The sequence below is a fragment of the Roseiconus nitratireducens genome (genome assembly GCF_008629675.1).
GTDB classification, from domain to species: domain Bacteria; phylum Planctomycetota; class Planctomycetia; order Pirellulales; family Pirellulaceae; genus Stieleria; species Stieleria nitratireducens.
Window position 1 is genome coordinate 346,029 of record NZ_VWOX01000004.1, and the last position, 57,671, is coordinate 403,699.

A 57,671-nucleotide genomic window follows, 5' to 3' on the forward strand; every position below is an offset into this window, starting at 1 on the left:
CGCCCGGAGCGGTGACCGCAACCGGCGGCCAGCTGGCCGCCGACGTGTCCAGATCACGCCGGCCACTGCGAAGCGATCGCAGCTCTTGAATCGGGCGTTGAACTAAGGTGTACACGTCCTGACCGCCCTCCCCTGGCACCTGATGCAGCGTCAGGGTCCGGGGCACCGACATGCAACTCCGCCAAGGCGAAGTAGGCACCAGGCAGGTCTCCCAGTTATTGAACCAACCAATCCAGAGACGACGGCCGTCCGACGGTGGAATGTTGGACCAGCTGACCGGTGCATAGAAGTCACGCCCGAAATCGACCCACCGCGCCGACTGAATGGGCGTGAATTTCTGGCCGTCGAAGTCACCGACAAAGTATTCGCCGCCGCTGCCGCCGGCGATCGATCCGCTGCCCATGTCGGCTTCCAACACCCACAGTTGCCGGCCCGGTTCATTTTCGACCTCCAGCGGAAACAGATCCGGACATTCCCAGTTCAGCTTGCCTTCGACGCCCGCGGGCCCGAACCGGCTGAGCTCCTCCCAATGCTTGAGGTCAGGCGATTGGTAGAACACGATCACCCGTTCGGTCGCCAACGCCACCACCATCACCCAACGTTCGGTCGGCTGATGCCAAAACACTTTCGGATCACGAAAATCGGACTGGCCGATGTCCAGCACCGGGTTGCCGGCGTAGCGCGTCCAGCTGCGACCGTTGTCGTTGCTGTAAGCCAGATTCTGAACCTGTTTGCCGTGACCATGGCCCGTGTAGATGGCCACCATCGGCGGCGCGTCGTCTGGACCCAATCCCGACGTGTTGTGGTGGTCGACCACACAACAACCGCTGAACGCCATCACGCCGTCGACTTCCGGGATGGCAACCGGCAGGTGTTCCCAATGCACCATGTCGCGGCTGACGGCGTGTCCCCAACTCATGTGACCCCAAGTAATCCCGGCGGGGTTGTACTGGTAGAACAGGTGGTATTCCCCGTTGTGGTACACCAGGCCGTTGGGATCATTCATCCAGTGAATTTCGGGACTGAAATGCACCTGCGGGCGAAAGGGTTCATCGTAATAGTCATCGCCAGTTCGGTAACGCTGCAGTTTGTATTGCAGATCAAACCGCTCCGGAGGCTGATCGACCAGCGTGATCTGATCAACATTCACATGCCCCCACCCGCCGCGGGCCCGATCGTAGATTCGCAGCGTCGCTTCACGCTCGGCGAACTCTCGCACTTCCCACGACTGCCACTGCAACGACTCCGAATCCGCTCCGCTCGCCCGGCGAACCGGTTGTCCGTCGACAATCAATTCGATTCCGACGGCCGACGCGTCCGCCCCGCCACCGATCAGGAACGCCAGATAAGGCTTGGTCAGCGTGAAGGGTCGGCTGGTAGCCGTGCCAACCGAGGCGTCGCCACCGTGGAACGTATTGACCAAGCGTTGCCCGCGAAATCCGGAGACGTCCATCTGTCCGGGCAGCGTTCCCGCGGCAGGTCCCTTGCCGAAAGCGTCGCCGGTCAACGCCCAGCCGTCATAGGACGCAGATTCGAAATCCTCGATCACAACATCGTCCGCGATCGATTCCGATGGCCGTCCGAATGTCGCCCAAGCCGCTAACGAAAAGAGCACACAGAATTGAAGGCGTTTCATCAGGGTGATCCGGCGGTTCTAGAAGTGACATGACGACGCTCAGGTCCGAACACGGTAACAAACTTTAACGGGCTCGGTTGACTCCCCCAGCTCCGATCGCTCGTCGACGTGCGGCGGTTCCGGCACGGTGGCACGACAATTGCCCTGGAAACGATTGCCCTGAATTAGAGGACCTGTATCCAAACGAGTCGTATTTGGATGATTCGTCCTCTGCGCCCGCTGCCCCTCTTCATGGATCTAATGAGCAACACCACCCCGCCGAAATGGAAACAGGACCTGCAGAAATGGTTGATGCTCAATGCGTCTCGAATGGATGACCTTGCCGATGCGGGCATCCGCCGTCTTCGCCGACGGTTCGGACGGCAGGGGGTTCCCCAGTTGCAGACCTACATGGGATATGCGTCTCGAGATGCGATCCATCTCCACGGCCGCGTGTTGACCAATCCGGCGATTGAACCCAACTTTGATGACGACCGCTGGTGGCACAACCTGGTGGGAACGATGCGTCGGTTCGCGAGCGATGAAGTACCGGGAATCACCGTCGAGGCCTCGGTGGAGGGCGTCACCGCCACATCCATTAGCGATTCGGAAGGCTACTTCCGGATCACTTTGCCGCTGCATGCATCGATGCGGGTTTCCGGCTTTTGGTCGCAGGCGAGATTGCACATGATCGACGCCCCGGGGGTGAATCGGGAACAGGATCAGGCATTCTGCAACTTCCTGAACACGCCGGAGAACGCCAGCTACGCAATCATCAGCGACGTTGACGACACCATCCTGCACACCGGCGCGACGGACATCGCGACGATGGCCAAGTTGACGTTTTTTGGGAACGCCCGGACGCGGGCGCCGTTGGACGGCGTCGCGGAATTGTACGAGCGGATGCAGCAGGATGGCGGCACCGACGGGGTGCTGAAGAATCCGATCTTCTACATTTCAAGTTCGCCCTGGAACCTGTATGACCTGTTGGAAGATTTCTTGGATCTCAACGCGATCCCTCGTGGACCGCTACTGCTGCGGGACCTGGGGATTGACGAACACAAATTCATCAAGTCCACGCACGATCACAAGATCGACAAGCTCAACCAGTTGCTGGATCACTTGGACGGACTGTCGTTCATTCTGCTTGGAGATTCCGGCCAAGAAGACGCCCGGTTGTACGCGACGGCGGCGCGTCACGCCCCCGACCGGATCAAAGCCATCTTCATTCGGGACATCGACCCGTCGGTGCAAAGCCACCACGATACCAAAGTCGACCAATACGTCCGTCAGGCGGCGGAAGTCGACGTCCCGATGTACCTTGTCAAAGACAGCGTTGACGTGGCCGATCGATTGATTCGGGAGGAATTACTCACCGAAGCGGCTTATGACAGGATCGTCCGCGCGACCGACCGTGATCGGCACCGACAGCGAACACCGGTGCAACCTTGAACGGGATGCTGACGGATCGCATTGCGGACGGACACAGTGCTGACGGATCGCCGTACTGACGGATCGCAGTGCTGTCAGATCTCCTTTCGCCTCGACACCGGAGGCGGTACGAGTGTGTCGTCAGCTCTCACTCAACAACTCGTCGGCCTCCACCAGCGTCTTGGCCACTTCGCCGATCTTGGTCCGCTTGTCGGTCGCCATCCGTCGGAGCTGCTTGTAGGCGCCTTCCTCGTCAAGATCGCGTTGCTTCATCAGCAATCCCTTCGCCCGTTCGACCCACTTGCGCAGCTGCAACGCCTCCCGCAATTCTTCGTTCTCTTCACGAAGTTCTTGAAACTGCGAGAACCGTTGCATCACCAGGAAAATCGCGGGCCGCAAGTCGTGCGTCTGCACCGGCTCGGCCAGGTAAGCCATCACATGATCCTGGAGGGCCCTTTCGACCTTATCTTGGTCGGTTTCCTTCGAGACGATGATCGACGGGATCGGTTCCTGCTTCCCGCATTCGACAAGCGATTCGATCCCATCCATGTCCGACAGCCGCACGCCGGAAATCAGCAATTCCGGCGGCTGTTCCTTCACCGCAGCGATCATCTCCCGCCCGGAATGGGTGACCAGTTGCAATTGATGCCCAAGCACTTTGAGCATTTCCGTTACCACGGCGCGGGACGCGTCGTCCCCATGAGCAAAAATGATTTTGTAGGAAGTATTCATCGAATCGTCGTTCCCTCCGGCCACTTGACGCCGCATCGAGCAATTCCTGATCGCCTAGACGGCGGTCGACAGACAGACCGAATTATTTGAAGTTTTTCAGTCTTTTGCTACCTGGGTTTGTGCGGATGTCGCGGACCTACCTACCACCCGGCGGGGCAGCCGGAGTTCATTCGACGGACAGAAGGCTTTGGGAACTGAGTTCGTCGCCTCGCTTCGTTTGAAAAAGGTTTCGCGACGCGCGCTAGAACGTCGCTTCCCGCCGTCTGGCGACGGCAGCTACGGGGCAAAAATTTCGCAGATGGGACTGGTTGGGCCGCAATGACTCTGCCGTTGACCGCTGGCCTTCCCCTCCTGTCCGGCACGGTCTTTGCATCTCGTGCTGCTGAGCTGAGAACTTGGTGGACGTCGTTCTTACATCGCTTGTCCATCCAATGCCCATTCGTCGCCGGCCGAACGCCCCCTGCGTCGGCGTCCATTGCCGCACCTCCAGGGTGCGAGCGTCAATCCTGTCCCGTACACGTCAAGCGTGGAACAAAAGCCAGAAATACCGATGCCAGCAGAGGATGACCAAAGACAGAGCCTGCCGACCGGAGCGGCCTTGACGGACCGGTTCGATAAACAGGCCAGCGAATTGATCAGCATCGGCAATGACCGACTAGACCATATCTTGGGCGGCGGAGTCACGCCGAATTGTTTCTTGCTGGTGGAAGGCGATCCGGGGGCCGGCAAGACCACGTTGGCTTTGCAGTTCGCACTCGAGGGCGTCCGGCGAGAAGAGCCGGTCCTGTACATCGCGCTGTCCGAAGGCGAAACCGAATTGCGTGCGGTCGCGGCTTCCCACGGTCTGGATCTTAGTGGAATCGACCTGATCGATCTTTCACCAGGCAGCGAAGTCTTGACGGATGAATCCGCGACCATCTTCCATCCCACGGACATTGAACTCGGTGAGCTGACCGACGCAATCACACAGTCCTTCGAACGCTTCAAACCCAAACGCGTCGTCATCGATTCGCTCGGCGAGTTGCGTCACTTGTCGCAGAGCGATTTGCGGTACCGTCGTCAACTGATGGCGCTGAAAAGCTACTTCCGGTCCAAGGAGTGCACCGTCCTGTTGATTGACGATCGGTTGGAAAGTGCGGATCTGCAGTTACAGGGTGTGGCCCGAGGCACGATCGAGCTGCAACGATCGACGCCCGCCTACGGCCGAATCCGTCGTCGACTTCAAGTCTCCAAGATGCGCGGTCAACAGGTCCGTACGGGTTTCCACGACTTCACCATCGAACACGGCGGTTTAAAAGTGTTCCCCCGATTGGTCGCGGCCGAACATGCCGATGAATTCGAGCACGGTTGTGTGACCAGCAGGGTGCCTCCCTTGGATTCGCTACTCGGTGGCGGTGTCCAGAAAGGCACCAGCACGCTGGTCATCGGCGCGGCCGGCACCGGAAAGAGTTCCATCTGCGCCCAGTATGCATATGCCGCCTGTCAACCTTCGCCTGACGCCCCTGCCCCGGCCCGCTCGGCCATCTACGTTTTTGACGAAACAGCGGCGAACTTCCTTCATCGCTGCGAAGGTCTCGGGATCCCCTTGCGGGAAGCTCGCGAAGCCGGCCAATTGATCATGCGTCAGGTGGACTCGGCCGAGCTTTCTCCAGGCGAATTCGCTTGGCACGTTCGGACCAGTGTGGAGGACTACGGTGTCCGGTTTGTCGTCATCGACAGCCTGAACGGGCTGATGCATTCGATGCCCGACGAAGACTACCTGCGTGGTCAGCTGCACGAACTACTCAGTTACCTCTCCCAAAAAGGAGTGTGCACCCTCATCACGCTCAGTCAGCATGGATTGATTGGCGACGACGTTGAATCTCCCGTTGAGACGAGTTACTTGGCTGATGCCAATATCTTGCTTCGGTACTTCGAACACCGCGGACGCGTTCGCAAAGCGATCAGCGTCATGAAGAAACGGACCGGCGGTCATGAAACGGCAGTCCGTGAGATCGTGTTTTCCGATGACGGGATCACGATCGGCCAGCCGCTGGAAGATTTTCATGCGGTCCTCAGCGGATCCCCCACTTACACCGGCGAAGATGAGCAACTCATCGACGACGCCTGCCACTGAGGTGACAAGATGGGAGATCTTTCGACCGAGCTGAGCGATTGGACCGACGACGTCGGCGCCGACGGACGCGTGTTGATGATCCCGCTGTCTCCCAGAGACCGACGCCTGACCGAGCAACTGTTCAGCAGCGAAGGGATCAGCGTCCAGTTCTGTTGCGACATGACGGAGTTGTGCAACGAAGTGGCGCGAGGCTCCGGCGTCCTCGTTCTCCACCACGAGCAGTTTCGTCGGTACCGGTTTCCGGGACTGCTGGATTTTCTGACTTCACAGCCTCGTTGGTCTGACCTGCCCGTGGTGTTTGTGACGGACGATCACGAATCCTTGCCACATCCGCTGGAAGACGTCGGCAATGTCACCGTGTTGCACAAGCCGCTGCACAGCCTGACCTTCCTGAGTGTGGTGCGTGCCTGCCTGACCTCTCGCCGAAAACAGTACCAGCTGCGAGATATGCTGCGTGCCAACTTGCGTGCGAGAGCGGAGCTGGAGGAAAACGACCGAAGGAAAGACGAATTCCTCGCCACCCTGGCCCATGAACTACGCAATCCGCTGGCACCAATCCAGAATTCGTTGGATTTGCTGAGCGTCGAACAGGTGAGCCTCCGAGAAGAGCATCAACTGCGTGAGATCATGACCCGTCAGGTCAAGCAGTTGAGCCGGATTGTGGACGACCTGCTGGACGTGTCGAGGATCACGCGTGGCAAAATCAAATTGGTCCGCAGCACCATCGATCTTCGCGACAGCATCCTGGCGGGGATCGAAGCATCGGCGCCCTTCATCCGCCAATCCGACCAGACGCTGAACGTCGACTTGGGCGAATTGCCGATGCCGGTTTACGGCGACAGCGCACGGTTATCGCAAGTGATCGCCAACTTGCTCAACAACGCCGCGAAGTACACTCCCGCTGGCGGCACCATTTGGGTGGAAACCTTTGCCCACGGGGGCCTGTTTGAAGTCGCCATCCGCGACGACGGGATCGGAATCGACTCGGACCAGATCGACAGCGTCTTCGATCTTTTCACGCAACACGATATCGAACGCGAACGGGGACAAGCCGGACTTGGGATCGGCCTGACGCTAGTCAAACGGCTGCTCGAACTGCACGGCGGCAGTGTGCGTGTCGAGAGCGATGGACTGGGAACCGGCTCCACTTTCGTGATCCGCATGCCGCGTGACGTCGAAGTCGGTGAGCCGGGAGCCACCTGCCTGACGTCCGCTGCTGCCATCGAGGCCGAGCGTTGTTTCCGCGTGCTGGTGGTGGAAGACACGCGGGCCATCCGCTACGTGCTGTCGCGATTGCTGCAAACCCTGGGACATACCGTCGAGGTCGCCGAGAACGGTGCGGAGGGCTTGGCCATCGCGAGGCAAAGTCGGCCCGAACTGATCATCTCCGACATTTCGATGCCGAAAATGAACGGCTACCAACTCGCCTGTCAGATCCGAAACGACCCCGCGTTTGATCGCACCATGCTGGTCGCGATGACCGGCTATGGACGCGAAGAGGATCGCAATCGCGCCTTGGCACACGGCTTCAATGCCCACCTGACCAAACCGGTCGACTTGGATTCGCTGCGCAAATTGCTGGCTGCCTTGTAGTGACCACCACGCTCTGGCGAGCGTGGCTACCGGAATGCGGTGAAATCCAACCTGCCCCAGCCATTAAAATCTCTGACTCGTAGCTGCCGTCGCCAGAGGGCGGTCACACCGGGGACCACCACGCTCTGGCGAGCGTGGCTACCGGAATGCGGTGAAATCCAACCTGCCCCAGCCATAAAAATCTCTGACTCGTAGCTGCCGTCGCCAGACGGCGGACACACCGGGGGACCACCACGCTCTGGCGAGCGTGGCTACCGGAATGCGGTGAAATCCAACCTGCCCCAGCCATCAGAATCTCAGGCTCATGGCTGCCGTCGCCAGACGGCAAGTGCTTCGATTCACCACCACGCTCTGGCGAGCGTGGCTACCTGGAAGTGGCGGCGCACGACAAATTCAGTCGATGCCTAAAAGATGGTGGTATCCAACCCGGCCCCGGCGGAATCGGTCGGTCCTTCGCCCACCACCCGACAGATCACCGCGGTGATGTTGTCGGTTCCGCCGGCTTCATTGGCCAGATCAATCAATTGGCGCACCTTCACCTCGGGGGAACCCGCTTCTTCCAGCACGGATCGGATGGTCCTGTCATCGAGCATGCCCGTCAAACCGTCACTGCACAACAAGATCTGGTCGCCGACTCGCAGATCTGCTCGGATCGCCTCCGGTGACACCTGCTTGCGACTTCCGCCGACGCAGTTCCACAACACGTGCCGCCAGTGTTGCAAGGATGGATCCGATTCATTCAACCCGCCGGAATCGAGTAACTGCTGAGCCACCGTGTGGTCGGTCGTCAATTGCCGGAGAACGCCGTCGCGCAACTGATAGCAGCGGCTGTCTCCCGCGTGGACAACATAAATCTTTGGCCACAGCAGGTAGGCCATGGTAACCGTCGTCCCCATGGAATGGCCCTCGGGACCGGCGGACCACAATTCTTTCTGAACACTGACCAGCGACTCGGAAAGTTCGTCAATGAAGTCATCCTCGGCGGTCGGAGAGAGTTTTAGGAACCAACGCATCATGTCCAGGACGTAGCGGGCAGTCGCCTGGACCGCGATGCGGCTGGCACGTTCTCCCGCCTCGTGGCCTCCCATGCCGTCGGCAACGACCAGCAAACTTCCTTGTTGGCAGCCGAACATCTCGTCTTCGATTTCGCCTTCGACATCGGTATCGCGAATCACCAATTGTCGACGGAGATCCCCCACGATGTAGTGATCCTGGTTTTCGTTCCGCACCCTGCCGACATCGGAGTCACCGGCAACTTCGAAGGAATCATGCGCGTGGTTGATCAGCGTGGACATTGGCATTTTCCTCGTTCAGCGTCAGACCCGGAACCGTGAGAGATCCACGCCACCCGCCCCGTGATGCGATCTCATCGGGGGCGTCGATCTCATCGGGGGCGTCGATGCGAATCCCATGCCGTTTTCGAGTTTGAACTTCCGACAGTCGCCCTCGCCAACGATTCGAGCGGCCAAGCGGCGCCCAACGGCTGCTTTCACCACCCGCCGATCGGTTGTGCTACGCTGGGAACCCCACCGGCGGCGGCCAGCGAAGCCAAAGCAAACACGCCGCTTTTGCATACCAACGAATGGGTTTCGACATGTTTCAGACCGATGTCACGACGCACTCGGGCGGATGCCCCTTGATCACGCATCCTTTGCGACTCCGCCTCGCACTGCTTGCGGTCGGAGTGACCGTGCTGTCCTTGATGCCAACCATGCGTCCCGCGCTGTCTGCGGCCGAACCGGCGTCGCGGCCGAACATCGTGTTGGTCATGGCCGATGACCAGGGATGGGGCGAAACCGGATACAACGGGCACCCGATTCTGAAAACACCGCACCTGGATGCGATGGCGGCTGCGGGCCTGCGGTTGGATCGCTTCTACGCCGGCGCTCCGGTTTGTTCACCGACGCGCGCTGCCGTCCTCACCGGGCGCAACTGCCAGCGAGCCGGAGTCCCCGAACATGGCTATGCGCTCCGGCACCAGGAAATCACGCTGCCGCAGTTGTTGGCCGATGCGGGCTACCAAACGGCTCATTTCGGCAAGTGGCATCTGGACGGGTTGCGGGGACCAGGCGTGCCGATTCTGGCCAGCGATCCGTTCCATCCGGGGACGTTTGGCTTTTCCCATTGGCTATCGGTGACGAACTTCTACGACCGAGATCCGTTGCTCAGCCTGGAAGGCGAATTCGTTGGCTACCTGGGCGATTCCTCCGACGTGATTATTGACCAGGCGCTGACACACATCCGGCAGCAGGCCGGCAACGACCAACCGTTCTTCGATGTCATCTGGTACGGCACGCCGCATTCACCCTTCCGAGCTTCCCAGGACGATCGGCGTGCGTTCAGCGACTTGGATGAAAACTCCCAGCACCACTACGGGGAACTGGTGGCGTTGGACCGCAGCCTGGGAACGCTGCGCGCGGGGCTGCGGCAACTGGGTCTGCAGGAGAACACGCTGCTCTGGTACTGCAGCGACAACGGCGGACTGCCAAAGATCGAACCGCCCACCACCGGTGGACTGCGGGGACACAAGGGAACCATCTTCGAGGGCGGCCTGCGGGTTCCCTGCGTCATGGAATGGCCCGGAACAATCCAACCGCGGCGTTCCAGTTATCCGGCCAGCGTGATGGACATCCTGCCGACAGTTTTGGAACTCGCTGGGGTCGAGTACCCTGAACCGCAGCGTCCCCGGGATGGGATCAGCCTGACCAAACTGTTTCACCCGGACGCCGAGGGCGCCGACGCTGAACGTGACCAGCCGATCTGTTTCCGATACCGCGGTGCCGCAGCGATCGTCGACAACGATTGGAAACTGCTGTCGCAAAACGTTGCCCAGGGCCAGTTCCAACTGTACGACCTGAGCCGAGACGTCGCCGAAGCCAACGATGCCGCCGCCGCGGCCCCCGAACGGGCGAAGTCGCTGGAAACGAAACTTCAAGATTGGCTCGCTTCGGTGGATGCCAGCATTGCCGGAAAAGATTATCCGTCGGGAACGGTGGATGCGAATCATCCCCAGCCCTCCTACTGGGTTGATCACCCCGATTACCAGCCATACCTGGATCGTTGGCAATCGCGGTGGCAGTACGGAGACTGGATTCGCCGCCGCCGCTAGCTGGCAGCGCCACGTTGAGATCGCCTGACATTGATCGCTAGATGGCCCCCTGCGGAACTTCGGGTGAGCCGCGTGGCGCTAGCCGCGGGTTTTCTCGATTCGACCGGCGGCTAGCACCTTGCCGCGCACTGCACTGCAAATCACGGTGTTTTTGATTGTAGATGACGCTGTTCAGCTGGCACCACGCGGCTCACGCAAAGACAACTCCCCCGGGGACTGTTATCCTGTCGCCATGGCCAAAACACATGCCTTTGAACTGCTAACCAAGAACGCTTCCGAGACCCCGGTCGACTTCGACGTGGCCGCGGTCTTCGGCAGCGACGCGACCCTGAAGTCCTGGTGCACGACCCGCTTGACGGGCCGGGCGGACGTGACCGATGTCGACGGTCAGACCGCGCGCTGGATGGATCTGAACGACGAATTGTCGACCGCGTCTTTGTTCGACATGGGGGAGAAGCGAACGTTGGTGGTCCGCGATGCGGACAAATTTGTTTCCAACCATCGCACCGAACTGGAAGCCTTTCTCGGCAAATCCGGCTCGGCTGCCCGTCTGGTGCTGCAACTGGAATCGCTGGCGTCCAACACCAAGGTCTACAAGTCGATCGACAAGTCCCACTTGCTGGTCAACTGCAGCGGCGAACCGGGTAAGAAGAGTGGAGTGACCGCCGCGGTCCGCCGAAAGTTTTTAACCGGATTCGTCGCCGATCGACACCAAACCAAGTTGGCAAATCAGGCTGCCGATGCGCTGGTGGAAATGCTGGGCGATGACATCGGATTTTTGGATACCGAGATTGCCAAACTGTCGCTTTACCTGCCACCGGGTGAAACGATCGACGAAACGATGGTTCGTGACATCGTGGCGGGTTGGCAAGGTAAAACCGTCTGGCAAATCACCGAAGCCATCGCCTCCGGTGACGCGGCCGAGGCGCTCAAGCAATTGGACAAACTGATTGCCGGTGGGCAGCCGGCGATCGCCCTGCTGCCCCAAATTGCGTGGTCACTCCGCCGTCTGGGATTGGCCACAGCGGCTCACTTGCAAGCCGAACGTTCGGGGCGTCGTCGACGGCTGGAAGATTCGCTGGCCAGTGCCGGCATCACCCGTCCCCACGAAATCACCCGCGCGATTGCGGACATGAAGCGAATGAAACGGGCGAAGGCCAGTCAGCTTCTGCCCTGGTTGCTCGACGCTGACTTGCGATTGAAAGGAACCCACAGCGCCGACGGCCGCGATCGGTTTCTGTTGGAGCAATTCGTGATGCGGCTGGCGAGCACCTGATGCCTCGCTGGACAAGCGGCACTTTGGGTGAGCCGCGGCCGTTTCCGTCGGCTGACACGGACGACAGTGGGCTTTCGTCGCGTCGCGACTTCAGTCATTGATGGTCGTTCGGCCGCCCGGGAAGGATTGCCCCACTTGCCGCGCATCGGCGGAACTATCCATGCGACTTGTCGCCCTGCCTAGCGACGAAACCAGCGTTTGCGTTTGACGTAACATTCACGCGACGGATCGAAACAGACTGAATGCTGGTACTTCCGCATCAGGGGCAGGAATTTATGGATCCCGCTGCCGTCGATCACGCTGCGCTCGGCAGCCGTGATCGTGACAAGCCAAAACAGCTGGATCGGCCCGCCATCGTCGTCCGGCACCGAGATCGGTTTCGAATCCGCCTCGATCGTTGGCAACAGATACACACAGGCGCGGTGCTTGCTGTCAAGCAGCCAGCCGTCCAGGTCACCAAGTGCCGCCGTTGTCCCAATTGACAGGCCCCGCTTGTGCTTGAACGGCATTTTGGCGGCACAGCGAAGCACGTTGATGGCGCGGTCGTCGACCTGGGCAACATACATCAACAGTTCCGCCCGCACCGACCGCTGGCCGCGCGGCATCGGAATGGGGTAGTCGCTCATGCCGCTGGTCACCAGCGTGCAGAATTCGCGATCCCCGCGCGGCAGATGAATCGACAAATCGACACGCATCGCCGGATCGCTATCGACAAGGGTTTGATCGCAGGGACCGAACCGATGCTCATAGGCCTCTCGCCGGTGCCCTTCCAGAGCGGACCGGAAACCGATCTTCGTTAGCTCGCCGCCATCGACACCGGTCTGATTGCTCGCGATTCGATGGGAGAATTCGTCCCAGCTGTTGGCTTGGATGACGTCGGGAGGAATCGACAATTGCGCGACGTCATGGATCGTGTCGTCCTCGGCTGACGCTGCGTCTGGTGGCCGCTGATCGTGAGGCACCGGATCATGAGATCGCTGATCGTGCGGCAAATGATCAGGGGGCCCGCTAATCGGCGCCGATGCGGAACGTTCCTCTGCCGTCTCAACAAGACCGGAGGCGTCGGACCCTGCGGATTCTGGCGTCGAGACGACGTGTGTCGGCCGCTCGCTCGCGTCCTCGTCAAAACCGTCCGAGTCGTCATCGGTGCCGCGAACCGTTCCGACACTCAATTGCACCCATTCCAACTCGCGTCGCGTCAGCTCGGTTTCACGCCGAATCAGCTCCTGTTCGCGGCGTGCCAGCGCCGACTGACGGGCCGCAAACTCTTGCAACAAGTGTTGTTTTTCACTCAACAGATCCTCGGACGCGCCAGCGACACGCGTCGCATCGCCCGATGGCGGTCCAGCTTGGCCGGTCAGAGAATCCCCGCTCGCCTCCGGAGCCTCGCTGGCTTCCGGTGCCACGCTGGCTTCCAAATTCGACGGCGTTGGATCGCGTGGCTCCGATTCCTCCCCGGGGCGATCCGGCTGTGCGGCAGGCTCCCGAATCGCTTGCTGAGACTGATCCAAGGACTGCTGGCGATGATCCAGGTCGTCCGACCGCTGATTCAGTGACGATTCGCGATCGTCCAATTCGGCGGCCCGCTGCGACAAGTGGGATTCCGCCTTCTCCAACTCTTCCTGGCGGCGATCCAGCTCCTGCTGCTGGTCGATCAGGCGGTCGTCGCGGGCTTCCAATTCCTTCCGCTGATGCTCCAACCGTTCCGCTTCCGTCCTCTGTTCGGCGCCACGCGTCTCCCACTGGGCCGCCTGGGCCTCCAATGTTTGCGTCTGCTGGCGATGACGTTCATCGACCTGGGCCACCTGGTGCTCCCGCGCGGCCACGTCGTCTTCGCGTTCACGCAGCTCAGCTTCGCGACGATCGAGTTGCGATTCGCGTTGGCTGACCTGATCTTCTCGGTCACGGATTCGGTCGGCGTGCCGATCAAGCTCGGTGGCACGGCTGTCCAATTCCGACTGTCGCTTGAGCATCGCTTCCTCGCTCGCAGAATCGGGCACCCAGTGCGACGATTCAATCTGGTCCTCTCCGACGGATCCATCGACCAAATCCGCGGAGGCGTCCGTCACGGCGATGGGAAACTTCAAGCCGCGAAACGCCCCGGCGGGAAGCCACTTCCCGTCATCCGATCCGATCCCCGTTTTAGGACCGATCGCACCGGCGTCGATGTAGCGTTGCAACTGAGTTGCGGAATAGGGGCCCCGCTTTCCTTTTGTGGTTCTGACGTACCACTGCTTTGACATGCTGGCGACCTGACTCACGGAGAAACCGTTTCGCAACACCGGTGGGGCAAATCCTAACACGAAAGGACTTCGCGGTGTCGCGATCGGAACCGGCGGCACCTGCTTTCACCGCCGCGTGACCGCCGCAGGCTTCCACGCCCACCGCTTGGCCGACCTACATTCGTGTGCTGGTGCCCTTGGTCAGCGCCATGAAAGCTGACTCAAGATCAAGTTCTTCTTCGGAGAACCGTTTGAGATCAATGTCGTTTTGAATCAACAGCTTCGGCAAGTCGCTGTATTCTTCGACTTCGGGTTTCAAGATCACACGCACGCGGGCGTCACCCAACTCACATCCCTGCACCTTGTCGTGGTGCTGCAACAGATCAATGATTCGCTGCAGTTGGTCTGGCCGATTGGGCTGTATCACCAACACGGTGTGCTGCCGGACCATGCGGATCACCTCGCTGACCTCGGCATTCTGTTTCAGCTCGCCGCGGTCGATGATGCCGACCTTGTTACAGACGTCGGCCAATTCGGGCAAAATGTGGCTGCTGACGATGATCGTCTTGCCCATTTCCCCGAGCTTCCGCAACAGGTTCCGCATTTCAATCCGTGCCCTCGGATCCAGACCCGAAAGCGGTTCGTCCAGTAGTAGCACCTGGGGATCGTGCAGCAGCGTGCGGGCCAGGCCCAATCGCTGAGTCTGACCACGTGAGAGCGTGTTGGCGAAGGCATCCCGTTTGAATTCCAGGTCGACAATTTCCAACATTTCGTCCACACGTTTGCGCCGCCCTTCGCCGCCCATTCGATAGGCGGCGGCAAAGAACTCCAGGTACTCCACGACCGTCATGTCGTCGTAGACCCCGAAGAAATCGGGCATGTAGCCGACCAATCGACGGATCTCCTTGGGCGCGGTGTGAACGGAGTGGCCGCACACGTAGGCCTCGCCCCAGCTCGGTTCCAGCAACGTCGCGATGATACGCATCGTCGTCGTTTTTCCGGCTCCGTTGGGTCCGATGAATCCGAACAGATCGCCGGCCTGCAAATCCAAATCGATGCTGCGGATCGCGAATGCGTCTCCGTACTTTTTCGTCAAATCGGCTGTTTTGATCACGTCGTTTTTTCGGGCAGCGGTGGTTTCGGGGAATTCAATCCGGGCCTTGGCAGATCTGTTGGTGGACGACTCGCGACCATGGGGCAAGCTCCGGCCGCGGGTTGGACGATGGCATCATTCCAGACGCGTTGAACGTACCGGCAAGACCAGCCGAACGTACGAGACGACTTGCCCCTCGGGCGTGAAGGCCCGACTTTGAAGCTCGGGCGTGAAGGCCCGACTTTGAAACTCGGGCGTGGAGGCACCGTTCTGCTCCTCCGCCCCCTGTCGGATCTGGAACTGAACCAACGGCTGTTCGGTTCTTCCGACCAGCACGCAACGATCATCGACCAAAAGGTGTGAGAGGTCCAAACTGCCGAGTGCCAAATGCCTGAGCCCCGTGTACAACTCGCCTCCGGCGGCGCGGTGAAACATGACCATCTCGGCGACGCGGTCCAGGTTGGAGAAGTCACCGACCTCCCAGGGAGTCGTCTCGGTGACATTCTCTTCCAACGCCTGCTGGCGGGACAGACGCCAACGAAAGTTCTTTTGCCGCAGGTCGCCCAACGAAGGAATCTCGGCACCGGCGGGAAATCGCGTCGGCAACAGGTACACCCAATTGCGATAAATCAACATCCCGTCCAGGACATCCATCGGCAGCGGATTGACCACGCCACCTCGCAACAACTCGCTGCCCGGCCGGCGGATCACCTCGGCGGACGTGTCCACCTCCGGCGTGAAGATGGATTCCATCGCCACCGACTTGCTGCTGCGTGGGGCAATCGTCAGACCTCGAACTTCGGTCGCGATCTGTTCTCCCGACGCATCACGAGCTTCATCGCCGTCGAACCGTTGCGGATCGATCGTGTAGGGCGGCAGCAATGAATCTTCGCCCGCCAATTGGATTCCGCCGAACGATCGACCGGGATAGCCCATCGGAAAAGCCAAGATCCGTGGCACGAGGTCGTCGCGGCGCTGCATCGCAATCAGATCGGCCGAGGGTCGGTACGAGACATCGACGTCCGCCGGGCCGTGTGAGTACAGGTAGGCCCAGGCGAACGCCCGGCCAAACCCGTTGACCCAATCCACGTCAACGATTTGCAACTGGTTGGCACGCAACAAGGGCGCACCGCCGGACGCCTGGGGCGTTGAAGGCTCCGCGCCGCCGGCGAGAGCACTTCGTTCCTGGTTCGCATCGGCACCGCTGTTTGCCGAGATGTTTCGCGGCGAAGCGGCGAACACCAGGAACACCGAAAGGGCGATCGCGACCAGCGGAAAGGTCAACCAGCCAAGCAGGGGCCGGCCAAACACACGATTGATCAACAGATAATCCAGCGGCCCGATCGCGGCGATCAGCGCCAGCAGGATGACCGAGATGAATGAGAAACTGAAGCTTGGCTTGAGCGAAAATTGGTCCAGGGTTCCGCGGACCTGTCCGGCCAGATCATTGAACGACGTTGCCCGATCCCCGGCCGGCGATTGACGCTCCGACTCCACCAAGACCTGTTCGGCAAGTTGTTTGACCAGGCTCAAACGATCTGGCCAACTGGCAAACAGGGCGCTGTCCAGATCGGCGGCGATGACGGTCAGGCGTCCGAAACCGATCAGGTATTCGGCTGCCAACACGGCGGTCACTCGTCGCGTCGTGCGGCCGGTGATCAGCGTGCGACCGGTTCGTCGCGGCAAGCGGATCCCCTCAAATCGCTGCAGCGGCGTCTGGCTGGAGGTGAACGTCTCCAGGGCCGCGGGATCCAGCTGCGACAACTCCACTTGCTCGACCGGCAACACTCCGGTCAACCAGGGCGCCGCCTGATCCACCTCGGGGGCCGACTGGCCCAATGCCAAAAAGATCCTGCCGCCTCCGCGCAGCCAATTCAACAACGCTTCACTTTGCTCGCCCGACATCGACCGCAACACCGGCAATCCGGATGCGTTGATCATCACCAGATCCACGCCCTCGTAGCCGAACGATCGCCAGGGAAGACTGTCGGCGGAATCGACACGGGTCACCGCAATCGTCGCTTGTTTGTCGCGAAGGACGGTGGAGGTGCCAATCTCGTCGACTCCCAGCGGATCACCGATCGACACCACCCAGGGCATCTCCGGCGGAATCATCGATGGCCCACGAGCCGGCACCCCGGCTTCGGGAAAACGTCCCTTGTAGATCGTTTCCGAGCCTCCATCGTGCTGCCGCAGCAGTTGCAGCGGCGCCGCTTCGGATCCCGGCACCACGTAACCCAACTCACCGTTGGCGGGAACTTCGCCTGATTCGATCGGGAACGTGTCATAGATCACACGCACCCCGTCTCCATCCAAAGTCATCATTTGCAGGTCGGTGCGATGCTCCGCGAGGGGAGTGTTGCCCCGAGGCAGCAACGACGGTCGCGCCAAACGAACTGCGGTTTGTCGCCCCACGCGATAGTGCCCTCGAATTCCAACGACCACCGGACCGGCAAGCTCTCCGAGCTCCGCACCGATCGATTCCGATGGCGTTGTCTCCTCCGTCGCCGAGGCCTGCGCGGCGGAAACGGGCTGGGAGCTTGACGCGGCAAGCGGGCCGGCGAAGGCCAGCAACAACGCCATCCCCAGCCGACGTCGGAGACTCCGATCAAACCGCATGGCGGACGCCTCCGCCCGAACGGCCGGGGTCGGCCGCGGAACGACACCAACGAGAAATCGGAACAATTGAATCACGAGCAGAATCATGGCTTTTCCGAGTCGGGGCAGACGCACACCAGCTTTCCGCAACCGGGGCAACCACCGCCGTATTTATTGACCAAGGCGGCATTCAAATCGACATCGGCAACATTGGCGATCGTCGTCAGCCAGGCAATGACGTCGGCAAATTCCTCCGCCAGGTTTTCCCGATCGTCACTACGTAGAGCCGACGAAAGTTCCCCAACTTCCTCCATCAGCCACATGAACGTGCCTTCGACCCCCCGCGCGGCGTCCTTTTCGAAATACATCTGGCGGATGTGGCGTTGCAGATCGGCAAAGGTCAGTTCGGAGGAGTCATTCATGTCGCTGTTCCACGGGCACTGATTTTTCCACTGCGGGTTTTTCCACTGCGGGACGGCGTGGATCACCGTCCGGGTTCGGGGCGGCCCGATTGTAGCCACCGTCAGCGCTTTCGCGATCGGGGTCCCCTGGAGTAAAGTGTTGGATTGACCGTCGGACCGTTGCCGTTCGGACCGTTGCCTGTCAGATCGTTGCCTGCCGGACCTGTGTCTGCCAGAGGTTGGCCGATCTGAGTCACCGATCTGGGTTATTGGTACAGAACTGGTTCACGTTTGGTTCCCTCAACGCTCGCCGGATGTTCCGCCACTGGCCGGCCCGCCTGCGACAATCTGCCAGAGGCAGCCGCCTCCACGCTCCGCCTCTCCAACCCCGAAGCCTCCGTCGTTGTCTGATTTAGAGCACTCCTTTCGGGACCGCTCTGTCCCTGACGAATCTGTCCCTCACGAAACCGCTGGTCACCGCGAGAGTTCAGGTCCCGGTGAAAGTTCGGGCCGGCGCGAAGAATTGCCGGCCCCGGGACAGGGTGATCGTTCGGAATCTGCCGCGGGGCCCGACACGCGTTCGGCGGCCAAGTTTCACCGCTATCCGTTTTACGCGCCGCGTTTCTGGCACGGGATGCGTCCGTTGGCTTGGCTGGGTTTGCTGCGACAGGGCGGATTTCGGATCCACCCCAGTCGCTGGACGCACCTGATCGGCGTCTCGTTCGCCACACCCTGGAACACGGTGCTGGCGGGGATCCAATGGGCGTTGTTCTCGCGGACGCTGGCCAAGGCCGAACTGCACGGACCACCGGTCTTCATCGTCGGCCACTGGCGCAGCGGCACCACCTTGCTGCACGAGCTGATGGTGTTGGACGAACGCTACAGCAGCCCGTCGACCTTTCAGTGTTTTGCGCCGCATCACTTCCTGGTGTCCGAATGGTTTTTTCGGCGTTTCCTGGGCTGGCTGATTCCCGGCAAGCGGCCAATGGACAACATGAGCGCTGGCTGGGAACGGCCGCAGGAAGATGAGTTCGCGCTGTTGAACCTGGGACTGCCGTCGCCCTATCGGCGGATCGCGTTTCCGCGTCAGCCTCCCATCGATCTGGATTATCTGGATTTCAAAAACGTCGCCGAGGAAGACGTTCGACACTGGTTGCAGACGCTTCGCGAATTCATGTTGGCCGTCAGCACTGCGACCGGACGTCCCCTGGTGATCAAGAGTCCCACGCACACCGGCCGTCTGGCGCAACTTGCCGCCGCGTTCCCCGATGCGCGATTCATTCACGTCACGCGTGATCCGCGATCCTTGTTTCCTTCGACGCTTCGTCTGTGGACCAGCCTGTCGGAGAATCAAGGCATGCAGCCGCCCGGCGACCCGGAAGCCGGCGCCCCCGCGCTGTCGCCCGAAAAGGAATACGTGATCGAATGCCTGCGACGGATGTACGATTCCTTTCACGCCGTCCGCGGAGACATCGATCCCAACCGGATCGTGGATATTCGCTACGAAGACCTGGCGGCGGACCCCGTCGCGACCTTGCAAACGGTTTACCGGTCGCTGCGATTGAGCGATTTCGAATCGGTCCGACCGGTGATCGAAGCCTGGGCCCATACCGAACACCGCGCCTACCAAACCAACCGTCACCGCCTGTCCGAGTCGGACGAAGCGGCGATTCGAACGGCTTGGAAAGATTACTTTGAAACCTACGGGTACGCCTCTGATGCTTCCAGCTGATTCCGTCCGGACGTCGCCGAAACGCCTGCTCGTGCTGACTTCGATCCTGGTTGCCGCCTTGTCGTCGGGCTGTCGACGCGGCGCTCCATCGGTCGAACCGGCCGAATCGGTCTCCCAGTCGCGCGTCCAAGAAGATGCCGCCGAGGCGCAGGCGGATTCCCCCGCGACGTTCGCCGCACAAACCTACGAGGCGACCGCCGAACAGTTGCTCGCCGCGCGTCTTCCCGATGACGAAGCGTCCGAGGGTTGGGTGCGATTGTTCGACGGACACACCCTGTATGGATGGGAGATCAGTGGAAAAGCCGATTTTCGCGTCGACGACGGTGCGATCGTCGTCGACCAGGGTGCGGTTTGCTTGATGTGCACGTCGACCACCTGGGGTGACTTTGACCTGACCCTGGAATTTGAAGCGGATGACACGACCAACAGTGGCATTTTCATTCGCACGCCGTTGGAACCCCAGGACCCCGCCAGCGATTGCTACGAGATCAATATCGCGCCGGACGACAATCCCTTCCCGACCGGCAGCATCGTCGCTCGCAAGAAAGCGGATTATCCCGATGGCCGGCCGGATCCACCGACCGACGGTTGGCGGACCATGAGAATCGTCGCGCGTGGTGGCGACATCAGCGTCGAAGTTGACGGCAAACCGGCCTGCAACTTCTCCGACCCTATGCCCCTGGCGCCTCGCCGCATCGGCTTGCAACACAACAGCGGTCGCGTGGCATTCCGCAATCTGAAAATCAAACCATTGGGGCTGGATAACCTGCTCGACGCCGACCTGTCGCAGTGGAAGAAGTACCCCGAAATGCCCGGCGACTTCACCGTCAACGAGCAAGGCGAATTGCACGTCGTCGGCGGCCGAACGCAGTTGGAAACCCGATCAACCTACGGCGACTTCTACCTGCTGGCCGAATACAAGATCGATGACCCCGCGATGAACTCCGGAATCTTTTTCCGCTGTATTCCGGGGGACGAAATGATGGGCTACGAGTGTCAGGTCCACAACGGCTACAAGAACGACTCGCGGTTGTCGCCCCAGGACTGCGGGACCGGCGGCATCTTTCGTCGCCAAGACGCCCGCGTGGTTGCGGGTGAAACGGGACAATGGTCAACGTTGTTGTTGCATGCCAACGGCGACAAAATGGCGGCGTGGGTCGGGGGCGTCCAAGTCAGTGACTGGCAGGACACCCGTCCGCCGGACGAAAACCCACGCAAAGGAAAACGGCTGGCCCCCGGGACGATCATGATCCAGGGACATGACCCGGGGACCGATGTGCTGTTCCGCAATTTGCAGATTGTCGACTTGGACGCCGAGTGATTTGATGCGGCCCAGTGATTTGATGCGGGCCAGGATTCACGCAGCCTTCTGCTTCAGCCCTTGACCGGATTGAGTGAACGCAGTGGTTTGGGCAGCGGGAACTGGACGGACTCTTCGCGGACCGTTGCGGTTTCCACGGTCGCACCAAATTTTTCGACCAACCAATCAATGGTCGACTGGACGACCGACTCGGGGGCGCTGGCCCCGGCGGTAATCAACACGGTTTGGCTTTGGTGAAAGTCTTCCAAACTCAAATCCGCCGGCCCATCGACCAGGAACGCCAACTTCCCCTGATCGGAAGCCAGCTCTCGCAGCCGCGCCGAATTGCTGCTGTTTTGGCTCCCAAGCACGATCACCACGTCGGCATCGGGTGCCAACATGCGGACCGCGTCCTGGCGGTTCTGTGTGGCGTAGCAGATGTCGCCTTTGGGCGGGCTTTCGATGGCCGGAAACCGTTGTCGCAAACGCTCGATGATGCGGTTGGCATCGTCAACGCTCAGCGTCGTCTGGGTCAGGAAGGCCAACTTGGTGGAGTCGGCGACCTGCAACCGATCCACATCGGCTTCGTCTTCCACCAAAACAATCGCCTCCGGTGCCTCGCCCATCGTCCCGAGCACTTCGTCGTGGCCGTCATGTCCGATCAGCACGATGGTGTAGCCTCGCTGGGCATACTTGATCGCTTCCAGGTGCACCTTGGTGACCAGGGGGCAGGTCGCATCCAGCGTGGTCAGATGCCGGGCCTTGGCGGCCTGGCGAATCTCCGGAGAAACCCCGTGCGCCGAAAACATCAGGACGCTGCCTTCGGGGACATCGTCAACGGAATCGACGAACACGGCACCTTTTTTCTGAAAGGTGTCGACGACGTACTGATTGTGTACGATCTCGTGATAAACGTAGACCGGCGCCCCGAAATGCTGAAGCGTCAGCTCCAACGAATCGACCGCCATGTTGACCCCGGCACAGAATCCGCGTGGGGCCGCCAATACGATTTTCATTGCAGTTCCTAGATGACGTCCGGAAAGATTCTCCGAAACAGTGAGCTCGTTTGTCGCCGCCTGGCCCGATCGCACTACGAGAACTTTCTGGTCGCTTCGATCCTGCTGCCGCGGCGGCTCCGACAACCGTTTTACAACATTTACGCGTTTTGTCGCACCGCCGACGATTTGGCCGACCAGTCGCCCAGCCCCGAAGCAGCGCTCACCGCCCTGGATGATCTGCAGTCCGATCTGGATGCCACGTTCGCCGGTCATCCGCCCGACACCAGTTTCTTTCCCGCACTGGCGCACACGGTCGAAACCTTCGATCTGGCAAAAAAACCCTTTGAGGACCTGTTGTCGGCTTTTCGCCAGGATCAGCACGTCACTCAATACGCAAGCATGCCGGAATTGATCGATTATTGCACACGATCGGCAAACCCCGTTGGCCGAATCGTGTTACAACTCGCCGGGCAGCTCAACGAACAAACCGCCCCGCTCTCGGACCAAATCTGCACCGGCCTGCAGCTGGCAAATTTTTGGCAGGACGTCAAGCGCGACTGGGAAATCGGACGAGTTTACCTGCCGCAGGACGCTTGTCGGCGGCACGGCGTGCAACCGCGGGACCTGGCCGACAGCCGCACGCCGGAAACGCTGAAATCCCTGTTGGCACAGCTCTGCGATGATGCCGAAGCCCATTTCCACCGCGGATTGCCTTTGGCCGAACATGTCCCCCGGTGGCTGGCCGGGGACATCCGCCTGTTCGCCCACGGCGGCCTGGCGACGTTGCAGGCGATTCGGAAAATCGACTTCGACGTGTTACGGGTGCGTCCCAAAGTCACCAAAATGGTGCAACTGAAGTTGATGACACGGGCGGCGACCGGCCGCTTGTGAACCGGATGCCAAAGACGTTGAATTGCCCGGTCACGTTTGAATCGCTCCGGTAACCACGCACCGCCCTGACCCTTCCGTTCGCCCTGACCCTTCCCTTCGCCCGGTCCGCCACCTTTTTCAGGTCAATCCGTTCAGGCCCACACAACCAGATGCCGGACTCCGCCCTGACGACCGCCAGCTACCGACACGTGCAGCGCATTTCGCGCCGCAGCGGCAGCAATTTTTATCACTCGTTCTGGCTGCTTCCGCGTGGCAAACGCAACGCGATGTGCGCCCTGTACGCCTTCGCCAGAATCACCGATGACATCGGCGATTGTCACGAACCGTCGGCGTTGCGGAAACGCTGGTTGGACTGGTGGCGACAAACGACCGCGCTGAACTTGATCAGCGATGCCCCCACCGACCACGTCACGCTGGCACCGGGGATCGCGACGGACACTTCCGACTGGCCGATCGATTTGAATCAACGGGCTCGCGAAATCTTACCCGCCCTGCGTGACACAACGCGTCGATTCGAAATCCCCACCCGTTACCTGTTGGAAATCGTCGACGGCGTGCTGGCCGATCAACAGAAAACTCGCTTCGACACCTACGAACAATTGGAACACTACTGCTACCTGGTCGCATCGGCGGTCGGGTTGGCCTGTTTGCATATCTGGGAATTCAAGGATCCGTTGCCGATCCGTGCGGCGATCGATTGCGGTTTGGCGTTCCAATTGACCAACATTCTGCGTGACATCTCTGAAGACGCCCGACGCGGGCGGATCTACCTTCCCCGGCAACATTATGCCCAGCACGGACTGTGTGAAGACGATCTGCTGGATCCCCGCGGCGACGACCGACTGGGTTGCTTGATCGAGGATGAAATTCGTCGGGCGAAGACGCTGTATGCCAGCGGTTGGAGCGTCTGGGATTCACTGGGCCAGGACGGCCGGCCCATGTTTTCGATGATGTGGCGGACCTACCGCCGACTCCTGGACCGAATTGCCGAAGACCCACGCGCCGTCGCCACCCGGCGTGTGCGGTTGACCACCGGCGAGCGGCTGGGTTTGGTCTCGCGCCATTTCCTGACGCCGATGTTTCGTCGGCTTCCGGTTCCGCCCCGCGAGGTCGTCGAGGCAACTTCTTGAATCGGACCGCCGCAGGCACCGCCCCGAGCGACACGCCCCCGAACGACACGTCTACTGCGACGCGACCGACCGACGTCCTGATTGTCGGTGGCGGCTTGGCAGGCTTGGCGGCCGCCGAGGCGCTCACGCGAACTCAGCCGGCGTTGCGGGTGACGCTGTTGGAATCCAAACGTCAGTTGGGCGGGCGGGCAGGCTCATTCGCGGATCCATCGTCCGGAACCACGGTCGACTATTGCCAACATGCCGCGATGGGATGCTGTACCAACCTGCTGGACCTGATTCAGCGGTGCGGGCTGTCGCAATGCTTCCGCCGCTACCGTGAATTGACCTTTCTGCACCCCCAGTCCCCGCCCAGCCGTTTCGCGCCCAACCGTTTCCTGCCGCCGCCACTGCATCTGGCTGGAACGCTTCACGCCCAACGTTACCTCCGACCTGCTCAACGCATCCAGATTCTGCGCGGGCTGTGGCAATTGATGCGCAGCCGAGACGACAAGCTACGCGCGACGACCGCCGCCCGATGGCTTTCCGAACACGGCCAGGACGCGGAAACGTTGAAGGCGTTCTGGGACGTGATCCTGGTGAGCGCTTTGGGGGAACGAACCGATCGCGTGGCCATGTCAGCCGCCCGGAAAGTATTGATCGACGGGTTCGCTGCGGCCCGTGGTGCCAGCGATGTGTTGATCCCCACGGCGCCGCTCTCGCATGTTTTTGGAGACCGGATGCGAGATCACTTGTCCAGCCGCGGTGTGGTGATTCGCCAAGGTGAAACGGTCCGCAGGATCAACGCTGACCGAACCGTCGTCACCGGAGAGAGCCAGTTGCGGCCGGACCACGTGATCTGCGCCGTTCCCTGGCACCGCGTCGCGGACTTGTTCTCCGACTGGCCGGCTGCCCAGCGCGCCCGGCTTCCCGACCTGGAGACGGTTTCAAACTTTCCGACCTCACCGATCACCGGCTTGCACTTGTGGTTCGACAAGCCGATCACCGATCTGGACCATGCGGTGATGGTCGGCACGGTCAGCCAATGGATGTTTCGTGCCCCATTCAGCAGTGCCCCATTGGAAAGTGCCAACGGCGACCGTACCAACGTCCAGCGTACCGGCGATGACATCCAACCGAGCAGTCCGGGCGGACAACCAACAAGCGGCCACTATGTCCAGATCGTGATCAGCGGTTGCAGCGACGTGGGATCGGGATCCATCGAATCGCTGCTGGAGGTGGTCCTGTCGGAATTGCGACACGCCTTTCCAGACGCACGCCAGGCGCGTCTGCTGAGCCATCGCCGCGTGACCGATCCCAACAGCGTTTTTTCGATCACTCCGGCGGTGGAAGCGGCGCGTCCGTCCAGCCGGACCGACGTGCCGTGGTTACACTTGGCGGGCGATTGGACGGCCACCGGATGGCCGGCGACGATGGAAGGCGCGGTGATCAGCGGCCGCAAGGCGGTCGAAAGCCTACTGGGGGGGATCGACGACAGCCCCCCCGCGGCGCTGGTCCGTCCGGGGCTTCCCCGCCGCTGGTTGGCGCGGCGGCTGATCCGCCAAAGCTGACCATTTGCCGCGTCACTAGTATTCGCATAGACCATTTTTCTCATTCCAAAAGGCAGAGTCGGCAGGCGTGGATCGATCCCTTCCCGAACACCTGGACGAGCGCATTCGCTGGTGGGTCTCTCCCGATCACGCCTCGGGCGGCCCCGGACAATTCGTGTTGTATTGGATGCACACGGCATTGCGGGCACATGAGAATCCGGCGTTGGACAGCGCCATTTGCCTGGCTCGGCAAAACGGATTGCCGTTGCTGGTCTACCACGGGCTGAGCGAGCAGTATCCCTACGCCTGCGACCGCCATCATGCGTTCATCCTGCAGGGACATCGCGATGTCCAACGCCAGCTATCCGACCGGGGCATCGTGGCCGCGTTTCATTTGCAACGGCAGGGCAATCGGGGCCCCTACCTGAGAGATCTGACGCGGGCGGCAGCTGTCCTGGTCACCGAAGAAATGCCGGTGCCGCCGGTAACCGGATGGCTGGAGCGTCTGTCGGTCACCACCGAGACGCCCATCGCCACGGTCGACTGCAGCTGTCTTGCCCCGGTCACCCTGGTCGATCGCTCGTTCACGCGGGCGGCCGAGTTTCGGCGCGAGGTGCAGCCGCTACATGAGGAGCGGTTGCAGCGGCCGTACGTCGAACAAGACATCGACGTTTCGATGTGCGACCTGGACTGGATGACGCAAACCTTTGGGCTCAGCCCCCTGTGCCTGCAAGATGCCGACCTGGCCAAGTTGATCGGTCAGTGCCGGATCGACCACACCGTCGCACCGGTCGCCGACACGCCGGGTGGCAGCCGCGCCGGGTACGCACGCTGGAAAAAGTTTCGTGAGCAAAGTCTGCGTCGCTACGGACACGCCCGTCGCAACGCCGCCCGTCGGGACGGCACCAGCCGGATGAGTGCTTACCTGCACTACGGGATGGTCAGCCCGTTTCGGATCGCTCGCGAAGCGGCTGCTGAGGGCGCGACCAAGTATCTGGATGAGTTGCTGACGTGGCGCGAGTTGTCCTTTCACTTCTGCTTTCATCATCGCGACGAAATTGACTCGCTGGATTCGATTCCCGACTGGGCGCGCACGACCCTGCGGCAACACGCCAAGGACCCACGCGAGGAAGATTGCAGTTGGGAACGATTGGCCCGCGGAAACTCCGGGCGACCGCTTTGGGACGCCGCGCAACGCAGCCTGTTGAAACACGGTGAATTGCACAACGACCTCCGAATGACCTGGGGCAAGGCGTTCCTCCCCTGGGCATCGTCTCCCGAGCGTGCGCTTCAATTGACGCTGGACCTGAATCATCGTTACGCCCTGGACGGACGAAACCCGTCTTCGTTCGGTGGCGTGCTGTGGTGCTACGGACAGTTTGATCATCCGTTTGACCAGGATCGCCCCATCCTGGGCACCATCCGGCCTCGTTGCCTGGAGCAACACGCGGAGCGATTGGACCTGCAGCGGTTCACGAAAATCGCCGACCGACCCATTGCCGCCAGCCTGCCGCGGGTCGCAATCGTCGGTGCGGGAATGGCGGGACTGACTGCCGCCCGAACCCTGTCCGACCACGGCATCGACGTCACCGTGTTCGACAAGTCACGTGGAGTCGGCGGCCGCATGTCCACGCGACGCGTTGAGCTTCCTGGCCGGGGCGTGCTGCGTTTTGATCATGGCGCGCAATACTTCACCGCTCGCGATGGGCGATTCTGCCGCTTGGTGAACAGCTGGATGCATGACGGCCTGGCGCAACCTTGGCTGGGCCGCATCGTGCAACTGTCCGCGGACGGATCGATCGAAGAAGAAAAGCGTGGAACGGCCCGCTACGTCGGCGTCCCGGGAATGAATCAGATCGCAAAGCATCTCGCCGCCGACCTGGTCACTCGACTGCGCACGCCGATCACGCGCGTCGCCGGCCAACCCGGATCGTGGACACTGCACGACCAAAGCGGGGAAACCCATGGGCCGTTTGAAATCGTGCTTTGCAACTGCCCGCCGGATCAAACGCTTCGGTTGATCGACGGGATCAGCCGGCTGGCCGAACCGGTGCGCCAAGTCGAAATGCGGCCGTGTTGGGCCGTGATGCTGGCGGCCGATTGCCTGGGCGATCTCCCGTTCGACGGAGCGTTCGTGCAAGACAGCCCGATCAGTTGGATTGCGTCAGACCATGCCAAGCCGGGGCGCGACCAGCCACCGACTTGGATGATTCACGCCTCGGCGGATTGGTCCCTGCGCCATTTGGAATGCGATCCGGAAATGGTCTCGGAAACCCTGGTTGCCCAATTTCGATCGCTGGTCGGACGCGAGGCCGGGCCGGTGTTGTTCCGTCAGGCACATCGCTGGCGTTACGCGGTACCGGCCAGCCCGCTGGAATCGGAGTCGCTGTATGATGCCACCGAAGGCATTGGCGTGTGTGGCGACTGGTGCGGCGGAGCGAGGATTGAAGCCGCGTACTTGAGCGGATCCGCGCTGGCGGGCGCCGTCCTTCGCGATCACACGATCGACCGGCCCGCCTGGGGAATCGATCGCCCGCACCAACCGTCCCTGTTCGCCTCCTAGGTAGGTCAGGCTGTGCCTGACGACGGAGTTGAATCGGCCTACATCACCAACGCATTTGCCGAGCGGCCCTACACGCGGTCCACGCTCTGGGCGAGCGTGGCTACATCGGGCTTTCACGCTTCTGGCAAGCGTGGCTACGCCGGATTCCACGCTCTGGCGAGCGTGGCTACGTCCGGATGTCGCCAGGTGTTGTCTGAACACATCTGAGCGAAGCACCGGCAGCATCGCGAAATCGAGCCGCGAATCATTCCGGCTGGTAAGCCAGGTTGGGCGACAGCCACTTCTCGACTTCTGCGACGGTCAAGTTCTTGCGTTTCGCGTAGTCTTGGATCTGATCGCGGGTCACCCGATCGACGGCAAAGTACCGTGCATCGGGATGTGCGAAGTACAGACCGCTGACCGAAGCGGCGGGCATCATCGCGAATGAGGGCGTCAGTTCAACGGACGTATTCGCTTCGGCATCGAGCAAGTCAAATAAGGTCCGTTTCTCCGTGTGGTCGGGACAGGCGGGGTAGCCGGCCGCCGGACGGATTCCGCGATAGGCTTCGGAGATCAAATCCTCGTGGGAAAGACTTTCTTCGGCTCCGTAAGACCAATCGCGGCGGGCCCGTTGGTGAAGCAACTCGGCGAACGCCTCGGCGCATCGGTCGGCGACCGCCTGGACCATGATGGCGTTGTAGTCATCGTGCTTCGCCTTGTACTGCGACGCCAGTTCCTCCGCACCGACTCCCGCGGTGACGACGAAACCGCCGACGTAGTCTTCGCGACCGGAGCCCACCGGGGCGACGTAATCGGCCAACGAACGGTAGTCGCTTTGACCTTTACGCTCCCACTGCTGCCGCAGGAAATGGAATCGCGTCAGCTCCTTTTGGCGTGACTCGTCGGTGTACAGGATGACGTCATCGCCGTCGCTGGCCGCCGGCCAGAATCCGTAGACGGCGTTGGCCTTCAGACTGCCATCGGCGATCGCCTGATCCAGAATGTGGTTGGCATCCCGCAGCAATTCCTTGGCCTGCTCGCCGACCACCTTGTCCTCCAGAATCTTGGGATACTTCCCTTTCAACTCCCAGGTCATGAAGAACGGCGACCAATCGATGTACTCCCGGATTTCCGCCAGGGGAAAATCCTTCAACACTCGAGTTCCGGTGAAGGACGGCTTGTCGATCCGCACCTGGTCCCAGTCGGTGGCGAATCGCTTTTCCAACGCCTCGGCGTAGGGAACCAGCTTCTGCTTGCGGTCCTGGAAACTGGACACCAGCTTGGCCTGCTGCTCGCGATTCTCTGCGACAAACTTGTCACGGGACTCTTCGCTGAGCAACCGTTCCACGACGCCCACGCTGCGGCTGGCGTCTTTGACGTGCACGACCGGCGCTTCGTAGGCGGGCGCAATTTTGACCGCGGTGTGCTTGGCGCTCGTTGTCGCTCCGCCGATCAGCAGCGGCATCGTCATCCCCTGCCGTTTCATTTCGCGAGCGACCGTGATCATTTCATCCAAGCTGGGCGTGATCAGACCGGACAGCCCGATCATGTCGGCATTGTGCTTGATGGCTTCCTCGAGAATCTTATCGGAACTGACCATCACGCCCAGATCGATCACTTCAAAGTTGTTGCACTGCAACACGACGCCGACGATGTTCTTGCCGATGTCATGGACGTCCCCCTTGACGGTGGCGATCAGGAACGTGCCGCGAGCGGAAGCATTCTCCAAACCGGCATCCAGTTTTTCCTGTTCCATGAAGGGTTCCAGGTAGGCCACGGCTTTCTTCATCACGCGCGCCGATTTGACGACCTGGGGCAGAAACATCTTGCCTTCGCCGAACAGGTCGCCGACGACCTGCATGCCGTCCATCAACGGGCCTTCGATCACTTGCAGACAACGATCGAAACTCTGCCGCGCCTCCTCGGCATCCTCTTCGATGTACTTGTCGATGCCCTTGATCAATGCGTGCTTGATTCGCTGGGCAACGGGTGCTTCACGCCAAGTGAGGTCCTCGGTTGATTTTTTCTTGCCAGATCCTTTGACCGTTTCGGCGAAATCCAGCAGCCGATCGGTGGCGTCGTCGCGACGGTTGAGCAAAACGTCTTCGACGTGTTCCAGCAAGTCTTTGGGGATTTCCTCGTAAACCTCCAACTGGCCCGCGTTGACGATCCCCATGTCCAAGCCCGCTTCGATGGCGTGGTACAGGAAGGCGCTGTGCATCGCTTCGCGGACGCGGTCGTTGCCGCGGAAGGAGAAACTGATGTTGCTGACGCCGCCACTGGTCTTCGCGCCAGGGCATTCCTGTTTGATCCGTCGCACGGCGTTGATGAAATCGACGGCGTAGTTGTTGTGCTCGTCAATCCCGGTGGCAACGGTCAGGATGTTGGGGTCGAAGATGATGTCTTCCGGCGGGAAGTGCGCCTTGTTGACCAGCAGATCGTAGGCCCGCTTGCAGATCCGCACCTTTTCATCTTCGGTGGCCGCCTGCCCTTTTTCGTCGAACGCCATCACCACCGCCGCGGCACCGTATTGGCGCACCAGGTTGGCCCGCCGCAGGAACTCCTCCTCACCATCCTTCAGCGAGATGGAATTGACGATTGCTTTGCCTTGGACGTTCTGCAGACCGGCTTCCAGGACTTCCCACTTGCTGCTGTCAATCATCACCGGCACGGAGGCGGTCACGTCGTCACCGGAGATCAGACGCAAGAACCGCGTCATCGCTTCCACGCCGTCCAGCAGCGCGTCATCAAAGTTGATGTCGATGATGGTGGCACCGTTCTGCACCTGCTCCCGAGCGACTTCGACGCCTTCGTCGTAGTTCTCGTCGCGGATCAGCCGGGCAAACTTGCGACTGCCGGTGACGTTGGTTCGTTCGCCGATCATCGTGAAGGGAACTTCCGGCCGCATGACCATCGGCAGTTGTCCCGACAAGCGGGTGTACACCGGGCCCGGTGACTCCTGCTTTGGCTTGCAACCTTCGATGCGCTCAGCGAACGCCCGAATGTGATCCGGCGTCGTGCCGCAACAGCCTCCCAGAATGTTGATCCATCCGTTGTCGGCGTACTCACCGACGATCTCCGCCATCGCTTTGGGACCCAGATCGAATTCGCCCATTTCATTGGGAAGCCCGGCGTTGGGGTGGCAGCTGATCGGCAGATTGGCGACGTGCGAGAGCTCCTCGATGTGGGGACGCATCACGTCCGGACCGAGTGCGCAGTTCATTCCGATCGACAGCATCGGAAAGTGCTCCAACGCCGTGAAGAAAGCTTCGACCGATTGGCCGCTGACGAAAGTGCGCCCGCCCTTGTCAAAGGTTCCGCTAACCATCACCGGGACGCGGCGTCCGCCCTCATTGAAGAAATCCTGGATTGCGAACAGACAGGATTTCAGGTTCAGGGTGTCAATGGCCGTCTCGGGCAACAAGATATCGACCCCGGCATCGACCAGCGAAGCAACCTGGGCCCGGTAGCTGGCCCGCATCTCCTCAAACGTTGTTTGGCGAAAGGCCGGATCGTCGACCTTGGTGCTGATGGCCAACTGCATCGTCGTCGGTCCGATGGATCCGGCGACGAAACGCCGCTTGTCGGGTGTGCGTTCGGTCCACTCGTCGGCGGCCTTGCGGGCGCACGCCACCGCCGCGCGGTTGATCTCGTCGACCAGCTCCAGCGGCAGATCGAACTCCACCATCCCGACCGGCGAGGCACCGAAGGAGTTGGTTTCGACGATGTCGGAGCCGGCGGCGTAGTACTCGCGGTGAATGTCGGTGATTTTTTCCGGATGGGTCAGGCACAGAATGTCGGAAAAATTCTTCAAATCTTTGTGGTGATCGGCGAAGCGTTCTCCCCGGACCCCGGCCTCATCAAGCCCCAACCGCTGGATCATCGTGCCCATCGCACCGTCGAGCAGCAGGATCCGTTCGCGAACGAGTTCGGACAGTAAATTGGACGTCGAATCGACTTGAAGCATGTTGAATTCGTAGGAAAGTGTCGGTGTTTGAACGCCGTTATTCTCGCGGGACAGGGAAAAATCACAAGGCGAACCGCCAAAGTCGCCCGCATTCAGCCTTGCCGTCGGTGTCTCCGTTTCGTTATTCCGCACCAGTCAGAGGACAGACTCCACCGTGGAAAATCGCTGATGGACCAGCAACGTGACACCTCCAGGCCGCCGATGAGTTCGCATCCTACCTCGCGTCCGATGCCAATCGACCGGCCCCCTTCGCCCCACCGATCCCACCCGCCGCACGCGGCGATCGCACTCGCCGAGCCCGCGCCGCCTGTGTCCCGGGAGGGTATTCCGTCCGGGCGTCCGGCCCAGGCGACTCCGCGCCGGACACCCCCACCCCCTTCCAACGGGCGGTCTGGAGCGGTGGCCGGAATGCCGGGAGCGACCGCAGCCCTGCCGATCCTGTTCGAGCTGCCCAATTTAACCATTGATCCTTCCGAACTGGCACCTGCGGATGACCGCCAGCCGATCGAACAAGCCTGTCACGCGGCGCACCAGGGACCGCCGGCCGGGCACGTCAATCCGCCGCCGGGAACGCAACATTTCGACGAGGCGCCTGCCGGCGACACGCCGCCAAATTCCGCCTGGTGGCCGCAACCCGTGACGCCCCCCGACGCCGACGCGTCCTGGGAACCAGCGCCGATGCGCCACGCGTCCGCTGAAGCGATCGGTTCGGCACCGTCCGTGGAAGACGACAACTTCGCGCAGGAAAACCCAGACGGCCGACAGGACGCCGACGATCCGGCGGCCGAACCGGGCGGATCCATCCGAAGCCTGTCCCTGGCAAAGACCTGGATCCGTCGCGCCGATTCGCTGATCCGGCTCAACCCGATCGCGTCAATGTCGGCGTTGGCATTGCTGCTGGTCTCGCTGGCATTCGCAGCGGGACTGGCCCTCCGACCGAGCGACTCCGTCTCCCACGAACCGCCGATGGCGGAGGCCGTGCCTGATTCGCTGGGCGAATTCTCTCCGCCGGACCACCCGTCACACGATCACCTTGGGAAGGCCCCCAGTGCTTCCGTGGCGCCGATGGCTACCACCGATTTGAGACCCGCGCAGCCCGAATCCGGGACCGCTCCTTCCGCGGCACAGCAAATCGTTGACGCGGCTCAGGCGTTGGAATCCGACTCGATCGAGAACGCCTTGAACCGGGCCCTCTCCAGCGACCCGGCCGAAGCGTCGTCGCAAACCTCGACACCCCCGAGTGGCTCGACGTCCCCGGGGGCTCTGGGTGCGCCCACGTCACGCCAGACGAACACGCCGACTTGGACGACACCCTCGGCGGCGGATTCTCCCGAAGCCATCGTTGCCTATCGAACCACCGAAAGCGGCCCGGAAGCAGCCGAGTCGCTGCCGTCCGAATCCACCCCGGCTCCCGCCGGCGGCAGCGGATTCCGCTACAGCAACACACCCCACGCGATGGGTGACCTGCTGGGAATCTTGGATGCCTGGGAAGCCGGCGCGTCGAAACCCTCCAATTGAATGTCTCCGGACCGAAGCAGACCATCATGAAGACCGACGAATCATTTATCGGCGCGTTCGCCCGACACCGTCGCTTGTCCACACAGGATCCGACGCGCGATCAGTCCGCCGACCGGAACGCCGCGTCCAGTGAGTCTCCATCGGGCACAGCGGCCGTCTCCCAAGACGATCGACAGCATGCTCCGGCTTCCGGACAGCCGGCGGCAAGTCATCGTGCCAACACGGGATCGCGTGACGCGGTCGACCCGACCGGGGTTGACCAGACTTGGGTCGGCGAATTTGACGGCCAAAGCTTGCGAATCGACACGCCGGCAGCGACGCAGGCACTCGACGCATGGCACGGCCCGCTGGAAGAGGTTCCGCGATTCGTCACAACCGATCCAATTCCCAGCGTGGATCCGGCGGATCGCAACCCAGGATCGGTAAACCATCGCGCCGATCCTCCGGGCTCCAGGCACACAAACCGTGGAAACCAAACCGCGGGCCCCGTCGATCGTCCGACTCCCACCACGGCACCGGGCGCGACGAACACAACGGCAGCCACATCACGCCAGGCACCGGAATCAACACCCACGTCGGCCCCGTTGACGAGCCACGCGCCGACGGATTCGTCGACGCCGGTCCCGCCGGTGAATGCTGCGGCGGTCGCTGAGCTCAACTCATCCGGTGCCTCCGCGTCAAAATCCGCCGCAACCGCTTCACGCCCGCCGATCAACTCCACCGTGACGGGCGGATCATCACCGGCCGCAAAACCAGTGGAGAAAACGGCGACGCAACAACCCGCCAAGACAGAAGCTCCGACTCCGGGTCCAGCGACCCATCCGGACAAGTCCGGTCAGAGCCATCCGGCCGGTCGTTCGCCCTCCGCAACGGAGTCCCGCAAGAAAACACGCTGGGCAGGCGCAGCTTGGGAGGTCGACGCCTTCGACATTCCCCAGCGTGTCGCCGACTTGTTCTTCGACGAATCGTTCTTCCGCTCGATCGCGGTCCAAATGAATCAAGCCGTGCGAGCAGGTTTGCAAACCATGCTGGTGACCAGCGTCTCCGCTGGCGAGGGTCGGTCGACCGTCGCCATCGGGACGGCGATCTCGGCCGCCGCATCGGGCTTGCGCGTGGCGTTGGTCGATGTCGATGCGGAATCACCGCATCTGGTGGATCACCTGGGCCTGGAAATCGACTCCGACTGGGTCACGGCCATTCGTCACGGTGAGACTCTGGAGAGTGTTGCGGTGCTTTCGCTGGAAGACACGCTGACGCTGTTGCCGCTGACAACCAGCTTGAAGTCCAAGGCGCCGGTCACACCCAATGAGATCGACCAACTGTGCCAACGCGTGACCGACTGTTTCGATCTGGTGTTGTTCGACGGCCCGACGGCCGCCAGCTGGCCGGCGTCCCGAATCGCCGCGGCGATGGACTCCTGCTTGATCGTCCGCGACATCCGTCAAACCAGCCAACAGGACGTCGCATCAATCGCCGATCAATTTCGCGCCAAGGGTGTCCAAGGCCTGGGCGTGGTCGACAACTTCTGCCAGTGACGCCTGAGGCGCGCGGCTTGGCTTCACCCTCCCTCCGGGAGGGTCGCGGAGGAGCCCCGCGACGACGCGGGGAGGGTTGCCCGGCCCGATTGATTTCAGTGGGTTCACGAACAAACCCTCCCCAAAGGCTCGTGCCTCGCCTTTGACCCTCCCCGGAGGAAGGGTGAATTTCAGAATCGAGTGGTAAAGCCTTGAAAAGAACGCCGGCCACGGTCCCCCAAACCTGTCCTGGCAAATCGATCCCCGACGAGGCACCGAAGCCAATCACTCGTCCTCGATCGATTCTCCGCCGGCGATCGTGATCATTTTCCGGAACCGATCGACATTCAGTTTCTCTTCCTGACCGACACTCCCGTCGGCCATCAGGTACAGCGTCGGCTGATACAGATCGGTCACCATCGCATCCAGGTCTTCGGGCTTGGTCCACGGGACGCTGGACGGTGATTCGATCAGCAACACCGTCTTGGAGGTGCCATCGGTCAGCTCGATAAAGCTCCGCCCGCCGGCTTTCCCCAGCGCCCCAACATCACTGGCAAAACCCAGGAAGTGCGTGTGCCCGGCGCGTTCGCCGGGCTCCGCACGCGGGCTCCGGTAGACGTCGGGCATCTGCTCGATCAGCTTGGAATTGTGCTCGCTGTCCCAGGGCTGGTCGAATCGATAGCTTCCCCACAACTCGCCCTGGTCCAGGTAAGGCAGCAGCGCGACACGCCAGCTGTAGGGATACTTCTTGCCGGTTTTTTCCGAGGCGGTTTTGGGCAGATTCTTCGACGCCGGCAAGAAACGGTGGGCCCGGTAGAAGTTATGAAAAGCTAACCCGATTTGCTTCAACCGGCCCATCGAGAGTGAAACATCAATCAGCGATTGCGTCATCGTCTGTTTGCCCGGCAAGCTGGACTCGCCACCCCGTTTGAATTGGTCGATCAGTGCCAACGCGATTCGCTCGGGGCTGTGCTCGGCGCCCTTGACGTTGAGTGCTTCCGAAAGCTCGCCCGCGAATATCGCATTCGACTTGGTCAAATGCCAAACCTGTGGCCTGCCCGGAATCCCTCTTCCTGCCCACGCATTCTGCTGCAATCCGGGAAAAACCGACTCTTCTACCTCATACGTCAGATGCAATCCCTGATCGTCCCAGGTGGCGTCAAAGACGGCGGTACCACGTTCGGCGTGTTTCAATTCCAACTCAAATCGGTCCTCTCCAAGATCTCGCACCTGATAGTCCCCGGTGGCAAAGTTGTTGGGCGGGGTCAGCATCGGATTGATCAAGAAGAATTGGTCTTTTTCAATGACAATCACGCTAGTCAATCTGTCATGGGTATCTCGATTCAATTTTGGATCGGGCAGCCACATTCCTTGTAGCCGCCGGACGGTTGCGAGCCGCCGAGCCCGAGCTTGGGCCGCGTCTTGCATGGACTCTAAGGACGAGCCCGACAGCGGCGGACGCACGGCGCCCTCGACCAACCCGGCCGACAGCCCCTCGCGAAGCCGCGCGCGTTCCTCGTGAGTGAAATCGCCGGTGATCTGGACCGATGCGGCGACAGCGGACAGGATTCGCGGGGCGGCGAGGATCTTGCCGTCGGCGATAATTGCCAAGGTCTGATTCAAGTGGTCCGAGGTCAAACGACGTAGTTTCTCGCCGACCGGCGGCGTGAATTTCAGTTCGATCCCCTGGTACTGATCCTGGTATCGCAAGATCTGGCCCTTGATCTCTGGCCACGTCACGCCGTCGCGGGCCGGATTCTTGATCAACCCGTAGGGTTGGCCATCGACATCAACCGACACGGCTTCACTTAACAGTACCGACGATGCCAATGGAACCCACGTTCCGTGTGGGGTTTCGACGACGCGGGGCGTGTTGCTCGGCTTGCCCACCATCTGGTCGAAACCATCGGAAGCTTTCAACGCTTCGCGAAGAGCTGCTTCGGCTGCCTTGGTGTCGGTATTGAAGGGATCCGCAATGATGGCGAAGGACAAAGCCCCCAATATCCCGTCGGAGTCATTCGCGTCAGGCAACTTGTCCGCCGACGGTGCCCCCGCGGGCGTTGCCGCCGCACGCTCAACCGCCGTTTCCTTTCCGCTCTGGTCCGCAATCGGCGCGTCATCCTGCACCATTTCAACATGGGCACCACTCGCCGGAAGCTTCACCGTGGTGCCATCGGGGTAAGTGATCTTGATCCACAAGCCCATCGCCAGGCCGGCGAGCAATCCCAGCATTCCGGCACCGATGGCTGCGGCGATTGGTACCCGCCGGCGGTGCCAGGGCTGCAGCCTTGGACTGACGCTTGACGCGGCAACCTGCTCCGCGGGCCGATCCATTTTGACCGCCCGATCGATCAGGGCGACCAGGTCGGCTCCCCGGCTGAATCGGACCAAAGCCTCGGCCACCTCACCGGGGGACTGCGGACGTCCCTGGGGATCTTTCGCCAACATCGAATCCACCAACTTGACCAGCGGCTTGGGCGCTTCGGGCAGTCGTTCCGCCAGACTGGGCGGCGGACTGGAAACATGGGCATTCAGCTTCGAAAACACCGTGGGATGATCTGGATCGGCGAACGGTGCAACTCCGGTCAGCAACTTGAATAGCGTGCAGCCGAGCGAATACAGATCCGATCGGCAGTCGACGCTGCGTCCATCGACGACTTGTTCCGGGGCGATGTAATCGGCGGTTCCCAACGTTTGCCCGGTCCCGGTGATTTCCGGCTCACCGGCCGAGGCGAATTGGAATCGCGCCAGACCGAGATCCAGCAGTTTCACGTCGCCCTGTCGGCTGAGCATGACGTTCGATGGCTTGACGTCGCGGTGCACGAACCCTTGATCGCTGGTGTACTGCAGTGCCGTTGCGACGACGCGCGTGATCTCGCAAGCGTCGGCAATCGGAAGGGGGCCGATCCGGGTCACCAGCTGGCCCAAATCCAGACCGTCGATGTATTCGGTCACCAGCACCGCCGTGCCGTCGATCTCGCGGGCGTCGTGGGCGGTGACAATGTTGGGATGACTCAACCGTCCCACCGCCCGCATTTCCACATCGAAGCGATCCCGCATGCGGCGGTCGGCCAGCCGGTGCCCGCCCAGGACCTTCAGCGCGACCTCGCGGCCCAATTTGGTGTGCCGAGCCAAATACACGCATCCCATGCCTCCGCGGCCGATGCGTCGTACCAGATCGTACTCGCCGATCGACGACGGCAAATCGTCCTCTTCGGAGTCGGCCAATCCCTCGCCGGCATCCGCCAACGCTGCCAACGCTTTGGCCATCGCCATGCGGCAATCGGGTTCATCGGTCAGCCCCGGATGATCATCGTGCTGGCGCAGACCGTGGACGAACGAGTCTTCGGAATCGACCGTTTCCAATTCCGCTTTGCAACGCTCGCAATCGCGAAGATGCTGAAACAGAACGTCGCTGTCTTCCTCGGACAGGCAGCCCAGCGTGAACGCTTTCAATTGGTCGGCAGAAGGGCATTCGGTGGCGGTCATCATCGCATTTTCCTCGCTGGCACTACGGTTTCAAGCATCGCAATCGGTCAGGATCGACCTCTACCAGGAAGAACGCAGACGTCTGACACCAAAAAAGAAAATCACAAAAACCCGAGAAATCCTCGGCCATCGGCGACGTTTCCTCAGATGGGAAACACGGAACGCGTTGCCTAAGATCGGGCCGACCGCGGGAACGGCCGGCAGGCTAAACTGGTCCCATGAATCCGCCCGACAAACGCGCCGAGCTCCCCTCACACCCGACATTGTCATCGATGTTCCTGTCCGGTGTGCGCGACTTGGACCCCGAATCATGGAGCCGGCTGGTCCAGACCTTTGGACCGATCGTCTACCGCTGGTGCCGAACGTCCGGCGTCAGTCCCGCCGACGCGCCGGATTTGGTGCAGGACGTGTTCACCTCAATCGCGCGGGGCATCGGAGGCTTTCAGCGGCAGACCGCCGAAGGCAGCTTTCGGTCCTGGATCGCAACGATTACCCGCAACCGCATCCGAGACCATTTTCGTCGGCGGGCGGCCCGTGAGCAGGCCGAAGGCGGCACCGAGGCACTCGTGCGATTGCAGCAACAATCCGATGATATCGATGATTCGGTCCGCGGCGAAACGATCGAAAGTCCCCTGCTCCGCCAAGTGATGGCGGCGGCGCAATCAGAATTCGAACCCAAGACCTGGACCGCCTTTTGCTTGACGACGCTGGAGAGCAAGTCACCCGCGGCCGTGGCAGAACTGACCGGGCTGTCGGTCGCCAGCGTCTATCAGTCCAAGTCGCGGGTCTTGCGACGGATTCGACAGCGGATGGCGGAATTGCCCCAGTAGCGTTTGGGCGACTGCGACCATCCCATCAATTCGCCGGCGGCGTCCGTTCACTCCGACCGGCCCACAGGGCGGCCAACACGGTTCCGGTCAACATGCATCCGAAGGTGTACGCCGCGGTCGGAATCTGGGCCTGAGATTCGCCGCCCCACAGACTGGCTGCCAGCGCCGTTCCCAAACCGGCGTTCTGCATCCCGACCTCCAACGTCAACGCCCTCCGCATCGCCGACGGCATGCGGCAGGCGCAACCCGCCAGGTAACCGCCGCAATAACCCAGCACATTCATCAGCAGCAGCCCGACCAGCAAGCTGGCCTGCACGCCCGCAAGCCGGTCGCGGTTGGCCGCGACCACCGAGGCGATGATCCACAGCAGCGCAAACGTCGCCACCTTGGGCGCGACCTTTGACGCCAACGGCTGAACCCACGCCAGCGACTGCTTGACCCCATAGCCAATCACGATCGGGGCAACGACGGAACCGAACAGCGTGGCCGCCATCCGTTTGGCATCCACCACCTCGGAACCGGTCTGCAATCCGGCCACCACGGTCAAAGCCAGCGGAACTGACAGCGGTGAAAGCAAGGTCGCCACCGATGTCAGGCTGACCGAGTAACTGACATTCCCGCGGGCCGTCATGGTCAACACGTTGGACGCCATCGCACCGGGAACACATCCGGCAAGCAGCACGCCCAACGCGATCGGCCCTTCCAGCCCCAACAGTTGCACGACCAGCCAAGCGAGCGCCGGCATCAGCGTGCACTGCACCACGACTCCGCAAAGTACCATCCAGGGACGGCGTCGAAGTTCCACCAACTCCTCTCGCTGAACGACCAACCCCAGGCAAAACATGGTCAGCGAGACCAGCCCCAACAACCAGGTCGAATCCAGGCGAAACGGATCGAAGCCATCCGCGAACCACGGCCAGACGTAGGCCAAGGCCGAACTTGCGACCAACGCAACCAAGACGTCAAAACCGGCCACACGGCGTTTTAGCTCGGTGAACACATCAACGCCTTTGTTCTACCGGCGTTGACGGGCGAAGGACGCTTCATGAAACCGCATGATCTCCAGTCCCTTTTTCCCGTAGATTTTGGTGGCCGAGTGTGGGACGTCGGGAACAACCAACGGCTTATGCTCGATCCCCAGTTCCTTTAGGAATTGCATGTATTGCAGGTTGTTCTCGTAGTTGAATCCGTCGGTGCCGACGTACAACATCAAATGGAGTTTGGGAGCGTCCTTACGGGCAGCGTAGGTGCGGGCAAGATCCCAGGTGTTGTCGCCCTTGGCAAATCGCAGCGTTTCCGATTCGGCCGAATCAGGCGACTCGCTGATCCGTTTTTCGGTCGCGTAGCCGCCCCCGCCGGCGGCGACACTGCTGAATATTTCAGGATAACGCAACGACAGCCGCATCGTTCCCCGTCCACCCTGTGAAAACCCCTCCAAGCCTCGACCCTTTCGATCGGCGATGGTGCGATACGTCGCATCAATGTGAGGAATCAACTCGCGAATGAAGACGTCCGCACCAACCGCATCGGGCTGGCCTGGCACGCCGATCGAAGCGGGAACGTTGTAGTGGCTGACCGGCCCGCCGTTGACGAACACGTAGATCACGGGGGCCACCTCGTGTTCACCTCGCAATCGGACGATCTCGCGGGCCACGCCCACGCCCTTGGCTTCGCTACCGGGACGCCCACCGTGCAGATAGTAGATGACGGGGTAACGTTGCTGCGACGTTTCGTATCCGGGCGGAAGAAGGATCGCGTAGCCCACCGCCTGATCCGCTAGCCGGCTGTCAAAGGTCGCGTGCTCCAGCCCCGCTATCTGATGCTCGGGCAGCGGATTGACCCAGCGGAACGGTTTCTGCGGTTTCTTTTTCTTCTTCGTCTCGGCCGGCGATGCCTTGGCGCTCGATTCTTGCTGGGCAACGGCGGCCGTAGGTCCGATCACTGCGGCCAGACAACAACCAATCAAGACGCAGACGAAATACCGGATCATGGAAAACCAAACGATTCAAGGGAGAGAATGTTTTGAAACACAAACGGAACCGGATCGGAAAACCGCAACCTGTTACTGATCCGAGCTCTGGTAGGCCGCACGGATCACTTGGTTGGTCGCCATCCCGATCTGACCGGTCACGCGGGGTGTTCGTCCGGCCAGGACGGCTTGCGAAAAGTCTTCGATCAAGGGGGCATGATAGTTTGAGTGCGGCGGATGTGACTCGGTTTCACAGCGGCCATCGATCTGGACTCTCAAGTCCCCGGCATTCAAATCGTCGGTGCACAGCCAACCGTCGGTGCCGATGATTTCCAGACGGTCGGGCGTGTACCGGGTTCCGAAAAAACATTGCAGCACGCCCTGCCCGCCGTCGCGGAAATCGACCAACACGGTCGCGGCCTGTTCCGCCTGGTAGTCGGGCGAGGGCACGCAGCTGGCCTGAACATTCTCGATGCTACCGAAAAGCTGCAGAAACAGGTCCAAACGGTGGCTGCCGATATCCATCAGCGGTCCCCCACCGCCCTGCGCCTTGACCACCCGCCAGTCATCGGCGGGAAAACGGAGCGGATTGCCGGTGGTGGCCAGGATCGACAACGGGCGTCCGATCGCACCGGACTGGATCAGCTCCGCCATCCGCGAGACGACCGGATAGAACCGCCGATAGTAGGCGACGCCCAGGTTCACCCCGGCCGCCTGACAGGCGTCGATCATCTGCTGACATTCTTCCGTGCTGAGCGCCATCGGTTTTTCCACCAGCACGTGCTTTCCGGCTTCGGCGGCGGCGACCGTGTGTTCGCAATGCAGATGCACCGGCGTGGCAACGTAGATGGCGTCCAGGTCGTCGCGGGCGATCAATGCTTCGGCCGACGTCGTCAATTCCGTCACGCCAAACTGGCTTCCAAACTCCCGCAACGATCCCTGATCGCGTCGACAAGCCGCAACCAATTCGCTGTTCACATCACCGATCATTGCGTCGGCCACCCGCTTTCGCGAAATGTCGCCGCACCCGAGCAGTCCCCATCGAACTTTCATGAATTCCCTTGCCGCCGGCTTTTGTTGGTGTCAGATCTCGTGTGGGAACACCGTCGCGGCGTTCCATCACGAATGGGCGTCCAAAAGGTAAGCGATCAGATCCGACATCGCCTGGGGGGGAATTGCTTTTTCCAGTCCCACGGGCATGATCGATTGCCCCGTGTCGCGGATCTCCTCGATGTCGCTTCGCAGAATCGTCTCGGTCACGTTCTCGGCCCGCTTGATGACAATGCTGTTGGCATTCTCCGAAGCGATCATCCCGGCATGCACGTTTCCATCGATGGTCAACACCGCGTAGTTGATGAATTGCGGGTTCACTTCGCGGTTGGGATCCAGCACGTTGACCAGAATCGATTCCGGCCCCCGCGTGGCCGCGGCGACAAGGCTGGGCCCCAGGGCGTGCCCCTGTTGCCCGACCTGATGACAGCCGGCGCATTGCTGCTTGAAAACCGTTTCTCCGCGCCCCGGATCCCCGGGCGTCCTCAGGGCGGAACCGTACCGGTCGATCAATTCGTCACGGGACACCTGATCGGTCGACCGCAGATACGACGTGGCCGCATCGCGGATTCGCTGATTGCCGCTTTGGGCCAAAGCATTCCACCGCGCGATCGAAATCTCGTCCCGCGAAATCAAACCGGATTCGATCGCTTCCAAGGTTTCCAACGTGTGGGTCGTGTTGCCGAACAAGACTTCTCCCGCGGCACGACGCAACTGCGGGCTAAGGCGTGGCCAAACCTGCAGCAACGTTGGTGTGGTGCGATCGGAATCAAACCGTCCGATTGCAGAGATGGCGGCCCGTTGCAGTTGCGATGATTCAGGCTCCGCGATCACCTGCAGCAACGCGGGCGCGGCTCGGGGTGGAGTCGCCTGGGCCAACCAGTCGATCGCTGAGATTCGCTGGTCAACGGTTCGTTCAGTGTCCTCGACCTGCTTGATGGCAAGCGTCACCAGCCGATCCAGCTTTGCACTCGCTTGCTTGGTTTCCGCACTGACGGCAGGATCTGCTTGGTGATCCCGTGTCGCCTTCAGCAAACGTGCCAGCACCGGAAGCAAGCTGGGATCATCTCCCGCGTCGACGATGGCGTTTCTGGCACGATCGATCGACGACGGGTTTCCGCTGGCGGCGATCGCCCCGGCCAACTTTCCCAGAAACGGTGCCAGGGGCGCCACCGAGTCGCTTTTCGCCAAGGCCTCGAACAGGTCCGGCAGATGACCGAACGACGAGCTGCCCACGGCGGTTTGAATCCAGCGATCAGCCGGATCCTGGAGCAGCAACAAGGCAAGCCACTCTGCCGGATCTTCGATCGCCATTTCGCCCACCGTGAACGCCAATTGGTAGCGAACTTCGATGGACGGATGCCGCAGTTGTGCCCGCAGCCATTTCAAGACCGACGGATCCTCCGGAAACTGTTCGGCCAACCGGATCGCATGGCGAACCACTTGAGGATGCCCATCCTGTAAACACTCGACGACGGTGTCGGTTTCCAGAGACTTCATCCCTGCCAACGCGTACAGCGAGTGAATCCTGCCCTGCGCGGTTGCCGCAACACGTGCCTGGCGTCGCAACGGTTCCAGCACTGTCGGATCCTGCCGCTGATAAATCAATCGCGATGCAGTCTCGCGGTGCCAGCGGTTGGGATGGTCCAGAAACCGCACCAGGTCGACCGACGCTAATGTCGACAACGGCGGAGTCGGCCGATGCCGGTACCCGTCCGGGGCGATGCGGTACAACCGACCGCGGTCGCGACCGGACGTCAGATCGACGTGCTGCTTGATTTCCGGCGGCAGACTCTTGGGGTGCTCGATGACTTCGCGGTACACGTCAACGACCGTCATGCAGCCATCTGGACCGCAGGCAAACTGCGCCGGTCGAAACCAGGTATCCCGCGATGCAACGAACTCCGACATCGAATCGATTCGGTGACCGATCTTGAGCACCCCATCGGACGAGAGACGCTTACGATGAATCAGATTGCTGCCGACGTCTCCGACGATGGCAAGCTGTCGATCCTCTTCCGGCCAGGCATCGCCTCCATAGATCATCACACCGGTGGCGCCGGTAAAGTATCCGGCCGGGCGGCCGCCGCCTTCCACCGGACCGCCGACCAGCCCAGCGACGCGCAATCGCGTGCGCACAATCCGCCACGGTTCGACCGGGCTGATTCGAAAGACTTCCGCTTGCGGGCCATCAGCAGCGATGCTTTGCCGCGCCGGCGGTGCCGCCAACCGCGGCTGCCGCGCGATGTAGCGATCCTCGTACAGGACTTGCTGCAGGTGGTCGCTGTTGGAAGAGACGAACTTGTGTCCCCAGTCGTCAAAGCACATCCCGTGCTGGCCACCGCCGCTGGTCAGCTGCAATTCGTAGCTGGCCGGATCGAAGGCCAAGTCATGCCCGCGGATCGGCCGGCCCGCAGCAGCCCCCGCGTCGTCGGGACCGGGTTCCGAACCGGGACCCGCCCGACGAATCGTGCCGCCGGCCGTGCTGCAGGCCAAATGGATCCGGTTGTCCAAGCCCCAGCGGAAAGAGTTCGGCAGGCCTTGGACGTTGGAAACGGAGAAGCCGGTGAACACCAACTCCTTGCTGTCGGCCACACCGTCCTGGTCGTCATCAGAAAAGTAGTACAGGTCCGGCGCGTCCACCACAAACAACCCGCCCCGGTAGGGAAAGATCGCCGTGGGCCACAACAATTTCTCCGCAAAGACCTTTCGAGAGTCATAGACGCCATCCCGATCCTCATCGGTCAGCCGCGTGATCCGGGAAATCGCGTCGTCCCGATCTTCGCTGTACCCACGCATCTCGCAAACGAACAGGTGTCCGTCGGCATCCCACTCGACCGCAACCGGGCTGCCGACCAACGGTTCATGTGCGACCAGCTCCAAGTGGTACCCCGGAGCGACTTCGAAAGTTTCCAAGACTTGATCCGGCTCGACCGCCGGCGTTCGCGGCAGTTGATCCGCGAAATCCTTCCCCAACGCCCGACCTCCGTCGGGAAAGGGCAGTGCCATCACGGACAGAGCGAAAGCAATGGCGACTAACCGAGCGTGTCGCGGGAAAGGTGGAATCGGTCGCACAATCATCCCCCGGGGGCTCCAAAGATTTTGTTCAATTTGAAGTTCTGCTTGTCGGCACAGCGACGACATCTCCGACGGCCACGACGCTTGCCTGCGCGAACGAGGCTAGCTTGCCAGGAAGCGGTGTTCGCGTGAAGGAGAGGCCGCTGCGGTGAGCTTCCAAACTCAACTGGCCTCCAAGATTTCACTGGGCTTCCAAGATCTCACTGGGGTTTCAAGATCTCACTGGGCTTCCAGAAGTTGACCGATGGCATCCATCAGAATCTTTTCGACGCTCTTGTCGACTTTGGAGGCGCGCTGGCTGGTTTCATAACCGCCCTGCGAGTAGGCAACCTCCGTCCCGATGTAGCCGGGACCGTAGTCACCGTAGGCTGCCATGGCAACGTTCAGTTCCGGTCGCATTTTCTTGGCGGCAAGTTGGTACTCCACGAACAACTCCCCGGGCAGATGCAACACGCGGGCGTCGCCGACCGCCAAGCATGACACATCCACTTTGTGTCCAGACCGGCACCGCAACAGCCAGGCGAGTTCGGCCGGGGCGCCAAGAAACTCACTTTCCTGCGCCGATGCGAGCGTCGTCCGAAGTTTCTGTTCGTCCAAATGCGGTGCCGGTGGAAGGGCGACCGCCACCGATTCCCAACCGATGTCCTTTGCGGTGACGGGAAAACGTTTCGCCTCCGCCAGCGCCCGCTCCATCGCATCGTCGACCCGCATCGCCAGCTTCATCCGGTTCTCCTTGGAACCGTCGTTGTACTTTCCCGCGCCTAGATTGCCGCCCGCGCCGTTGAAGTGGACGTGCAGCGTTTCCGGCAGGTCTTGGCCACGCATGAAACGCGCGATGCCGGGAAAGTCGGGACTGGGAACACCGGTTCGGTAATAACTTTGCGGGTGACAGGCGTAATAGGTCAAACAGGCCAGCGGGGCATCGTCCTGATAGAACACCAGACAGCTCAACTCCGGATCGATCGTCCCCTCCGGTTCGGCCCGCAGTTTCGGGTCACGGCAAGTCGTGTAGCGGGTCGCATACACGTTGCCATCGGGTCCCAACAGACGACGATTGGAGGCGACTTTTTCGACCTCCGCCACACCGAACCCGGCGTGCGTCACCGGCTGCGAGTCCTGGACCGCTCGGGTCACCGCGTCTCCCAGTCGATCAAGGACTTCACGTGCGAACGAGCCTTCCAGGGAACCCAGATCCGTCGCACCGTAATGATGCAGCAACTGCTCGGCAGTGAAGTCACAACGCGGCGCATCGTGCTGGTGCAAGCAATGAACTGCGACGCGATCAGCCGTTGTCCCAGCGGCTTCGGCCAACCGCTGCCGAAACGCGTCGTGGGATTCATTGGCGATGCCGATCCAGTCGACCGCGCACAGCACGATCGGTTGTTCGCCGCCCTGAAGCACAATTCCTCGGCAACGCAACGTCAGCTCGTCCACGCGGCGGACCGGGTCGTAAGCCATCTCTGAACCAAGCGGTGGAGTCACATCGATGTCAAACCGCGCCAAACGCAATCCGTCCGATTCGGAGGAATCATTGGCCGCAACGGGTTGATCGCTGGCGACCAGCGAGAGGACCAGACATCCGCAAATAGCTAGCAACGTTCGAACAAAGATGGGCATGACAGTCGGCCCTGAAAGTTGGGGAAGGAGGGATTCATTGGCGGGGACACGAGCAAGGTCGCTCGCGCCGGGGACGGGCGGAACGTGTTCGTGCCGTCGGGTAGTTTAGAGCATCGGAGCAGCACGCGCGTCTTTCCCCTGGCGAATTCCGCGGGCGACTGCCGTTGAAAGCTTCTGTCGGTTTCAGTCGCGCAAGCGAAGTCTTTTCGAAATCAACCCTACCGCCGCACGCTGAATTCGACAGAAGCGAGAACACTCGAAAACAACCTTCACCCTCCCGCTCGCGGGAGGGTCGGAGCCGAGGAACGAGGCTCCGGGGAGGGCAGAATCCGAAGCGAATGCCAAGAACTCATGACTGAGGGACAGCCCTCCCCGCGAGCGGGAGGGTGAAGTGACTTGTGTCGATCCCGATGCCTCAAAAAGTAGGGCAAACGGATTCGGCTGACTGAATAATGACACCTCCGGCGGCGAATGATTCCATCCTCCGCCATCTTCAGTCTGTTAAACTGAACGCCCGGTTGCCGGCACGCGACCTGACATACCGTCTGCGATTCGTCCCACCTCCCAAAGGCATCTGTCATGACATTGAATTCGAAAATCGATCGACGAGCATTTCTCCGCACCGTTTCGATGGCAACGGCGGCCACGGCAACCCTGGGGTCCGTGGCGTCGGCGTCCTCGGCCGGCGCGTCGGCGGAAAGTCTGGTCGGACGACTGTACGACACACTGTCGGAGCAGCAACGTCAACAAATCTGCTTCGACTGGGACTACGTGAGCGACAATCGCGGTCTGCTGCGGACGTTCGTCGCCAACAATTGGAACGTCACCAAACCGGAGATCAACGACGACTTCTACAACGACGACCAGCGGGCACTGATCACCGACATCTTTGAATCGATCATCCACCCCGATTGGCACGAACGTTACTACCGCCAACTGGAAGACGATGCCGGCGGATTTGGAAACGAACAATCCATCGCCATTTTTGGCAAACCGGGAAGCGATCAATTCGAACTGGTTTTGACCGGGCGTCACATGACGCTGCGATGCGATGGGAATTCGGCCGAGCACGTGGCGTTTGGCGGCCCCATCTTTTACGGGCACGCACCGGAGTTCAACGAAGGCCCGAATCACCCCGGCAATGTGTTCTGGCACCAGGCGGTGCAGGCGAACAATTTGTACCGAATGCTTGACGGCAAACAACAAAAGCAAGCCTTGCGAGAAAAAACGCCTCGCGAGCAATCGGTCCAATTCAAAGGCAAGCGGCCGGAGAGCGGTCTGGCCGTCAGCGAAATGTCCTCGGACCAAAAGGAGCACTTGCAAAAGGTGCTCGCGCTGCTCGTGGAGATGTACCGCGAATCGGATCAAAAGGAAGCCATGGAATGCTTGAAACGCCAGGGGGGCCTGGACGCCTGCTCACTATCGTTCTTCAGCGACAACGACCTGGGCAATGACGGGGTATGGGACAACTGGCGATTGGAAGGCCCCTCCTTTGTGTGGCATTACCGCGGTGCCCCGCACGTCCACGTGTGGGTGAATGTGGCGGACGATCCCAGCGTCAAGACGAACAGCTAGTTTCTGACGGGCACGTCGGTGACCGATCGGGCCGACGACAACACGATGCAGCCACCGCCGCCGGACGGTGGCTGCGGTGCGATCGCCCTGGTGCCTTTCATTTCGGAATCACCATGTTCATCCGTTGGATCCTGACGGCGCTGCTTTGCCTGTCCGCAATCAGTGGCCTGCCGCTGCGCGCGGCCGAACGTCCCAACGTGCTGATGATTGCCATCGACGATCTGAACGACTGGGTCGGCTGCCTTCGACGCCATCCCGGCGCGATCACGCCCAACATCGATCGGTTGGCCAGCGAGGGCACGTTGTTTTCCAACGCCCATTGCCAGGCACCGATTTGCGGCCCGAGTCGTGCCAGCCTGTTCACGGGACTGCTTCCGTCGACGTCCGGCATCTACGCACAGATCAGCGACAAGCAAATCCCAAAGGCCAGTGAGATCACGGGCCGCGTGACGTTACTGCCGGACTACTTTGAGCAACAGGGTTACAAGACTCTGGCGTGTGGCAAGCTGTTTCACCAGGGCGACGCGGCGGGTGTTTTCGACGACTACGGCGGCCACGCCAGCTTCGGCCCCAAACCCGCGAAACGGTTTCATTACGACCCGGCCTGGTTCCCGGAAAAGATCGGCAGCACGCAGACGGACTGGGGAGCTTTTCCGGAGCGGGATGACCAAATGCCCGATTTCCAGATCGCCAGCTACGGGGTCCGGCAACTGCAGGAGAAACACGACCAGCCTTTCTTTCTGGCGGTCGGGTTCATGCGTCCCCACGTGCCCTGGCACTGTCCGCAGAAATGGTTCGACATGCATCCGCTGGACGAGATTTCGCTACCGCCGTACCGCGAAGACGACCTGGCCGACGTCCCGGAGATTTCTCGACGCGTCAACGAATTGCCAGCGATGCCGACCACCCAGTGGGCCATCGAACAGGACCAATGGAAACGCATCGTCCAGAGCTACCTGGCCTGCACCACGTTCGTCGACGCCCAAGTGGGCAAGGTGCTCGATGCGTTGCGAGAAAGCGAATACGCCGACAACACGATCGTCGTCCTGTGGTCCGATCACGGGTACCACCTGGGTGAGAAGAACCGTTTTGCAAAACAGGCGCTCTGGGACCGCGCCAATCGCGTGCCATTGATCATCTCACTGCCCGATGCTCGCGTGGCAACGGTCTGCGATCGTCCGGTGGGTCTGATCGATCTGTATCCCACCCTACTGCAATTGTGCGGATTGCCGAACAACGCGGATAACGAGGGACATTCCCTTGTCCCGTTGTTGCGTGACCCGGCGGCGGAATGGGACCACGTGACGATCACCACCTACGGGCAGAACAATCACGCCATCCAAACGCAACGCTATCGGCTTTATCGCTACGAAGACGGATCAAAGGAGTTGTACGATCACCGGACCGACCCCAACGAATGGAACAACTTGGCAGACGATCCGTCGCACACCGAATTGATCGACAAGCTCTCGGACGGATTTCCCCAGCGCAATGCGCGGGCATCGCGATTCAACAAGTATCCGACCAACGAATATTTTCTGGCGAAGTGATGGATTGCCGTCGGTCAGGTTCATCAGTCAACAAACGACCGGGCCGTTGGCCCTCACGGTGGATGGGGCACCTTTCATTCAGCCCTGCCGGGCTGGATAAACACCGGGGCGTTGCCCGGTGCCAACACGCCATTTTTTATCGCGCCGATGACCGGGTTCGTTCGGGCTGGACAATCATCGGAGCGTTGCCGCGTCCACGCGCCCCTTACAAACTCTTGACGACGGCCTGAATCTTTTCCGGATCCTGCTTGGCGTTGACTTGCGAATCCTTGTAGGCAATGTTCCCGTCGCGATCGATGACGAACGTCCAACGTTTGGCCGTCGCGCCGCGCGTGAGCACCTTTTCCGATCCATCGATGATCTTGGTGACCGACTTTTCGCCGACACTGACCGGGACACCGAATTTCTTGGCCACTTCCCCGTCGGGATCCGCCAGCAGCGTGAAATTCAGCTGGTGCGCTTTCTTGAACAGTTGATGGTTCTCCGCGGTGTCGCCGCTGACACCGACGACTTCCACTCCGGCGGCTTCCAACGACTCCATGCGGTCACGATAGCCGCACGCCTGGGCGGTACAGCCGCCGGTCATGTCCGCCGGATAGAAATACAGCACCACAATTTTTTTGCCGACGTGGTCGGCGGACTTCCAAACCTTTCCCGTATCGTCGACGGCCTCGAAGGACGGGGCGGCATCACCGACTTCCAAGTCGGTCTCTGCCGCGGATGCCGAGTGATCAGCCAGCATCAGCAACGCGGTCAAAAAAACGAACAGATTCAGCTTTTGCATTGGAGGGGCCCAGGATGTGTTTGGAGGGAATCGAGGTGGGAAGGGATGTCAGTTCAATCCGGGTGCCAGTTTACCCTCGGCAACCGCCTGCGACCCCAGTCGCTCGGACAATTTCTGCTGAAGCTCTTTGGCCACCTGCGGGTTCGACGACGCCACGTTTTTCGTTTCTCCCTCGGGGCTGTGGTGATCGTAAAGCTCCAAATACCCGTCGTTGTGAACGACCAGCCGGTACCGATCGCTGCGGATCGTTTTGGCGTTGGGCCGATAGGAGATGGCCGGGTGCCCGGCAGCGTCGGGATTGTCCAACAACGGGATCAGGGATTTGCCATCGGCGAACGACGGCGTTTCCAATCCGGCCAGCTGGCACAGCGTCGGAAACAGATCGATGGTTTCCACGATCGCGTCCGTCTTCGCCCCGTTCGTCGGGGGTTTCGCCTGCGTCTGCGGGCGGCGAATGATCAACGGCGATCGGAGCGATTCTTCGAACAACGCATGTTTTCCCCAAATGGCGTGTTCGCCCAAATGCCAACCATGGTCACCCCACAGGACGACGATCGTGTTTTCGTCGGCTCCGGATTCCTTCAACCGGGTCAGGATGCGTCCGACCTGAGCGTCGGCGTAACTGACACAGGCCGCGTAGTGCTTGCGGACTTCGGTGGCGAATTCCGCATCATCGTTCGGGTTGCGCTGCCAGCGGTTGTACTTCATGAACTCTCCGGATCCGTGCCAGGTCGTTTTTCCTTCGGGTTTGGATGGATGGTCGATTTCCGGCAAATCGGCGTCGACGTAGGGCTGCATGTACTTGGCCGGGGCGCCGAATGGCAGGTGCGGGCGGATGATGCCGACGGCCAGGAAGAACGGTGATTCGTTTGTCGACGCCAATTGGTCAAGTTGCTCAATCGCCCGCTGGGTGGTCAGCCCATCGGGGTAGATCGCATCGTCTCCTTCGACACTTTGAAAGACATCCATCTGCTTGGCATCTCGACGGATTTCGCCGTGCGCCAAGCCGTGCATCGCACCACGAGGATGCTGCCAGGGTCCGACCGGCATCAAGTGTCGATCCCAGGACTGGGGCATTTCCGGTTGCGAATCGTCGTCCCAGTCTGCACCGCCACGGCCGCCGGGATGGTGCGACACCTTTCCGACCGAAACGGTGGTGTAGCCGTGCCGGCGGAACCAGGCCGGCATGCTCGGCGGAACCCCATCGGGATTCTCCTCCAGCACCTTGGATCGCTGGAACAAGGCGTTATTGCTGGCCGGACCATACCGCCCGGTCAGCAGCGAGTAACGGGAAGCCCCACACGTCGGGGCCTGGACGTAATGGCGACGGAAGGCTGTCCCGGATGCTGCCAACGCGTCGATGTTCGGTGATTGAATGTACGGCTTTCCGAAACAAGCCAATTCCGGACGGAGGTCGTCCACGCACAACAACAGCACGTTGGGCCGCTGCTTCGGCGATTCGGAATCGGCCCCGAGTTCTTCGGCGGGGCTGACGGACGCCCCCAACCACAATGCGAACACGGTGGAGGCGAGGATGAGCAATCTGCGCATCGGAATTCTTGGGGGGTGGAGGGAGGTTGGGGCGGCGGGGGACGCTCCACAGATCGTACTAGCTTCACGCGCGGCTGCCCAATGTATCGCCGGGAAACCCATGCACCGTTGGCAAAAAAACACAGCAACAAAACGATTGATCACATGGAACTGCGTTCGGTGATCGGCTGTAATGAACTCCCCCCATCGGCTCGTCTCGCCCTCCATTCCCCGCACCAAGCTTCACCATGTCACGCTTTGCGTTCCACCGATTGTTCTTGCTGGCGCTCGGTTATTTGATCCTTGTCCCATCGGCCTCGGCGGCGGACACGCCGCCCAATGTGCTGATGATCCTGGTTGACGACTTGAAACCGGCGATCGGCAGTTATGGCGACCCTATCGCCAAGACGCCTCACCTGGACGCGCTCACGTCGCGTGGGATGCGGTTTGACGCCGCCTACTGCAATCAAGCCGTGTGCGCGCCCTCCCGTTTCACGCTGATGCTTGGCTCGCATTCCACGTCAACCGCCCTGTACGGTTTGGGAAGTCAACTTCGCGAAATCCTGCCCGAAGCGGTGACCCTGCCGCAGCACTTCGCCGCCCACGGCTATCGCACGGAATCACTTGGAAAAGTTTTTCACATCGGTCACGGAAACCACGGCGACCCGGAGTCGTTTTCCGTACCGCACTTCAAGGAAAAAGTGATCGAGTACGTGGATCCGGAAAGCACCGACGGAGGAAAGCTGACGCGGGAGGAGGCTTACTTCACCAACCAAAAGCTCGATGAAATTCGCTCATTGCCGCGGGGCGCCGCTTACGAGTCGCCCCTGGTCGATGACGATGCCTATGCCGACGGACGCGTCGCCGCCGAAACGATTCGTCGGTTGCAGGCCGCCAAACAGCGACGGGAAGCCTCCGGGACGCCATTCCTGATCGCCGCCGGTTTCGCCCGCCCCCACCTGCCCTTCTCCGCGCCACAAAAGTACTGGGACCTCTATGACCCGGAACAACTTCCGATGCCGACCCGCGAAGACCCTCCGGTCGACGCACCGGCGGTCGCCGGAAAGCGTGGCGGCGAAATCACCAACTACAAACCGGTCCCCGAAGATCGCGACGCAGAATACCCCGACAAGCTCAAGCGGACGCTGATCCACGGTTACTACGCCAGCGTCAGTTACGTCGACGCCCAAATCGGCAAAGTGATCGACGCTCTGGATTCTCTGGATCTGGCCGATGACACCATCATTGTGCTGTGGGGCGACCACGGATTCCATTTGGGTGACCTGGGCATTTGGACCAAGCACACCAATTACGAACAAGCCAATCGCATCCCGTTGGTGTTTGTCGCCCCCGGGGTGACCGAACCGAACTCGTCGACCGGCCAACTTGCCGAAAGTGTCGACGTGTTTCCCACACTTTCGGAACTGGCGGGCCTGCCGGCGCCGAGGGGTCCGCAGCCGGTCGACGGTGTCAGCCTGGTTCCGGTGCTGAAGGACCCGCAGGCTCGCGTCCGCGACCATGCCTACCACGCCTACCCGAAACGCTTGATGGGCCGCGCGATTCGGACCGACCGCTACCGGATGGTGGAATGGAAGCAGCCTGGGCAGAGTCCGAACTCGGCCGAGTACGAGTTGTACGACTACCAGAACGATCCGATCGAAAGCGAGAACCTGGCCGAAAAGCGGCCGGGCGTGTTGAAAGAACTGAAAGCCATTTTGGCGAAGTACCCCGAACCGCTCAACCGCGACGGAAGCCGCCCGAGGAAGTCCGATGTGGTGGACGGTGATGCGTCCGCTGCGGTTGAGACGCCGGAAATTGCGCGACGACCGATCGCGGTCCAGGCCGTGATCAAAGGCGACTCGCCGCGCGGTGTGGTGGTCGCTCAGGGCGGACGCGAACACGGTTACTCCCTGCACCTGGTCGATGGCCGGCCCGCCTTTGATGTCCGCATCGACGGCAAGGTGACACGGTTGTCCTGGACGCATCCGGTCGGCGGTCAGGTTCGACTAAGAGCCACCCTGGACGACAAAGTGATGACCTTGCAGGTCGACGATCGCCCACCCGTCAAACGACGCTCGCCGGGATTGATTCCCTCCCAACCCAAAGACGCCCTGTCGATCGGGCAAGACACGCTGTCCGCCGCTGGCGACTACCAGGCCCCCAACGAGTTCACCGCGACGGTGGTGTCCCACTCGGTTTCCACCGGCGATCGCGGCGACGACGCTGCGTCGACCGACTTGGCGGACTACCAAAGTCGGCCTGGACGGTGGTCCGAAGAACGTGCGGACCGGTGGTACGATGCGATCGAGTGGCCGGTCGGCGCCAACTACGTCCCCTCCTCGGCGATCAATCAGTTGGAGATGTGGCAGCCGGAAACTTTCGATCCCCAGAGCATCGATCGCGAATTGGGTTGGGCCGAAGAGATCGGGATGAACACCATGCGAGTGTTTCTGCATGACATCCCGTGGCGCGACGATGCCGAAGGATTCTTCCAGCGCGTCGAACAGTACTTGCAGATCGCCGACCGGCACGGCATCCGCACGATGTTCGTGTTCTTCGATGGCGTTTGGCATCCGTATCCCCAGGCCGGTGACCAGCCGGAACCCAGACCCGGCCTGCACAATTCAGGCTGGGTCCAGTCACCCGGGCGTGAAATCCTGGACGATCCGAGCAAGCAAGACGCGCTGAAGCCCTATGTCCAATCGGTATTGCGTCGATTCGCCAATGATGACCGAGTGCTCGTGTGGGATCTGTTCAACGAACCTGACAATCCGGTGGCCAACTCCTACGGCAAGAACGGCACCGGCCAGGAGCTTGATGAGCCGGTCAAGGAACGACGGGCGATGGAACTGATGGAAAAGACCTTCGCGTGGGCGCGCGAGATCAATCCTTCTCAACCGTTGACCGTCGGGGTTTGGCGTGGCGACTACCTGACCAACCCGTCCGACTTTCACCGCGCCTGCATCGAGAACTCCGATGTCATTTCCTTCCACGCCTACAGCGGTCCGGAACGCACGCGTGAACTGGTCGAAGGGCTGATGCAACTCGGTCGACCGCTCCTGTGCACCGAATACATGGCCCGCGGCAACGATTCCACGTTTGAAGGAATCCTGCCGATTTTTCACGAGCACCGAGTCGCTGCTTACAACTGGGGATTCGTCAACGGGCGTTCGCAGACCATCTACCCCTGGGATTCGTGGCAGAAGCCCTACGATCAAGAACCGGATCCCTGGTTCCATGACGTCTTCCGACGGGACGGCACGCCGTACGATGAACGGGAAACCCGTTTGATCCGGCGGCTCTCCGCTCAACCACCGACCGCACCGGCGCGCGACGTGAAAGTGCGGAAAGCGATGTCACCGGAAGTCATCCGGAACGGTCTGCAATCCCACGACCATGCCCTGTTCATCAAAGAGGGCTGGATCCGTGACCCCTACATCGTGAAGGGGCCGGATCAGTGGTATTACCTGACCGGAACGACGCCGAACCCTGACGACCCTCGCGAAACTTCGGACCCCTACAACTTGGGTCTGGGCCCGCAGAGCGTCGTCGGCTCGGTCGCCCGAGTGTGGCGATCAAAGGACCTGATCGACTGGCAGTCCTTGGGGGCTCCGTTCGAATTGACCGACGGAATTTGGGCAACCGCCAAACCGGACGCTTTCGAATCAACACCCAAAGACCAGTGGTTCCTGTGGGCGCCCGAACTGCACTGGGTCGGAGACCGCTGGGCCTTGGTGCACACCAGCCCGGCTCCCGTCAAAGGCGCCAACCTGGCATTGAGCGCCGGCGCCGACGTGCGTGGGCCGTGGAGCAATCCGATGGGCGAAAAGATTGGTCGACGTCACGACCCATCCCTGTTCCAAGACGATGACGGAACCTGGTGGATGATCTGGGGCGCGACCAGCATCGCGCCGCTCAAGGACGACTTCTCGGGTTTCGCCGCCAAGCCGACCGACATCAAACCGGCCGGTGATGCTGCGAAGATGGGACATGAAGGATGCCTGATCCAAAAGATCCACGGCAAGTACGTCCTGTTCGGTACCGGATGGTCAACCGGAAACATGCGACGCGGCACCTACAACCTGTACTACGCCACCGCCGATAAGATCACCGGACCCTACAGTGAACGAAAATTCGCCGGTCGCTTCCTCGGTCACGGCACGCCGTTCCAGGACGACCAGGGGCGGTGGTGGTGCACCGCGTTCTTCAACGCCAACGTTCCCCCGTTGAAGCCGTCAGGGATCAAAGCCAGGGATCTGAGCCACACCGCGCAAACCATCAACCACCGCGGCGTGACCCTGGTCCCGTTGGAGGTCCGCCGGTTGGAGAACGGTGAACTGTTCATCCGTGCGAAAGATCCGCACTACGCCACCCCGGGTCCCGACGAGGCCCAGGCGTTTGGTGACTGAACGGGCTGAGCCCTCGTTCCTGGGCTCCGCCCGGGAACTCACTGCAGACTGGCTCCGCCAGCTTCCCCCTGCCCTCCAGTTCGCTCGCCCAGTGGTTTTCCGCCGTCTGGCGACGCAGCTACGCGGGTTGTGTCCCCTCGTTCCTGGGCTCCGCCCGGGAACGCACTGCAGACTGGCTCTGCCAGCGTTCCCCTGCCCTCCAGTTCGCTCGCCCAGTGGTTTTCCGCCGTCTGGCGACGGCAGCTACGCGGGTTGTGTCCCCTCGTTCCTGGGCTCCGCCCGGGAACGCACTGCAGGCTGGCTCTGCCAGCGTTCCCCTGCCCTCCGGCTCTACCGCCCGGTGGACGTCCGCCGTCTGGCGACGGCAGCTACGTGGGTTGTGCCCCCTCGTTCCTGGGCTCCGCCCGGGGACGCGCTGCAGGCTGGCTCCGCCAGCGTTCCCTTGCCCTTCAGTTCCACCGCCCAGTGGTTTTCCGCCGTCTG

The 57,671-nt window shown here is 61.2% G+C and carries 34 protein-coding genes (1 of these 34 only partly in view); 17 read left to right on the top strand and 17 right to left on the bottom strand.

The window, feature by feature from the left end:
- Positions 1–1,636: the 5' portion of a glycoside hydrolase family 32 protein gene (locus FYK55_RS09210; RefSeq protein WP_150076105.1), read on the bottom strand. 443 nt of this gene lie to the left of the window's left edge; only the first 1,636 of its 2,079 coding nucleotides appear in the window; the start codon lies at positions 1,634–1,636; the stop codon falls past the left edge of the window.
- 240 nt (positions 1,637–1,876) lie between these two features.
- Between FYK55_RS09210 and FYK55_RS09215 the strand changes: the two genes are divergently transcribed.
- Positions 1,877–3,067 carry an App1 family protein gene (locus tag FYK55_RS09215; protein ID WP_150076106.1) on the top strand — a complete coding sequence of 397 codons (1,191 nt, stop codon included), beginning with the start codon at positions 1,877–1,879 and terminating at the stop codon, positions 3,065–3,067.
- 120 nt (positions 3,068–3,187) lie between these two features.
- On the opposite strand, the gene FYK55_RS09220 is transcribed toward FYK55_RS09215, so the two are convergent.
- Entirely contained in the window at positions 3,188–3,778 is a 591-nt protein-coding gene (locus FYK55_RS09220; RefSeq protein WP_161604390.1) for an ANTAR domain-containing response regulator, read from the bottom strand.
- 550 nt (positions 3,779–4,328) lie between these two features.
- Between FYK55_RS09220 and FYK55_RS09225 the strand changes: the two genes are divergently transcribed.
- Both FYK55_RS09225 and FYK55_RS09230 read left to right on the top strand, forming a co-directional pair.
- On the top strand, positions 4,329–5,894 hold the full coding sequence (locus tag FYK55_RS09225) for an ATPase domain-containing protein (protein ID WP_150076108.1): 1,566 nt from the start codon (positions 4,329–4,331) through the stop codon (positions 5,892–5,894).
- A 9-nt stretch (positions 5,895–5,903) separates the two neighbouring features.
- On the top strand, positions 5,904–7,487 hold the full coding sequence (locus FYK55_RS09230; RefSeq protein ID WP_150076109.1) for an ATP-binding response regulator: 1,584 nt from the start codon (positions 5,904–5,906) through the stop codon (positions 7,485–7,487).
- A gap of 404 nt (positions 7,488–7,891) precedes the next feature.
- Here FYK55_RS09230 and FYK55_RS09235 read toward each other — a convergent pair whose 3' ends face one another.
- Positions 7,892–8,782 carry a PP2C family protein-serine/threonine phosphatase gene (locus FYK55_RS09235; RefSeq protein WP_161604391.1) on the bottom strand — a complete coding sequence of 297 codons (891 nt, stop codon included), beginning with the start codon at positions 8,780–8,782 and terminating at the stop codon, positions 7,892–7,894.
- Between the two features lie 299 nt (positions 8,783–9,081).
- On the opposite strand from FYK55_RS09235, the gene FYK55_RS09240 reads away from it, so the two are divergent.
- Both FYK55_RS09240 and holA read left to right on the top strand, forming a co-directional pair.
- Positions 9,082–10,596 carry a sulfatase family protein gene (locus FYK55_RS09240; RefSeq protein ID WP_235908548.1) on the top strand — a complete coding sequence of 505 codons (1,515 nt, stop codon included), beginning with the start codon at positions 9,082–9,084 and terminating at the stop codon, positions 10,594–10,596.
- 232 nt (positions 10,597–10,828) lie between these two features.
- Positions 10,829–11,872: a DNA polymerase III subunit delta gene (holA, locus tag FYK55_RS09245; RefSeq protein ID WP_150076111.1), complete on the top strand. Its 1,044-nt coding sequence runs from the start codon at positions 10,829–10,831 to the stop codon at positions 11,870–11,872.
- Between the two features lie 179 nt (positions 11,873–12,051).
- Here the strand turns inward: holA and FYK55_RS09250 are convergent, their stop codons facing one another.
- The 4 genes from FYK55_RS09250 to FYK55_RS09265 form a co-directional block, all read right to left on the bottom strand.
- A complete protein-coding gene (locus FYK55_RS09250) occupies positions 12,052–14,175 on the bottom strand; it encodes a suppressor of fused domain protein (protein ID WP_161604392.1) in 2,124 nt (707 codons plus the stop codon).
- Between the two features lie 94 nt (positions 14,176–14,269).
- Positions 14,270–15,208, bottom strand: coding sequence for an ABC transporter ATP-binding protein (locus tag FYK55_RS09255; protein ID WP_150076113.1), 939 nt, complete (start codon positions 15,206–15,208; stop codon positions 14,270–14,272).
- Positions 15,209–15,322: 114 nt separating this feature from the next.
- The gene (locus FYK55_RS09260; protein ID WP_150076114.1) at positions 15,323–17,893 is read right to left on the bottom strand and encodes a hypothetical protein; all 2,571 of its coding nucleotides are present in this window, start codon (positions 17,891–17,893) and stop codon (positions 15,323–15,325) included.
- The gene (locus FYK55_RS09265; protein WP_150076115.1) at positions 17,890–18,207 is read right to left on the bottom strand and encodes a MazG nucleotide pyrophosphohydrolase domain-containing protein; all 318 of its coding nucleotides are present in this window, start codon (positions 18,205–18,207) and stop codon (positions 17,890–17,892) included. Before FYK55_RS09265 ends, FYK55_RS09260 begins: the two co-directional genes overlap by 4 nt.
- Positions 18,208–18,709: 502 nt before the next feature.
- Between FYK55_RS09265 and FYK55_RS09270 the strand changes: the two genes are divergently transcribed.
- Positions 18,710–19,918 carry a sulfotransferase family protein gene (locus FYK55_RS09270; RefSeq protein WP_235908549.1) on the top strand — a complete coding sequence of 403 codons (1,209 nt, stop codon included), beginning with the start codon at positions 18,710–18,712 and terminating at the stop codon, positions 19,916–19,918.
- On the top strand, positions 19,905–21,239 hold the full coding sequence (locus tag FYK55_RS09275) for a 3-keto-disaccharide hydrolase (protein ID WP_150076116.1): 1,335 nt from the start codon (positions 19,905–19,907) through the stop codon (positions 21,237–21,239). Before FYK55_RS09270 ends, FYK55_RS09275 begins: the two co-directional genes overlap by 14 nt.
- A gap of 53 nt (positions 21,240–21,292) precedes the next feature.
- On the opposite strand, the gene ispH is transcribed toward FYK55_RS09275, so the two are convergent.
- Positions 21,293–22,234, bottom strand: coding sequence for a 4-hydroxy-3-methylbut-2-enyl diphosphate reductase (ispH, locus tag FYK55_RS09280; RefSeq protein WP_150076117.1), 942 nt, complete (start codon positions 22,232–22,234; stop codon positions 21,293–21,295).
- A gap of 12 nt (positions 22,235–22,246) precedes the next feature.
- Here ispH and hpnC point away from each other — a divergent pair, with 12 nt between their 5' ends.
- The 4 genes from hpnC (at position 22,247) to FYK55_RS09300 (ending at position 28,329) form a co-directional block, all read left to right on the top strand.
- Complete coding sequence (hpnC, locus tag FYK55_RS09285; protein WP_150076118.1) at positions 22,247–23,107, top strand: squalene synthase HpnC; 861 nt, start codon at positions 22,247–22,249, stop codon at positions 23,105–23,107.
- Positions 23,108–23,256: 149 nt separating this feature from the next.
- Positions 23,257–24,237, top strand: a complete 981-nt coding sequence (locus tag FYK55_RS09290) for a phytoene/squalene synthase family protein (protein ID WP_150076119.1) — start codon at positions 23,257–23,259, stop codon at positions 24,235–24,237.
- Positions 24,234–25,787 (top strand): hydroxysqualene dehydroxylase HpnE, encoded by a 1,554-nt coding sequence (hpnE, locus tag FYK55_RS09295; protein ID WP_150076120.1) that lies wholly within the window; start codon positions 24,234–24,236, stop codon positions 25,785–25,787. The genes FYK55_RS09290 and hpnE overlap by 4 nt, the downstream gene beginning before the upstream one ends.
- A gap of 67 nt (positions 25,788–25,854) precedes the next feature.
- Positions 25,855–28,329, top strand: a complete 2,475-nt coding sequence (locus tag FYK55_RS09300; protein ID WP_150076121.1) for an FAD-dependent oxidoreductase — start codon at positions 25,855–25,857, stop codon at positions 28,327–28,329.
- 244 nt (positions 28,330–28,573) lie between these two features.
- On the opposite strand, the gene metH is transcribed toward FYK55_RS09300, so the two are convergent.
- Entirely contained in the window at positions 28,574–32,275 is a 3,702-nt protein-coding gene (metH, locus tag FYK55_RS09305; protein WP_150076122.1) for a methionine synthase, read from the bottom strand.
- A gap of 408 nt (positions 32,276–32,683) precedes the next feature.
- Between metH and FYK55_RS09310 the strand changes: the two genes are divergently transcribed.
- Both FYK55_RS09310 and FYK55_RS09315 read left to right on the top strand, forming a co-directional pair.
- Positions 32,684–33,793 carry a hypothetical protein gene (locus FYK55_RS09310; protein WP_150076123.1) on the top strand — a complete coding sequence of 370 codons (1,110 nt, stop codon included), beginning with the start codon at positions 32,684–32,686 and terminating at the stop codon, positions 33,791–33,793.
- Between the two features lie 26 nt (positions 33,794–33,819).
- Positions 33,820–35,328, top strand: coding sequence for a tyrosine-protein kinase family protein (locus FYK55_RS09315; RefSeq protein WP_150076124.1), 1,509 nt, complete (start codon positions 33,820–33,822; stop codon positions 35,326–35,328).
- 264 nt (positions 35,329–35,592) lie between these two features.
- Here FYK55_RS09315 and FYK55_RS09320 read toward each other — a convergent pair whose 3' ends face one another.
- The gene (locus FYK55_RS09320; protein ID WP_150076125.1) at positions 35,593–38,799 is read right to left on the bottom strand and encodes a protein kinase domain-containing protein; all 3,207 of its coding nucleotides are present in this window, start codon (positions 38,797–38,799) and stop codon (positions 35,593–35,595) included.
- Between the two features lie 215 nt (positions 38,800–39,014).
- Between FYK55_RS09320 and FYK55_RS09325 the strand changes: the two genes are divergently transcribed.
- Positions 39,015–39,626 carry an RNA polymerase sigma factor gene (locus tag FYK55_RS09325; protein WP_235908550.1) on the top strand — a complete coding sequence of 204 codons (612 nt, stop codon included), beginning with the start codon at positions 39,015–39,017 and terminating at the stop codon, positions 39,624–39,626.
- Positions 39,627–39,651: 25 nt separating this feature from the next.
- Here FYK55_RS09325 and FYK55_RS09330 read toward each other — a convergent pair whose 3' ends face one another.
- The 5 genes from FYK55_RS09330 to FYK55_RS09350 form a co-directional block, all read right to left on the bottom strand.
- A complete protein-coding gene (locus tag FYK55_RS09330; RefSeq protein WP_150076126.1) occupies positions 39,652–40,626 on the bottom strand; it encodes a bile acid:sodium symporter family protein in 975 nt (324 codons plus the stop codon).
- Positions 40,627–40,641: 15 nt separating this feature from the next.
- Positions 40,642–41,616, bottom strand: coding sequence for an alpha/beta hydrolase (locus FYK55_RS09335; RefSeq protein ID WP_150076127.1), 975 nt, complete (start codon positions 41,614–41,616; stop codon positions 40,642–40,644).
- A 72-nt stretch (positions 41,617–41,688) separates the two neighbouring features.
- Positions 41,689–42,648, bottom strand: a complete 960-nt coding sequence (locus tag FYK55_RS09340; RefSeq protein ID WP_150076128.1) for a Gfo/Idh/MocA family protein — start codon at positions 42,646–42,648, stop codon at positions 41,689–41,691.
- 66 nt (positions 42,649–42,714) lie between these two features.
- Positions 42,715–45,654 (bottom strand): PVC-type heme-binding CxxCH protein, encoded by a 2,940-nt coding sequence (locus FYK55_RS09345; protein WP_150076129.1) that lies wholly within the window; start codon positions 45,652–45,654, stop codon positions 42,715–42,717.
- A gap of 288 nt (positions 45,655–45,942) precedes the next feature.
- The gene (locus FYK55_RS09350; protein WP_235908551.1) at positions 45,943–47,340 is read right to left on the bottom strand and encodes a hypothetical protein; all 1,398 of its coding nucleotides are present in this window, start codon (positions 47,338–47,340) and stop codon (positions 45,943–45,945) included.
- A 579-nt stretch (positions 47,341–47,919) separates the two neighbouring features.
- Here FYK55_RS09350 and FYK55_RS09355 point away from each other — a divergent pair.
- Together FYK55_RS09355 and FYK55_RS09360 are read left to right on the top strand one after the other, a co-directional pair.
- The gene (locus FYK55_RS09355) at positions 47,920–48,915 is read left to right on the top strand and encodes a DUF3500 domain-containing protein (protein WP_150076130.1); all 996 of its coding nucleotides are present in this window, start codon (positions 47,920–47,922) and stop codon (positions 48,913–48,915) included.
- A gap of 113 nt (positions 48,916–49,028) precedes the next feature.
- Positions 49,029–50,465, top strand: coding sequence for a sulfatase (locus FYK55_RS09360; protein WP_201743663.1), 1,437 nt, complete (start codon positions 49,029–49,031; stop codon positions 50,463–50,465).
- A gap of 205 nt (positions 50,466–50,670) precedes the next feature.
- Here the strand turns inward: FYK55_RS09360 and FYK55_RS09365 are convergent, their stop codons facing one another.
- Together FYK55_RS09365 and FYK55_RS09370 are read right to left on the bottom strand one after the other, a co-directional pair.
- On the bottom strand, positions 50,671–51,249 hold the full coding sequence (locus tag FYK55_RS09365; RefSeq protein ID WP_150076131.1) for a peroxiredoxin: 579 nt from the start codon (positions 51,247–51,249) through the stop codon (positions 50,671–50,673).
- 48 nt (positions 51,250–51,297) lie between these two features.
- Positions 51,298–52,800, bottom strand: coding sequence for a sulfatase (locus FYK55_RS09370; RefSeq protein ID WP_150076132.1), 1,503 nt, complete (start codon positions 52,798–52,800; stop codon positions 51,298–51,300).
- 227 nt (positions 52,801–53,027) lie between these two features.
- Between FYK55_RS09370 and FYK55_RS29450 the strand changes: the two genes are divergently transcribed.
- The gene (locus FYK55_RS29450; protein WP_201743664.1) at positions 53,028–57,188 is read left to right on the top strand and encodes a sulfatase-like hydrolase/transferase; all 4,161 of its coding nucleotides are present in this window, start codon (positions 53,028–53,030) and stop codon (positions 57,186–57,188) included.
- Positions 57,189–57,671 lie beyond the last annotated feature (483 nt).

Excerpts from the sequence above, each read along its gene's own strand:
- FYK55_RS09215 (WP_150076106.1), top strand. The coding sequence starts at position 1,877 with ATGAGCAACACCACCCCGCCGAAATGGAAACAGGACCTGCAGAAATGG.
- FYK55_RS09220 (WP_161604390.1), bottom strand. The coding sequence starts at position 3,778 with ATGAATACTTCCTACAAAATCATTTTTGCTCATGGGGACGACGCGTCC.
- FYK55_RS09225 (WP_150076108.1), top strand. The coding sequence starts at position 4,329 with ATGCCAGCAGAGGATGACCAAAGACAGAGCCTGCCGACCGGAGCGGCC.
- FYK55_RS09230 (WP_150076109.1), top strand. The coding sequence starts at position 5,904 with ATGGGAGATCTTTCGACCGAGCTGAGCGATTGGACCGACGACGTCGGC.
- FYK55_RS09235 (WP_161604391.1), bottom strand. The coding sequence starts at position 8,782 with ATGTCCACGCTGATCAACCACGCGCATGATTCCTTCGAAGTTGCCGGT.
- FYK55_RS09240 (WP_235908548.1), top strand. The coding sequence starts at position 9,082 with ATGTTTCAGACCGATGTCACGACGCACTCGGGCGGATGCCCCTTGATC.
- holA (WP_150076111.1), top strand. The coding sequence starts at position 10,829 with ATGGCCAAAACACATGCCTTTGAACTGCTAACCAAGAACGCTTCCGAG.
- FYK55_RS09260 (WP_150076114.1), bottom strand. The coding sequence starts at position 17,893 with ATGATTCTGCTCGTGATTCAATTGTTCCGATTTCTCGTTGGTGTCGTT.
- FYK55_RS09265 (WP_150076115.1), bottom strand. The coding sequence starts at position 18,207 with ATGAATGACTCCTCCGAACTGACCTTTGCCGATCTGCAACGCCACATC.
- FYK55_RS09275 (WP_150076116.1), top strand. The coding sequence starts at position 19,905 with ATGCTTCCAGCTGATTCCGTCCGGACGTCGCCGAAACGCCTGCTCGTG.
- ispH (WP_150076117.1), bottom strand. The coding sequence starts at position 22,234 with ATGAAAATCGTATTGGCGGCCCCACGCGGATTCTGTGCCGGGGTCAAC.
- hpnC (WP_150076118.1), top strand. The coding sequence starts at position 22,247 with ATGACGTCCGGAAAGATTCTCCGAAACAGTGAGCTCGTTTGTCGCCGC.
- FYK55_RS09290 (WP_150076119.1), top strand. The coding sequence starts at position 23,257 with ATGCCGGACTCCGCCCTGACGACCGCCAGCTACCGACACGTGCAGCGC.
- metH (WP_150076122.1), bottom strand. The coding sequence starts at position 32,275 with ATGCTTCAAGTCGATTCGACGTCCAATTTACTGTCCGAACTCGTTCGC.
- FYK55_RS09310 (WP_150076123.1), top strand. The coding sequence starts at position 32,684 with ATGCCGGGAGCGACCGCAGCCCTGCCGATCCTGTTCGAGCTGCCCAAT.
- FYK55_RS09315 (WP_150076124.1), top strand. The coding sequence starts at position 33,820 with ATGAAGACCGACGAATCATTTATCGGCGCGTTCGCCCGACACCGTCGC.
- FYK55_RS09320 (WP_150076125.1), bottom strand. The coding sequence starts at position 38,799 with ATGATGACCGCCACCGAATGCCCTTCTGCCGACCAATTGAAAGCGTTC.
- FYK55_RS09325 (WP_235908550.1), top strand. The coding sequence starts at position 39,015 with ATGAATCCGCCCGACAAACGCGCCGAGCTCCCCTCACACCCGACATTG.
- FYK55_RS09335 (WP_150076127.1), bottom strand. The coding sequence starts at position 41,616 with ATGATCCGGTATTTCGTCTGCGTCTTGATTGGTTGTTGTCTGGCCGCA.
- FYK55_RS09340 (WP_150076128.1), bottom strand. The coding sequence starts at position 42,648 with ATGAAAGTTCGATGGGGACTGCTCGGGTGCGGCGACATTTCGCGAAAG.
- FYK55_RS09345 (WP_150076129.1), bottom strand. The coding sequence starts at position 45,654 with ATGGCACTGCCCTTTCCCGACGGAGGTCGGGCGTTGGGGAAGGATTTC.
- FYK55_RS09350 (WP_235908551.1), bottom strand. The coding sequence starts at position 47,340 with ATGCCCATCTTTGTTCGAACGTTGCTAGCTATTTGCGGATGTCTGGTC.
- FYK55_RS09355 (WP_150076130.1), top strand. The coding sequence starts at position 47,920 with ATGACATTGAATTCGAAAATCGATCGACGAGCATTTCTCCGCACCGTT.
- FYK55_RS09360 (WP_201743663.1), top strand. The coding sequence starts at position 49,029 with ATGTTCATCCGTTGGATCCTGACGGCGCTGCTTTGCCTGTCCGCAATC.
- FYK55_RS09365 (WP_150076131.1), bottom strand. The coding sequence starts at position 51,249 with ATGCAAAAGCTGAATCTGTTCGTTTTTTTGACCGCGTTGCTGATGCTG.
- FYK55_RS09370 (WP_150076132.1), bottom strand. The coding sequence starts at position 52,800 with ATGCGCAGATTGCTCATCCTCGCCTCCACCGTGTTCGCATTGTGGTTG.
- FYK55_RS29450 (WP_201743664.1), top strand. The coding sequence starts at position 53,028 with ATGTCACGCTTTGCGTTCCACCGATTGTTCTTGCTGGCGCTCGGTTAT.